Here is a 52,881-nt window from a genome sequence, read left to right as displayed (position 1 = left end):
TTCCGAGCTCTCCGGCAAGCTCCCCCAGCTGGTCGACGGCGCAGCCCAGGTCGCCGCCGGAAACGCCAAGGCCGCGGACGGCGCGAACGCTCTCGCAGGCGGGTCGGAACTGATCGCCGCGGGAAGCACGAGGCTTGCCACCGGCTCGAGCGCCCTCGCCTCGGGCGCCTCCAACCTCTCGTCCGGTGTCGGCCAGCTGTCCGCGGGAATCGACAAGCTCGTGACGTCGGGCGGCGAGCTCGGCACGGGAGCCAAGAGCGTGGCGAGCGGCGCCTCCCAGGTTTTCGAGGGCACGACCGCCCTCGTCGGGCCCACGGAGACACTGAAGGACGGGGCTCGGCAGGCCGCAGACGGCGCCTCATCACTCGCCGGAGGGTCCGAGGCCCTGGCCCAGGGAGTCGCCAAGGCCGCCGACGCGAGTCGTTCGCTCGCCACGGGGCTCAAGTCCGTTGACGCGGGTGCCGGACAGGTCGCTGGTGGCAGCTCGGACCTGGCGAGCGCGCTCGCCGACCTCGCCGCCTCGACCGAGGACCCCGAGCTCACCGCGAAGTTGACGGCCCTGACGGAGAAAGCCAAGGGCCTGTCGGCCGGCGCCGCCCAGGTCGCAGGTGGTGTCCGCGGCGCGCGCGACGGTGCGGCACAGCTCGCCGGTGGGTTCGACGGAGAAAAGGGCCTCGTCGCGGGGTCGACGGCCGTGCAGACCGGCGCGGCCTCCGTGGCGAACGGCACGGAGTCGATCGCGTCCGCCGCTGGACAGCTCGCCGACGCCGCCGTCCGTCTCAACGCCGGCGCGAAGCAGGTGGACGCAGGGGCTGCGCGGGTCCGGGACGGGATCGGCGCTCTCCTTGCAGGCGGTTCGGAGCTCCAGGCAGGCGCCGCCTCGGCTCGTGAGGGCGCGACGGCGCTCGCCCAGGGATCGTCGGATCTCGACTCAGGCGTGACGACGTTGGCGGGCAAGACCGCCGAGCTGAGCGACGGTGCAGCTGAGCTCGCCGGCAAGCTCCCCACGCTCGCCGACGGAGCCGCCGAGGTCGCCGCCGGCACCGTCCGCGCCGACAACGGCGCAGCCGCGCTCGCCAGCGGGCTCCCCGCGCTCGCCGACGGAGCCGCCGAGGTCGCCGCCGGCACCGTCCGCGCCGACAACGGCGCAGCCGCGCTCGCCAGCGGGCTCCCCACGCTCGCCGACGGAGCCGCCGAGGTCGCCGCCGGCACCGTCCGCGCGAATGACGGTGCGGCTGAGCTGGCAGGCAAGCTGCCGGATCTGGTGGACGGCTCGGCACGGGTCTCGTCGGGAGCAGCTCGCCTGACGACCAAGCTCGGCGAGGCGCAGAGCGGGGCGGGTGAGCTCGAGACGGGTCTCGGCAAGCTGGCGGACGGCGCGGACGACGCGGCGGTCGGCATCCGCAAGATCGACACCGGCGCGCAGGACCTCGACAAGGGTGCGGGGACGCTGGCGGACGGCTCGGTCGACCTCGCGGCCGGGGCGGGGCGCCTCGCCACAGGCGCCACCCAGCTCTCGGAGGGCAGCACGGACCTCGCGGACGGCGCGGCCACGCTTGCGGCCGGGACGACCGAGCTCGCGGACGGCACCGGCACGATGCGGTCCGAGATGGAGTCCAGCCCCGCCGGGGACGCCGCGCTCGGCGGCGGGATCCTGCTCGCCCTCGGCCTGCTGGCGGCCGTGGCCGGCGCCGCGCTGCACGTCCGACGTCGCGCCTGACGGCGCACCGACAAGCCGAACGGCCCGGCCCGATGCTCAGGGGAGCATCGGGCCGGGCCGTTCATGCGCGAGGTGTCGGGGCACCCCGTCACAGACTGCCGAAGATGACCTCCCACAGGCTCTTCACCCGGATGGTGGTGGTCGTCGTGGCGGCCTCGGTGGCGTCGTCGCCGGAGTAGCGCAGCTCCACCTCGACGGTGCCGGGCTTGAACGGCCCCGCCCACAGGCGCGCGTCGCCCTTCTTGTTCAGCGTGGCGGCGTCGACCTTCTTGCCGTCAACCGTCGCGGTGACCTTGCCCGTGGGCGTGCCGTCCGGCGTCTCGACCGACACCGCGAGGCGCACCGGCTGGAACCAGGCGACGGCGGTCTTCGGCGCGTCGACCGTGAGGGTCGGCGTGGCCTTGGCCGGCTCGGCCACCTCGATCGGCACGGTGACCTCGGTGCCGGTCGCCGCGCCGGACAGGGTGAGCGTCGCGGCGCCGGACGGGGCGTCCGCGGGGAGCTCGACGGCGACCGACGCGGTGCCGATCGTGTCGTACGGCTCGGTGCCCGCGGTGCTGTCCACGGCGGCGGTGCCGAGCACCCGGTCGCCGAGCGACACGGTGAGCTCCGGGTCGGTGACGTCCCCGGGGGCGGACATCGACCAGGAGGAGACGTCGAACGCGACGGTCGCACCGGGCTCGTACGCCTCGGGGGCGTCGGCCGGGAACGAGACGCCGACGGCGCGCTGGCCCGGGTCGACGGCGAGCGGCTCGCCGGCGGCGTGCGTCGCCATGTAGTCGACGAACGCCGCGAGGTCGGCCTTGCCCGTGTCACGGGCGTTCGCGCCGTCCGCGAAGGCGCGGAAGTTGTCGCCGCCCGACGCGAGGAACGAGTTCACCGTGACGGAGTACGACGTCGCCGGGTCGATCGGCTCGCCGTCCAGCCACATGCCGGTGATGCGGTCGCCCTCGGGCCGGTTCGCGTCGAAGGTAGAGGTGAAGCCCTCGGAGACGCCGAGCCGCAGGAACGGCCGCGACGGCACGTTGCCGTCCTTGTCGCGCTGCCACTGCTGCTCGAGGACCGTCTTGATCTGCTCGCCCGTGAGGTCCATGTTGACGAGCGTGTTGGCGAACGGCTGCACGGCGGCGGCCTGCTTGTAGGTGAGCGTGCGCGGGAAGGCGTCCGTGCCGGAGCCCACCATGTCGGCGCGCAGGCCGCCCGGGTTCATGAACGCGATCTGCGCCTCGCCGGACTCGGGGGCCTCGGTGGCCCACCGCTGCACCTCGGCGACGAGGTTGCCGAGCGTGGACTCGCCGCCGCGGTTCTCCGCGCCGGAGGACAGCTTGGCGCGGTTGAACGCACCGGCGATCTCGCCCAGCGGCTCCGCGCCGAGCACGTCGGCCTGCTTGACCGCGTCGGACACGATCGTCCCGACCGCCGGGTCGGCCGGGTACTGGCCCGCCAACGGCAGGATCCCCGTCTCGACGCCGACCGGCTCGCCCGTCGCGGCGTCCACCGAGTAGGTGAGCTGGTTGAGGTTGTAGCCGTACTGGCCCGCGGAGACCACCGGGCGCTCCGTCACGGCCTCGCCGGACCACGCATCCACCGGGAACCTGCAGTCGTAGGCAAGGTGCGTGTGCCCGGAGACGATGGCGTCCACGTCGGGGCTGACGTCGTTCACGATCTCGGCGAACGCGTTGTCCGCCGTCGGCATCGCCGCGCAGTCCGTGGACTCCGCACCCTCGTGCACGAGCATGACGACGAGGTCGGCGCCCTCGGCCTTGAGCGCGTCGGTCTCCTCGTTCACCGAGTCGACGATGCCGCGCACCTCGAGGTCCGCGATGCCCGCGGGGCTGACGAGGGCGGGCAGCTCCTCGGTGACGGCACCGACGAAGCCCACCTGCACGTCGCCGAAGTCCTTGATCCACGTGGCGGGGACGGCGTCGTCGCCGGTCGCCTTCATCTTGAGGTTCGCGGCCACGTACTGCCACTGCGCGCCGCCGTACGGGTTCGTCTCGGCGTCGAAGGGCGCCATGACGCGGTTCACCAGGTCGTCGTAGCCCTGGTCGAGCTCGTGGTTGCCGACCGCCGACACGTCGAGGCCCGCGGCGTTGAGGGCGTCGATCGTGGGCTTGTCGTGCTGGATGAACGACTCGAACGTGGACGCGCCGATGAGGTCGCCCGCGGCCGCGAACACGGTGTTCGGGTTCTCGGCGCGCAGCTGCTGCACGGCCCCGGCCAGCACCGCGGCGCCGGCCTCGGTGCCGTTCGCCTGGATGCGGCCGTGGAAGTCGTTGGTGGCGAGGATCTGGACGTCGACGATCGGGTCGGCGCTGGCGGACACGGCGCCGGCGGTGGCGATCCCCGCGAAGGCGAGGGTCACGCACGCGACGCCGGCGGTCCGCCGGCGTGCGAGGGGACGGACGAAGGACATGAGTGCTCCCTGAGGTGAGGAGATATCAGGGGCACCGTAGCGGCGCCGGGCGACGCCGGCGTGGCGGGCGGGGTAACGATCAGGAAACCGTCGCCTCGTCGCCGAGCCGGGTCTCGGCGGACTTCTCTGACGACACCGCCGACGGCACGCTCAGGTGGCCCGTGCGGCGCAGCCACCACTCGGCGAGCAGCGTCGTCAGGGGCGGGACGGCGGCCGCGAGCGCCACCAGCGCGCGGAACCAGCCCCAGCGGAGCTTCACCGCGGCGACCAGCGCCACCACCACGTACGCCACGAACGCCGCGCCGTGCAGGCGGCCGAACAGCCAGACGCCCGCCTCCGTCGTCTCCGTGACGTACTTGAGGAACATCCCGACCAGCAGGCCCGCCCAGGTGAACGCCTCGATCACGGCGACGACGGCGAAGACGCGGCCGACGACGGACAGCGGCGGGCGGGGGGACACGGGCGTGGCGGGCATGGGGGACCTCTCGGGCGGTGCGGGACGGCGGTGCGCCCAGTCTGCCCGACGTGCGCCGTCGTCCCACCCGACGAGGTGACAGCCCGTCGGCACCGTTCGGCGCGGCACTTCCTGGGCCGGTCGCGGACGGCTCAGGCGAGCGGCCCGAGGGCGGCGCGCCGGCCGGTCCCGGACAGAGCGGCGGCGAGGGCCGGCTCGTCGAGCGCGGCGACCAGCCGCTTCTCCTCGTACCGGAAGTGCGTCTCCATGACGGCGTCGATGCCGTCCAGGTGGCGGTCGAGAGCGGCGGCGTCCGCACCGGCGTCGACCGCGCGGGACAGCTCGCCGAGCAGGTGGTCGAGCAGCCGGTGGTCGCGCTGCAGCTCGGCGACGACGTCCGCGAGGTCGGGGCGCAGGTCGAGCAGGGCGGTGAAGACGTTGGCGTCCTCGCCGCGGTGGTGGCCCTCGAGCGCCTGGCAGAAGCCGTGGCAGTAGAGGCCGAGCAGGCGGCGCGGGTCGGCGCCGTCGGTCGGGGCGGGCGCGGCGTCGCCGGCGGAGTCGACGGCCTCGCGCGCGACCTCGAGGGCGTCGCGGAGGCGGGCGTGGACGGAGCGCAGCTCCTGGCCCCAGGCGACGAGTCGAGCGGTGTCGGTGTCGGCGTCGGTGTCGGTGTCGGCGTCGGGGCGGGCGGCGGTCGGGGCGGTGTCTCGGGAGGGGTCGGTCACGATGCGCCCGAACCTAGCAGCGGGCGGGTGCCCGGGTACGGTGGCGGCCGTGCCCGACACCCTCCCCGTCGCGCCCGACGACGCCCCGCTGGTCGGTGCGCCCGACGCCGACCTGCTGCACGTGATGAGCCTCAACGTCCGCTGCGCCATCGACGACACGCTCCCCGGCAGCCCGGACCACTGGCCGGACCGCGCGCCTCTCGTCGGCCGGCTGCTGGCGCGGGAACGGCCGACGCTGCTCGGCGTCCAGGAGGCGCACTTCGCGCAGCTCACGACCGTCACCGACGCACTGGGCGACGACTACCGGTCGGTGGGGCACGGCCGCGAGGGCGGCGCCGCCGGGGAGCACTCCGCGATCCTCTACGACGCCCGGCGGCTGTCGCTGCTGTGGTGGGACCAGTTCTGGCTGTCCGACACGCCCCGGCTGGCGGGCTCGACGTGGGACCACGTCTACCCGCGCGTCGTCACGTGGGCCCGGTTCCGCGACGAGCGCACGGGCACCGAGCTCGTGCACGTGAACTCGCACTTCGACCACGAGTCGGAGCCCGCCCGCGTGCGCAGCGCCGAGGTGGTGCGCGACCTCGTCTCAGGGTCCGGGCTCCCCGCCGTCTTCACCGCCGACTGCAACGCGCCCGCCGAGCGGTCCGCGCCCTACGACGTGCTCGTCACCGACGGCGGCCTGCGCGACACGTGGGTGGTCGCCGACCGACGGCTCACCCCCGACGTCGGCACGTTCCCCGACTACGGCGCCCCCGTGCCCGGCGGCGAACGCATCGACTGGATCCTGGCGTCGGGCGGCACCGAGGTGCTCGCGGCAGGTATCAACACCTGGCGCGGCGACGGTCGCTGGCCCAGCGACCACACCCCGGTCCAGGCGCTGCTGCGCCTGCCGTGACGTCGTCGGGCGATGAGTCCGGCCCGCCCGCGGCGTCCACCCCGCATGACGCGACCTCCTGACCCCTCGTCCGTCGGGCCCGCGGACGGGGACGCCCTCGGGCCGGAGCTCTTCACCGACGGCGCGGCCCCGCTGTGCTACCAGGCCGTCGGGGACCCCGCCGACCCGACGATCCTGCTGCTCGGGGGCGTGGCCTCGTCCATGGACTGGTGGCCGGCGGACCTCTGCGCCGCGCTGGCCGCGGGCGGGCGCCGCGTCGTCCGGTACGACCACCGCGACACGGGCCGCTCCGCCACCTGCCCGCCCGGCGCCCCCGACTACACGAGCCGCGACCTCACCGAGGACGCGCTGCGGGTGCTCGACGACCTGGGCGTCGTGCGGGCGCACCTCGTGGGCCTCTCGGCGGGCGCCGCGATGGTGCAGGAGCTCGCGCTGGAGCACCCCGACCGGGTCGCCTCGGCCACGCTGATGTCCACGACGCGCGCGTTCGCCGGGCCGGACGACGCCGCGCTCGCCCCGTCCGCCCCCGAGCTCGCTGGCCTGTGGGACGGCCCCTCCCCCGACCCCGGCGACACGGACGCGCTGATCGATGCGGTCGTCGCCGACGACCGCGCGCTCACCGGCCGGGGCGACTTCGACGAGTCGCGCACCCGCGCCGTCGCGACCCGCGCCATCGCGCGCTCGATCGACGCCACCGCCGGGACGAACCATTTCGCCGCGGAACCCGGGGCCCCGTTCGAGGGCACCCTGGCGGACCTCACCGTGCCGACGCTCGTCGTGCACGGCAGCGAGGACCCGCTGTTCCCCGGTCACGGCGCCGCACTGGCCGCGGGGATCCCCGGGGCGCGGCTGCTGGTGCTCGACGGCGTCGGCCACCAGGTCGCACCGCCGTCGTCGTGGGACGTGCTCCTCCCGGCCCTGCTCGAGCACACCGCTGAGGACACTTCCAGGTGACAGGGCCAGGATGGGCAGCATGTCCTCCCTCACCCTCACCACCTGGGGCCACGCCGGCGTCCGCCTGGAGCGCGACGACCGTGTCCTCGCCATCGACCCCGGCACGTTCACCGACCCGCGCATCCTCGACGGCGCCGACGCCGTCCTCGTCACCCACGAGCACGTCGACCACGTGGACGTCCCCCGCACGGCCGCCGCGCTCGCGGCCGACGGCGGGCCCGACCTGTGGGCCCCGGCCGCCGTCGTCGAGCAGCTCACCGACGCAGGCGCCCCCGCCGACCGGCTGCACGCGGTGGACGGCGGCGCGTCGTTCGACGCGGCCGGGTTCGCCGTGCAGGCGCTGGGGCACGTGCACGCGACCATCCACCCGGACATGACCCCGCCGGCCAACGTCGCGTTCCTCGTCGACGGCGCGGTGCTGCACCCGGGCGACTCGTTCACCCCCGCCCCCGAGGACGTCCGGGTCGACGTGCTGGCCCTGCCGGTCGCGGCGCCGTGGCTCAAGCTCGCGGAGGCGGTCGACTACGTGCGCCGGGTGGCGCCGCGCGTCGCCGTCCCGATCCACGACGCGATCCTCAACGACGCCGGCCTGGCCCTGGTCGACCGCGTCGCGGGCGGGCTCGGCGGGGCCGAGTACCGGCGGCTCGCGCCGGGCGAGGCGCTGGAGGTCCGCACGGCCTGACCGCCCGGCGTCGTCAGCCGCGGCTCAGCGGGACGACGTCGGCGAGCGGCGCCTGCAGCTCCGCCGAGCCGCCCGCGGGCCGGAACCCCAGGGCCACGTTGATCGCCAGCATCGGGGCGTTCGTCTCGTTGTTCCACGTGGAGATGCGGCGCGCGGCGGGGCGCAGGCGGGTGTGCTCGCGCAGGTTCACCGCCTTGAGGAGCATGCCGAGCCGGTGACCGCGGTGCCCGGCCAGCACCACCGTGCTGTCCTGCTCGGTGAGCTCGGGGCGGTCGTCGTCCCACGCGAGCAGCGTCATCCCCGCCAGGGTGCCGGTGGCGACGTGCTCGGCGACGGTGACGAGCCCGGTCCGGCCGCTCTCGGCCCGCTTCGCCTCCTCCAGGCGGATGCGCGCGCCGTCCCACCGCTCGGCCTCGAGCGCGAGGCCGCCGTTCGGCTCGTCCTCCGACAGGCTGTGCTCCAGCGCGGCGAGCTGGTCGACCCACCGCTCGGGCGCCGGGTCCTGCCAGGTGTGCAGGCGGTAGCCGTCCCCGGCCCGGGCCGCGGCGTCCGCCACGAACCGGTCCACGACGTCGTCGGGCAGCGGGACGTCGAGGACGGAGCGCCGCGCCACGATCTCCAGCCCCAGCCCGGCCCGGCGGGCGAACCGCATGCCGGGCAGATCGGCGGAGACGTGCCCCGGACCCTCCCGGGGCGGGACCGCGTCCGGGGCGTCGGCGGGAGGCTCGGCGGCGAGCTCGACCTCCGCGAACACGGTGGCGCGGCACTCGGTGAGCGCGACCCGGCGCAGCCGGTCCGCGATCGCCGACCCGATCCCCTGCCCGCGGTGGGAGGGCAGCACCGCGATGCGCACGACGGCGAGGTGGCGGTTGTCGGAGACGGGCAGGACGAGCTCGCCGTGGCCGACGACGCGCGGCACGCCACGTGTCACCTCTCCGTCCACCGCCACGAGCCGGTGGTGGCGCGCGTGCTCCTGGTGACGGTCGCCGACCAGCAGGTCGACGGCCCTGGGCGCGAGGTCGTCGTGCCCCAGGTCGGCCAGCCCCACCGCCCGCTCCAGCGCCGCGACGCCGCGGTACGCCCAGGCCTCGGCGGCATCGAGCAGGTCGGCGCGGGGCGGTTCGACCAGGCGCCACGTCGGTGTGGCCGCGGGGGTGCTCATGCCTCCACCGTGCGCCGCAACCGGGGTCCGCGTCACGCACATTTCGGGGGCCGACGTCGCGGTTCGCCCGCCCCGGCGCGTAGGGTGCCTGACCGTGACGACCGAGACCCCGCTGCCGGTGACCACGGGCCGACTGGTCCTGCGCGCGCACCGCGCGGAGGACCTCGAGCCCCTGCTCGCCTACTACGCCGACCCGGAGGTGGCGCGCTACCTGCTCGAGGAGCCGTGGACGCCGGACGTCGCCGAGGCGCAGCTCGCGAAGCGGCTCGCACGCACCCGCATCGACGAGCCCGGCTCCGCCCTCGCGCTGATCGTGGAGCACGACGGCCAGGTCGTCGGCGACGTCGCCCTGTGGACGACGGGCGACACCGTCTCCCGCGGGGAGATCGGCTGGGTCTTCCACCCCGACTTCACGGGCCAGGGCTTCGCGACCGAGGCGGTGCGCGCCGTCCTCGACCTGGCGTTCGGCTTCTACCGCATGCACCGCGTGGTCGCGCAGCTCGACGCCCGCAACGAGCCGTCCGCCCGCCTGTGCGAGCGCGTCGGCATGCGGCGCGAGGGCCACCTGCGGCAGGACTGGTGGTCCAAGGGCGAGTGGACGGACACCCTCGTCTACGGCGTGCTCAAGGGTGACCGCGCGACCTGACCCCGGTTGACCGCGACGGTCGACGTAGCGGTCGGTCCTCGTCCCCGCACAGCACGGGTACCGACCGCTAGGTCGACCGTCGCCACCTGTGGAGGGCAGCCGGGCGGCCGGGCACGATGGGTCGATGACGTCCGACATCGTGGTCCGGCCGGCGAACGAGGCGACGTGGGACGACCTGCAGACCGTGCTCGGCCCGCGCGGCGAGGGGGCGCGCTGCCAGTGCCGGTGGTTCCAGACGCCGTCCTCCGACTGGCGGGAGACCGCCCGCGAGGAGCGGGCGGCCGCGCTGCGCCGCGACACGCACTGCGGCGAGCCGGACGCTCCGACCACCAGCGGGCTGGTCGCCTGGCTCGACGGCGAGCCCGCCGGCTGGTGCGCCGTCGAGCCCCGCACCGCGTACCCCCGGCTGCGCACGGCGCGGGTGCCCTGGTCGGGCCGCGACGAGGACAAGGACGACGACGGCGTGTGGGCCGTGGTCTGCTTCGTCACCCGCGCCGGGTACCGCCGCCGCGGGGTCAGCGCGGCCCTCACCGCCGCCGCCGTCGAGCACGCCCGCTCCCGCGGGGCGCGCGCCGTCGAGGGCTACCCGATGGTCGTCGAGCCCGGGTACAGCGACTCGTGGGGCGAGCTCTACGTCGGGGTGGCGGCGGTGTTCGAGGCCGCCGGGTTCCGCGAGGTGAGCCGCCCGACGTCGCGGCGCGCGGTGATGCGCGTCGACCTCTGACCTCCTCGTGGCTCAGCGCCGCGCGACGTGCTCCGCGAGGAACTCGGCCCACGTCTGCTTGCCGACGGCGCGGTCGGGCGCGAGGTTGCCGCCCGCCGCATAGGCCCGAGACGCCGCGCCGGGCACGCGCACCGGCATCGTCGGGCGGTGCGACCCCACCGCGTCGAGGTAGTCGCGGACCATCCCGCGGAACGTGTGGATCTCGGGCCCGGCGACGTCGGGCACCCACCCCTGCGGGTCGCCGAGCGCGAGCTCGACCAGACGTGCCGCGACCTCGTCCCCCGCGATCGGCTGCGCCCGCCAGCCGGACGGCGTGGGCACGACCGGCAGCTTCGCGAGGGCCCGGGCGGCGATGAGCACCAGCTCGTGGAACTGCGTGGCCCGCAGGTTGGTCCACGGGATCCCGGACTCCTCCAGCACGCGCTCCTGGGCGAGCTTGCTCTCCATGTACCCGAGGGCACGGCGGTCGAACCCCGACTTCACCGGCACCTTCTCCGCGCCCACCACGGAGATGTTCACCAGGTGCGGCTCGCTGCCCGCGTCGCGGATCGCCCGGACCAGCGCCCGAGCCGTCTCCTCGTTGTGCAGCTGGTCGCCGGCGAGGTGGACGACGACGTCCGCGTCGCCCACGGCCTGCGCCAGGCCCTCGCCCGTCGCCCAGTCCCCGACGACGTACCGCACGCCGTCCCCGTCCGCGTGCGGGCTGCGGCTGAGCACCCGCACCTGTGCGCCGGTGCGTACCAGGCGCGGCACCACCAGCCTGCCGAGGTGTCCCGTGCCGCCCGTGACCAGGATGCGTGCCATGCCGTCCTCCTCCGTCCTCGCGCGACCACCGCGCGTCCTGCCACTCCGACGACGCGGGCGGCCCGGACGTGACCCGACGGCGCTGCTATGTTCCGCGGGTGATCGTCGATCTCACCGCCGACCGCCTCGAGGACTGTGCGCGACTCTTCGTGCGCACGTTCTCCGCGCCGCCGTGGAACGAGGAGTGGACGCGTGGGGACGCCGCGCAACGTCTGGGCGACATGCTGGCCACGCCACGATCCGTCGGCTCGGTCGCGGTCGCCGACGGCGGCGACGTCATCGGTTTCGTCCTCGGGCACCGTGAACGCGCCGGTACCGAGGACCACCTGCTCGTCCAGGAGATGTGCGTCGCCGCCGCCCACCAGCGCGAGGGCTGGGGGTCCCGCCTGCTGGCCGCCCTGGAGCACCGCCTGCCGGACGTCCAGCACTGGTACCTCCTGACCTTGCGGGACGGCGCCGCGGCCGCGTTCTACGAGGCGCACGAGTTCCGGCCCGCGTCGCGGGTCGGCGTCTACGTCCGGCCCTGAGGCGGCGGGCGGCGACGTGACCGCGGCTCAGGCGACCGGGTCCCGCAGGCGCGGCAGGGTGGCGACGAGCGTGTCGCGGATGTAGGTCAGCTCCGGCGTCGGCTCCCACTCGGCGTCGCTCTCGGCGTCGCTCTCGGCGTCGCTCTCGGCACCGTCGCCGGCCTCCTCCCACTCGCCCGCGGCGTCGTCCTGCGGGGTGCTGTAGACCCACCACAGGTTGTTCCAGGGGTCGACGAAGCGGGAGAAGACCTCGCCGAAGAACGCGGTGGGCTCCGTCACGACGTCCGCGCCACCGGCCCGCGCCCGCCCGAGCACCGCGTCCACGTCGTCCACGTAGACCTGCAGCAGGGACGGGGTGAACGGCCAGCCGGGCTTGCGCTCGCCGAACATGACGGTGGTGCCGCCGATCTGGAGCTCGGCGTGCAGCAGCAGCCCGTCGTGGTCGACGGTCCGCGCGTCGGGGTGCTCGACGCCGTCGAACACGTCGACCAGGAAGAGGATGAGGTTCTCGACGTCGCTGCTGATGATGAACGGGTTGATCGTCGAGAATCCTGGGGGGACGGCCATGGTGGCTCCTTTCGTCCCCGCCATCACACCGCGCCGGCCGGGGCCCGGTCTTGAACGAGAACGTCACCGGGCGGGCCGTCGGCGGGCGGCGGCCGCGAGCACCGCCGCCGGGGTCCGCCCACGGATGAGGCGCAGGCTGCGGGTCAGGTGCGCCTGGTCGGCGAACCCGGCCCGCGCCGCCGCCTCGGCCGGCGCGACGCCGCCCTGCAGGAGGGCGTAGGCCCGCTCGGCCCGCCGGACCTGCTCCACCTGCCCCGCCGTCAGCCCGACGGTGCGCCGGTAGCGGCGCTGCCAGGTGCGCGGCGACGCGCCGTCCCGCTGACCGTCGAGCGCCGCGCGCACGCCGTCGTCCACGCCCAGCGGGCCGAGGCGCACCATCTCGTCCACCCAGTCCTCGAGCTCGTCGAAGGCCGGCAGCGTCGTCCACCGCTCCCCGAGCCGGACGCGCCCGGAGCGCACCGGCAGGTCGACGGCGGCCCCGAGCACCGGCTGCTTGTCGAGGCCCGCGACCACCACGAACGGCGCCAGCTCCACGCCCCAGTAGCACTCCCCCACGACGCTCGTCGTGCGGCGGGCGCTCAGGCTCGGCCCGTCGAGCTCGCCGCCGAGGCTCCCGTCGGCGCGGCGGATGAAGGAGATGCCCCAGTACTCCGAGCCCGCCACGAGGTACTCCCCCGGCTCCTCCACGGTCGCGGACCACACCGTGCGCACCGCGGGGGTCGAACCGGGCCGTTCGAACCACATGGCGTCACGGTAGCGCCGGTCGGGCGCCGCCCTCGGGCCGGAGCGGGAAGCGGCGCCGCAGCAGGATCCGCTGGACCAGGGTCCACGCCACCGTCACCAGGAGGTACAGCCCCGCGGCGAGCGGGACGAAGCAGGCGACGACGGCCGTGACGAACTGGTTCGTCAGGTCCCGTCGGCGAGTCGGGCGAACGCGGCGAGCGGCCCGGCGAGCACGCCGCCGTCCACGGGCAGGGTGGCGCCCGTGATCCACGCGGCGTCGTCGGACGCCAGGAAGGCGACGGCGGCGGCGACGTCCTCCGGCTCGCCGACGCGGCCCAGCGGGTACAGCGGCGCGAGCCGGTCGGGGCCGCCCTGGTCGTCCCAGACGCGGGTGCGGACGGTGCCCGGCGCGACCACGTTGACGCGCACGCCGTCCGGCCCGAGCCGCACGGCGAGGTTCTTCGCCAGCACCCCCAGGCCCGCCTTCGCGGCCGAGTAGGCGTCGCCGCCGAACGCCGCGAGCCCGTTGACCGACCCGACCAGCACGACGGCGCCGCCCGGCCGGGCCAGGTGCGGCGCGGCGGCGCGCACCACGCGCGCCGGCCCCGCGAGGTTGAGGTCCACCGTGGCCGCCCAGTCCGCGTCGGTGCCGCCGTCGAGCTGGTCCGGGTGCGGCAGCGCGCCGCCCGCGACGTTGACGACCGCGTCCAGGCGGCCGTGCCGGGCGACGGCGGTCTCCGTCGCCGCCTCGACCGACGCCCGGTCGGTGAGGTCGCAGGCCACGACGAGCGCGCGCTCACGCGCGACCCCCTCCAGGGCGGCCGCCGTTTTTTCGGCCGCGGCCGTGTCGACGTCGGCCAGCACGACGGCCGCGCCCTCGGCGGAGAGCCGCCGGACGACGGCCGCACCGATGCCGTGGGCGGCCCCCGTCACGAGCGCGACGCGCCCCGCGAAGCGGTCCATCGCTCTCCCCCGCCCGCCGTCCCGCATCAGGCGCCGACGTAGTCCGCGAGGTGCTCGCCGGTCACGGTGGAGCGGGCGGCCACGAGGTCGGCGGGCGTGCCCTCGAAGACGACCGCGCCGCCGTCGTGCCCGGCGCCCGGCCCGAGGTCGATGATCCAGTCGGCGTGCGCCATGACGGCCTGGTGGTGCTCGATGACGATCACCGTCCTGCCGGCGTCCACGAGCCGGTCCAGCAGGCCCAGCAGGTTCGCCACGTCGGCCAGGTGCAGGCCGGTGGTGGGCTCGTCGAGGATGTACGTGCCGCCCTTCTCGCCCATGTGCATGGCGAGCTTGAGCCGCTGCCGCTCGCCGCCGGACAGGGTGTTGAGGGGCTGGCCGAGCTTCACGTAGCCGAGCCCGACGTCCTCCAGGTGGGCGAGGATCTTGTGCGCCGCGGGGATCTTCGCCTCACCCTCGCGGAAGAAGGCGTGCGCCTGCGCGACCGACAGGTCGAAGACCTCGGCGATGTTCTTGCCGCCGAGCGTGTACTCCAGCACCGACGCCATGAACCGCCTGCCGCCGCAGTCCTCGCACGGCGTCTCGACCGTCTCCATGAAGCCGAGCTCCGTGTAGATGCGGCCGTTGCCCTTGCAGGTGGGGCACGCACCCTCGGAGTTCGCGCTGAACAGGGCCGGCTTCACGCCGTTCGCCTTCGCGAACGCCTTGCGGATCGGCTCCAGCAGCCCGGTGTACGTGGCCGGGTTGGAGCGGCGCGAGCCCTTGATCGCGCCCTGGTCGACGACGACGACGCCCTCGCGCCCGGCGAGGTTGCCGTGGATCAGCGAGCTCTTGCCGGAGCCCGCGACGCCCGTGACGACGGTGAGGACGCCGGTCGGGACGTCGACGTCGACGTCGCGCAGGTTGTTCTGGGAGGCGCCGCGGATCTCGAGCGCGCCGGACGGCTCCCGGACGGACTCCTTGACGGTGACGCGGTCGTCCAGGTGGCGGCCGGTGAGGGTGCCGCTCGCGCGCAGCCCCTCCAGCGTGCCCTCGAAGCAGATCGTGCCGCCGTCGGTCCCGGCGCCGGGGCCGAGGTCGATCACGTGGTCGGCGATCGCGATCGCCTCCGGCTTGTGCTCGACGACGAGCACGGTGTTGCCCTTGTCGCGCAGCTCCAGGAGCAGGCCGTTCATCCGCTCGATGTCGTGCGGGTGCAGACCGACGGTCGGCTCGTCGAAGACGTACGTGACGTCGGTGAGCGCGGACCCGAGGTGCCGGATCATCTTGGTGCGCTGCGCCTCGCCGCCCGACAGGGTGCCCGCCGGCCGCTCCAGCGACAGATAGCCCAGCCCGATCTCGACGAACTTGTCGAACAGGTGCAGCAGGGCCCCGACCAGCGGCGCGACGCCCGGGTCGTCGATCCCCCGCGCCCACTCGGCGGCGTCGGTGATCTGCATCCGGCACACGTCCGCGATGCCCGCGCCGTTGACCTTCGCCGACCGGGCGGACTCGTTGAGCCGGGTGCCGTCGCACTCCGGGCAGGGCACGAACACCGCGGCCCGCTCGACGAACGCGCGGAGGTGCGGCTGCAGCGACTCGGGCGCCTTGCTGAACATCGACTCGCGCAGCTTGGGGATGAGGCCCTGGTACGTCATGTTCATCCCGAGGGCCTTGACCTTGCCCTTCTCCCGGTAGAGGAAGTCGTGCCGCTCGGCCTCCGTGTAGTCGCGCACCGGCTTGTCGCCGTCGACGAACCCCGACTCCGAGAAACCCTTCACCATCCAGCCGTCGGCCTTGTAGCCGGGCACGAGGATCGCGCCGTCGCGCAGGGACAGCGACTCGTCGACGATGACGGACAGGTCGAGGTCGGAGACGGTGCCGCGGCCCTCGCACTCGGGGCACATGCCGCCCAGGTACACCTGGTTGCGCACGACCTTCTTCTCGACCTCGCCCCCGGCCTTGCCGGTGCTGAACACCCCGCTCGCCGTCGACGTCGGGATGTTGAACGAGAACGCCGTGGGCGGGCCGACGTACGGCTCGCCCACGCGGCTGAACAGGTTGCGCAGCATGGCGTTCGCGTCGGTGACGGTGCCGACCGTGGACCGCACGTTGGCGCCCATGCGCTCCTGGTCCACGAGGATCGCGGTGGTGATGCCCTCAAGGACGTCCACGTCAGGGCGCGGCAGCGACGGCATGAACCCCTGCACGAACGTCGAGTACGTCTCGTCGATGAGGCGCCGCGACTCGGCAGCGATGGTCGCGAACACCAGCGAGCTCTTGCCCGAGCCCGACACCCCCGTGAACACGGAGAGGCGGCGCTTGGGGATCTCGACGTCCACGTCGCGCAGGTTGTTCTCGCGGGCGCCCTGCACGCGGATGACGTCGTGCGCGTCGGCGGTGTGCGACGACGTCGCGGCGGGGGACCCGGCGCGGGACTCGGCGCGGGACTCGGTGGCGGTCACGGCGGTGCTCCTTCGATCGTGGTGGCGGGGACGCCGGTGGGGGGCGGGCAGGCTCACACGCGGGTGAGGGGCAGGTGGGGCGGCGCCGGCAGCTCGACGTCGACCGCGTCCCCGGGCCGGACCGTGCCGCCCCGCGAGACGACGCCCATGACCCCGGCGAGCCGCTCGACCTCGCCGTCGGCCCCGCGGTGCAGCAGCTGCTTGAGCAGTCCCGGCTGGAAGTCGTTGATCTGCTGGCAGGGGTTGCGCAGGCCGGTGACGGTCACGACGGCGTCGCCGATCGTCAGCCGGGTGCCCACGGGCAGCGCCAGCAGGTCGATCCCGCGGGTGGTGACGTTCTCCCCCAGGTCCCCCGGCGCCACGTCGTGGCCTGCGGCGGCGAGCCGGTCGAAGAGCTCGCCGTGGATGAGGTGCACCTGGCGGAGGTTCGGCTGCGACGGGTCCGCGGCGACCCTGCTGCGGTGCTGCACGGTGACCCCGGCGTGCGCGTCGCCCTCGACCCCCACCCCCTCGACGAGGACCACCTGGTCGAGGGCCGGCTTGCTGAAGCCATGGACGGCGCTCGCGTGCACCGCGACGACGCTCGCAGTCGTGCCGGACGACGGGGTGAGGGTCGAGGGGTCCGTGACGGTCACTGGGATCCTCCTGGAGGTCGGCGGTCGAGCCTGTCGAGACCTGGTTGCGGCAGGCTCAACCAGCGGGCGCGTGCAGCTCGGCAAGAGCCTTGTCGATGCGGCGGGCGCGTGTCGAGGCCTGCTTGGCCCCGTCGACGTCGAGCACGAGGCGGCGACGGCGGCCCGGCGGAAGGGAATCGTACGCCGTACGGGCGACGGGGTCGGCGTCGAGCGCCCGGGCGAGGTCGTCGGGCTCGACGACGACGCGCGGCTCGGTGTCGAGCGCCAGCTCGACCTCCACCTCGGCGCCGACCTCGAGGCCCGCGGCCTCCCGGTTCGCCCGGCTCAGCCCCAGCAGGTGCCGGCCCCGCATGATCGCGACCCGGCTGCGCCACGTGTGGCCGTTCACGGTGATCGTCACCGGCGGTCGGGCGCCGCCGCCGAGGGCCTCGACGACCTCCGGCGGCACCTCGAGGCCCTTCATCGTCTCGGCGGGCTCGACGGTCGCACGGAACCTCATGGCCACTCCTTCGCTGCCGTCCGCGCGGACGGCCGTCGTCCGGGTGAGGCGCGGGATCCCGGGGACGCACACCTCAGGCGCCGGCCGGGACGAGGCGGACGACCGGGTACTGGCGGTCGCTCTTGCTCTGGTGCTTGTCGATGGTCGGCGCGGCCGCGGCGATCGCCGGCCACACCCGGGCGCGCTCGGCGTCGTCGAGGACGTGCGCCGTCACCGGCGTGGTGCCGGTGGCGTGCAGCTCGACCGCGACCTGCTCCGGGTGCGCGACGAGGTTCGCGAACCAGCCGGGGTGGCGCGTGCCGCCCCCCGACGCGACCACGAGCCGGCCGCCCGCGCCGTCGTCGAACCAGGCCAGCGGGTTCTCCCGCGCCTCGCCCGTGCGGCGGCCGACGGTGTGCAGGACCAGCAGGTCCATGCCCATCATCTGCCCGCCCTTGCGGCGGATCTTCTTGGCGGTGCTCGCGTTGGCCTGCCGCTGGACCCACAGGGAGAACGGTCCGGGGGTGCCCTTCGGGCGCTTCGTCGTCTGCTGGGTCACGACGCTCACCCGACCTGGTCGATGCGGACCATGTTGCCCGCGGGGTCGCGGAACGCGCAGTCGCGCACGCCCCACGGCTGCTCGGTGGGCTCGGAGACCACCTCGGCGTCGGCGGCCTGGAGCTTGGCGAAGACGCCGTCGAGGTCCTTGGTGCCCAGGATGATCGACTGGTAGCTGCCCTTGGCCATGAGCTCGCGGATGGTGCGCTGCTCGTCCTCGGTGATGCCGGGGTCGGCGGCGGGCGGGTTGAGCACGAGGCGGGTCTCAGGCTGGGCCGGCGAGACGAACGTCAGCCAGCGCATCTCGCCCTGCCCGACGTCCTGGACCAGCTCGAAGCCGAGCAGGTCGCGGTAGAAGCCCAGGGAGGCCTCCGGGTCGGTGTGCGGAAGGAAGGTCGTGTGGATGGTGATGTCGATGTCGCTCATGGAATTCACGCTAGGTGGAGGTCCACGGCCGGCGCTTCTCGATTCCTGACCGGTCGGGTCGCCTGCTTCGTGACGCACGACGGCAGCTCCCCCGCCGCCGCGGACCGGGCCCGCCGCGCGTACTCGCTGGGCGCCATCCCCACCAGCTCCGTGAACCGCGTGCTGAACGTGCCGAGCGACGACGACCCCACCTCGAAGCACACCTCGGTGACGCTCAGGTCGCCCCGGCGCAGCAGCGTCATCGCCCGCTCGATGCGCCGCGTCATGAGGTAGCTGTACGGCGACTCCCCGAACGCGGCCTTGAACTGCCGGCTCAGGTGCCCCGCCGACATGTGCACGCCGCGGGCCAGGGCCTCCACGTCCAGCGGCTGCGCGAACTCCCGGTCCATCCGGTCGCGCACGCGCCGCAGCAGCGCGAGGTCACGCAGCCGGTCGGCGTCGGTGCTGGTCACGGTGCGATGCTTCCACGACCCACCCACGCCCGCCCGACGTCCGCCGCGGGCGTCAGCCCGCCACCCGGGCGTGCACGTGCATGTCGTGCCACCCGTCGAGGTGCCGCACGGACTGCCGCAGCACGCCCTCGGCCTCGAAGCCCGCCTTCTCGGCCACACGGCACGACGGCGCGTTGTCCGTGGAGTGCACCAGCTCGAGGCGGTGGAAGCCGGCGGCGAACGCCCACGCGGCGGCGACGTCGAGCGCGGCCGGCGCGACCCCCCGACCCCGCGCCGCCGGGGCCGTCCAGTACGCGACGACGCCCACGCCGTGCGGGTCGAACGTCTTGACGACCATGCGCCCGAGCACGACGACGTCGTCCGCGGCGTCCGCCACCGCCCAGCTCGACTCGCGCCCGTCCGCCCAGCCCGCGCGCCAGCCGGCGATCACCTCGCGCGCCTCGTCGTCCGACTCCAGGACGCGCACGTGCCACCGCTGGATCACCTCGTCGGCGTACACCTCGCGCACCGCCGGGGCGTCCTCCGGGCGCCAGGGGCGCAGGCGCGCGCCCGCAGCGGGCACGTCGAGCACCGGTTGCTCGGGGTCGGTGAAGGGCGCGAACGTCACGGGCAGCAGGGTGGGCACCCGGCGATCCTGGCAGCCCGCCGCCCCGCGTGCCAGCACCCTTCCCACAGCTCAGCCGTGATGCCCGGCCGTGGACCGGCGCGGGCCGTACCCGTCGCCCACCACGGGACCCGAGGCGTCGTGGCCGGCGTCGTGCCCGACGTCGCGCCGCGACAGCGCCTCCGACGGCCCCGGCCGCGCGTCGGACCCCGGCTCGACGACGAGGAGCTGGCCCATCATCCCCTCGTCCTCGTGCAGCAGCATGTGGCAGTGGTACATGTACGGCAGCACGTCGTCCGTGTAGTCCTCGAACCGCATCAGCAGCCGGTAGGTGCGGCGCGGCTCCAGGTAGACGGTGTCCTTCGGGCCGGCGAGCCCGGGCGGCGGGGCCTCCCCGTCGATCGTGAGGACCCGGAACTGCACGTCGTGCACGTGGAAGCTGTGCGGCATCGGGATGGTGTTGCGCACCTCCCACACCTCGGTGCTGCCGACGGTCGCGACCTCGTCGACGCGGCCGGCGTCCATGCGCTCGCCGTTGATCGTGCGCTCGTCGAGGTCGAACGTGCGGGTGACGGTCGCGTGCTCCTCGTGCAGCGCGTCCTCGGCCGCGTGCCGCGAGCGCCCCCACGACGGCTCCGGCGACGTCGCGAGCTCGTCCGCCGCGCGCAGCTCCAGCACGTCGAACGCGTCGTTGCCGCCCATCGCGAACGGCGCCGCGACGCCGCCCAGGTCCGCCTCGGACGAGTGCAGCCGCGTCGTCTCGCCCGGCTGCATCGCGACCACCACCTCGGCCCGCTCCCCCGGCGCGAGGCGCACGTGGTCCAGACGCACGGGCGCGTCCAGCAGCCCGCCGTCCGTGGCGACGAGGTCCATCCCCCGGTCGGCGAAGCCCAGGGCGTACGTGCGCGCCGTCGACCCGTTGAGCAGCCGCAGCCGCACCCGCTCGGTCGTGACGCGCTGGTACGCGCCGGCGACCCCGTTCGTCACGACCGTGCTGCCGAGCGTGCCCGGCTCGCCGCCGTCGTCCTTCAGGACGAGCCGTCCGTCGTCGCCGATCACCTTGTCCTGCACGACCACCGGGACGTCGTCGACGCCGTACTCCCGCGGCAGGTCGGCGGCGCGCGACGCGTCGTCGTCGAGCAGGAAGAGCCCCGCGAGGCCGCGGTAGACGTGCTTCTCGGTCTCGCCGTGCGGGTGCGGGTGGTACCAGAGCGTCGCGGCGGGCTGGTCGATCGTCCACGTCGGCCGCCACGTGGCGCCCGGCTCGACCGCCTGGTGCGGGCCGCCGTCCATCGCCGCGGGCAGGTGCATCCCGTGCCAGTGCACGCTGGTGGTCTCCGGGAGGTCGTTGGTCACCTCGACGGCGACCTGCTCGCCCCGCTCCGCCCGCAGCGTGGGTCCGAGGTACGGGCCGTCGTAGCCCCACGTCGGGGCCCGGGTGCCGGGCAGCAGCTCGGTCGTGCCCTCCTGCGCGGTGAGGCGGAAGGTGCGCACGCCGCCCACCACCTCGGACTCCGCGAGCGGCGGGATCGGCAGCGGGCGGGCGAACTCCGGCTCGTCCACCGACGTCACCGAACCGGGGATCGCGCCGCACCCGGCGGCCAGCAGGGGGACGACGGCGGCGAGCGCCGTGGCGCGCAGCACCGCGCGGCGCGTCGGTCGTCGTGCCGGTGTCGGTGTCGGTGTCGGGCGCATCGTCATCGGGCGCCGCCCCGGGCCTTCTGGACGCCGAGCGCGACGACGCCGGCGAGCGCGCCCCAGCCGGCGTCCATCGCGAGCGCCGGGACCGCCGTCCACGCGGCCGCGCCCTCGCCACCCGGGCCCACGCCGCCGATCAGCGTCGAGACGAGCAGGATGACGACGCCGGACGCGAGGCCGGTCATCGTCAGGGTGAGCACCGGCCGGGGCACGCGGCCGAACCCGACGACGCCGATCCACACGACGGCGGTGAGGGCGACGATGCCGAGCGCGCGCGGCGCGCCCGTGCCGCCGATGCCGGTGAGCCCGGTGAGCGGCCAGAGCAGCGCCATCGACGCGAGCCCGGCAACGAGCGGCCAGGAGATGCCGGCGCGCGTCGGCGTGGTCGTCGGGGACGGCGCCCACGGCTGTGGACGGGGCTGGGGAGAAGCCTGGTTCGAGGTCATGCCTCGACCCTTCCCGCCAGGGCAGGGGCGACACATCGGCCCGCGAGCGTCTCCTGTTGTCGCCCCGGAGCGACAGCGACCCTGACCGACCCGGAGCATCCCTCCGCCTGTTCGGCACCCTCCGGGGGTGGCGCCTAGCCTGGCGGGCATGACCACGTCCGCGACGACGCCGCCGAGCCCGTGGGTGGCCGACGTCGTCCTGGCGCTCGCGTCGACGCTCGTCGTCGCGGTCGTCATCGCGGCCGACCCGTCGGGCCAGGGCGACGCCGGCGCGGCGGCCTACCTGTTCGCGGCGGGGTTCGGCGCGCTGGTGCTGCTGCGCCGCGTCGCCCCGCGCACGATGCTCGTGCTCACGTTCCTCGGCGTCTGCGCCTACTACGCCCTCGGCTTCGCGCCCATCGGCATGGTGCTGCCCGCCGTCGCCGCACTGTTCGCGGCGGCGGAGCGGGGGCGCGCCGGGTGGGCGGCGGGCACCGGCGGCGTGCTCGTCGCGGTCGCCACCTGGTTCCGCGTCACCGGCGACGACGTCGACCCGAGCGCCGCGCTCACGGCCTACGACCTGGTCACCAACGTCGCGCTGACGGCGGCGGCGGTCGCGCTCGGCGTCGCCGTCCGGCTGGCGCGGGAGGCCCGCGAGCGCGCCGCCCTGGTCCGCGAGCTCACGGCCGAGCAGGCGGCGCACGCCGCGCAGGAGCGGCTGCAGGCCGAGCGGCTGCGGATCGCCCGCGACCTGCACGACACCGTCGGCCACCACCTGTCGGTCGTCGCGCTGCACGCCGGCGTCGCGGACGAGGCGGTCGGGCGGGACGACGACGCGGCGCGCGACGCGCTCGCCCGTGTCCGGGAGGCGGCGTCGGGCACCCTCGACGAGCTGCGGGCCACGGTGAAGGTGCTGCGCGAGCGCGCGCCCGACGCCGCGCCTCGCGGGGCCCTCGGCCTGGCGGGCCTCGACGGCCTCGTCGCGCCGCTGCGGGCGACCGGCGTCGACGTCGAGGTGGTCGACGCCGTCGCGCCCGGCGCGCTCAGCGACGCGATCGACGCCGCCGCCTACCGCATCGCCCAGGAGGCACTGACCAACGTGCTGCGGCACGCGGACGCCCGGCACGTGCGGGTCGAGGCGGACGTCGACGACGGGCGGCTGCGCCTCAGCGTGACCGACGACGGCCGCGGGTCGGCGGCCGGCGCCGGGCCGGGTACCGGGGTCGCGGGGATGCGCGAGCGCGCGGGCCTGCTGGGCGGCACGCTCACCGCGGGCGACGCGCCCGGCGGCGGGTTCGCCGTCGTCGCGGACCTCCCGGCGACGCTCCCCCGCTGAGGCAGGCCCGGTGGGCGCGGCAGTTCGTCCTCGGCGCGGCAGCTCGAACTGCCGCGCCCGGCGCGAACTGCCGACCTGACGGGCCGACCGGCCAGACTGGAGCCATGATCCGGATCGTGCTGGTCGACGACCAGGAGCTGGTGCGCGCGGGGCTGCGCCCGCTGGCGGAGCTCGACGGCGACATCACGGTCGTCGGCGAGGCGGCCGACGGCCGCTCCGGCCTGGCGCGGGTGCGCGAGCTGCGGCCCGACGTCGTGCTCATGGACGTGCGGATGCCCGGCATGGACGGCATCGAGGCGACGCGGGCGGTCGTCGCGGACCCGGCGCTGCGCGACGTCCGCGTCCTCGTGCTCACCACGTTCGACGAGGACGAGCACGTGGTCGAGGCCATCCGCGCGGGCGCGGCGGGCTACCTGCTCAAGGACGTCTCCCCCGGCGACCTGCGCGGCGCGATCCGCACCGTGGCCGCCGGCGACTCGCTGCTGTCCCCCGCCGTCACGGCCGCGGCGATGCGCGCCGTCGCCGACGCGCCGCGCCGGCTCGACGACGCCGCCGTCGCCGGTCTCACCGAGCGCGAGCGGGAGGTGCTCACCCTGGTGGGGCGCGGCCTCACCAACGACGAGATCGCCCGCGACCTGTACCTGAGCCCCGCCACCGCGCGCACGTACGTGAGCCGGCTGCTCACGCGGCTGGACGCGCGTGACCGCGCCGCGCTCGTCGTGCTCGCCTACGAGACGGGCCTGGTGCGCCCGGGCACGTAGATCGTCGAAGTCGTACAGTCGTGTTCAAGAACTGAGGCGGCCCGCCGACCGAGGAGCTGACCATGGCCACGACCTACACGTTCGACGTCTTCTCCAGCCTGGACGGTTTCGGTGCCGCACACGGCGACTGGACCGGCTACTGGGGCAAGCAGGGGCCCGAGCTGCTCGAGCACCGGCTCCACCTGTTCGACACCGAGCAGCGGATGGTCCTCGGGGCCACCACGTACCGGGCGTTCATGCAGATGCTCGCCGCGAGCACCGAGGACTCCGACGTGCACGACCCGTGGGTCTCCCGCATGGTCCGCACCCCCGCGACCGTCGTGTCGAGCACCCTGCGCGACCCCCTCGACTGGCCCGGCGGCGCGACCGTCGCCGCCGGCGACGCGGTCGACGTCCTCGGCCGGCTCAAGCAGGAGTCGCCCGTGCCGCTCCGGTCCCACGGCAGCCTGTCGCTGAACCGGGCGCTGATGGCCGCGGGCCTGGTCGACGAGCTGCGCGTGACGCTGTTCCCCGTGATCACCGGGCAGACCGGCGTCGACCCGCTGTTCCGCGGCGCCGCGGACTTCGACCTCGAGCTCGTGGAGACGCGCACGCTCGACGGCCGCACGCAGGAGCTCGTCTACGTGCCGACGCGGCACGGCTGACGACGGCTCAGACCAGGCCCAGCTCCCGCGCCCGCACGCCCGCCTGGAACCTCGAGGTGGCGCCGAGCGCGGCCAGCAGCTCGGCGACGCGGCGACGGTAGGTGCGCACGCCCATCCCCATGGCGCGGGCGGCGGTCTCGTCCTTGACCCCCTGCCCGAGCAGGTCGAGCACCTGGGGGGCGATCGCGCGGATCTCGGCGATCCGGGCATCGAAGACGTCGAGGTCGACGGCAGACCGCCACACGGCCTCGAACAGGGACGCGACCCCCTCCACCGCCTCGGGCTGCGTGACGATGCCGTAGCTGCGCCGCCCCGCCCGGACGTCGCCGGCGAGGATCGCGAGGCGCCGGTCGAAAAGGATGGTCTCGTTGACCTCGTCGGTCGTGATGCGGATCTGCGCACCGTGCAGCTCCCGCGCCCGCGCGAGCCCACGCGCCGCCACCGGGTCCAGGAGCACGCCCGGCCGGTACACCTTGCGGAGGCGGACGTCGTCGCGCCGGGCCGACGCCGCGTCCTCGACCGGCTGCGGCCCGTGGGTCACCACCCAGGTCCCGAGGTCGTTCGCGGCGCAGGAGATCTCCGTCGCGTGCGCGAAGAGGTGCGCGGTGCGGGCGAGCAGCTCCTCGTCCCCCTGGACGACCGTGACGGCCTCTCCGGTCTGCATGCCTCGATCCTGCACCCGGCGGCAGGCAGCTGCCAGGGTCGGCAACAACCTGCCACTCGCGTGACCCCCGCCCCGACCGCGCCGAGGCTGGACGACATGACGACCTCCCTCACCGCCCCCACCACCCCCGACGCCGCCGCTGCCGGCACCTGGCAGCTCGGCGACCGCACCGTGAACCGCCTCGGCTTCGGCGCCATGCGCCTGATCGGCACCCTCGGCTCCGCGACCGTCCGGCCGCGCGAGGACTCCGTCGCCGTGCTGCGCCGCGCCGTCGAGCTCGGGGTGAACCACATCGACACCGCCGCCTTCTACTTCTTCCCCACCCGCTCGGCGAACGAACTCATCGGGGCCGCGCTCCAGCCCTACGCCGACGACCTGGTGATCACCACGAAGATCGGCGCGTCCCAGTCCCGCGACGGCGCCTTCGAGCCCTACGCCCGGCCCGACCAGCTGCGGGGCCAGGTCGAGGAGAACATCCGCCAGCTCGGCCTCGACCAGCTCGACGTCGTGAACCTGCGCTGGGGCACGGGCCTCACGACCGAGCCCGGCTCGGTGGCCGAGCACGTCGGCGCGCTCGCCGAGCTCCGCGACGCCGGCCTGGTCCGGAACATCGGCGTCTCCAACGTGCTGCCCGAACAGCTGACCGAGGCGCTGGAGATCGCCCCGATCGTGTGCGTGCAGAACCGGTACGGCCTGACGTACCGCGGCGACGACGCGCTCGTGGACCTGTGCGCCGAGCGCGGCGTCGCGTTCGTGCCCTTCTTCTCCGTCGCCGCGTCCGTGGCCGGCGCCGTCCCCGGCGCCCGGGCCGCGGACGACGCCGGCGCCGCGCAAGTGGCCGACGTCGCGGCGCGGCACGGCGCGACGCCGGCCCAGGTGCGGCTGGCGTGGACGCTGCACCGCGGGCCGCACGTGCTCGCCATCCCGGGCACGGGCGACGTCGCGCACCTGGAGCAGAACGTCGCCGCCGCGGCACTCCGGCTGACCGACGACGACCTCGCCGTCCTCGACGCGATCGCCCCGGCGACCGCCTGAGCACCCCGCCCGCGCCTGCCGACAGCCTGGCGTGAGTACATGGAGGCATGTACCGTCGCGCCCATGGAGACGGTGACCCTCACGCACACGGCGGCGCTGGCGCGGCTCGGGCACGCGCTGTCGGACGGCACCCGCGCGCGCATCCTGCTCGCGCTGCGCGACGCCCCCGCCTACCCGTCCGACCTGGCCGCCACGCTCGGCGTCTCCAAGCAGGTGATGAGCAACCAGCTCGCGTGCCTGCGCGGCTGCGGCCTGGTCGTGGGCCGCCAGGACGGGCGCCGCACCGAGTACCGGCTGTCCGACCCGCACCTCGCGCACGCGCTCGGCGACATGCTGCGGCTGGCGCTCGTCGTCGACCCGGACTGCTGCGGGCCGGACTGCACGTGCGCGACGCCGGGCACGCCCCACGGACGCGCCGGCTCCGAGGACGCCGCGTGAGCCACGACCACGACCACGCGCACGGCGCCGCCGACCACCGGGGCCGGCTCGCGATCGCGTTCGGCATCACCACCACGATCCTGGTCGCCCAGGCCGTCGGGGCGCTGCTCACCGGCAGCCTCGCGCTGCTGGTCGACACGGCCCACATGCTCACCGACGCCGGGGGCCTCGCGCTGGCCCTGTTCGCCGCGCACCTGTCGCTGCGGCCGGCGTCGCCGCAGCGCACGTGGGGCTACCGGCGGGCCGAGGTGCTGGCCGCGCTGGCGCAGGCGGCCGTGCTGCTCGTGGTCGGCGTGTACGTGCTGGTGGAGGCGGTGCTGCGGCTCGCCGACCCGCCGGAGATCCCCTCCACGCAGCTCGTCGTCTTCGGCGTCATCGGGCTGGTCGGGAACCTCGCGTCGATGGCCGTCCTCGCGGGCCGCCGCGACGCGAACCTCAACCTGCGAGCCGCCTTCCTCGAGGTCGTCAACGACGCGCTGGGGTCGGTGGGCGTCATCGTCGCCGCGATCGTCATCGCCACCACCGGCTGGCAGCGGGCCGACGCCGTCGCCGCGCTCCTCATCGGGGCGCTCATCCTGCCGCGCGCCGTGAAGCTCCTGCGGGCCGCGGGGTCGGTGCTGCTGGAGTCCACCCCGCCCGGGCTGGACCTCGAGGAGGTGCGCGCGCACCTGCTGGAGGTGGACCACGTGCGCGACGTGCACGACGTGCACGCCTCCCTCATCGCCACCGGCCTGCCGATCCTGTCGGCGCACGTCGTCGTCGACTCGGGCTGCTTCACCGACGGGCACGCCGGCCGCATCCTCGACGAGCTGCAGGAGTGCGTGGCCACCCACTTCGACGTCGCGGTCGAGCACTCCACGTTCCAGGTCGAGCCGGACACCCACCCGGAGCACGAGCACCCCACGCACGCCTGAGTCCGCGGTCCGTGCCGTGCCCGGTCGGGCGTCGTGCTGGCGGCACCCACCGAGCGATGCTGTGCTGAGCACATGTCCGAGCGCACCGAGACCGACCCGACCGGCCATCCCGGCGAGCCGCACGCCGGCGGCCTCGCCCAGCGGCTGAACTGGTTGCGGGCGGGCGTGCTGGGCGCCAACGACGGCATCGTCTCCGTGGCCGCCGTCGTCGTGGGCGTCGCCGGCGCGACGCCGGAGCGAGCGCCCGTGCTCACGGCCGGGCTCGCGGCCCTCGTTGGCGGCGCGATCTCGATGGCGCTCGGCGAGTACGTGTCGGTGTCCAGCCAGTCGGACAGCGAGAAGGCGCTCATCGCCAAGGAGCAGCACGAGCTCGCGACCATGCCGGACGAGGAGTTCGACGAGCTCGTCGGCCTCTACCGTCAGCAGGGCCTCAGCGAGGGCACGGCGCGGCAGGTCGCCACCGAGCTCACGCACCACGACGCCCTCGGCGCCCACCTGTCCGCCGAGCTCAACATCGACCCCGACGACGTCGTCAGCCCGTGGCACGCCGCGTGGGCGTCGCTGCTCGCGTTCCTGTGCGGCGGCGTGCTCCCGATGCTGGCCGTGCTGCTCGTCCCCGAGCCGTGGAAGGTCGCCGGCACGTTCGTCGTCGTGCTCGCCGCCCTCGGCGCGGCCGGCTCGATCGCCGCCTGGATCGGCGGGTCGTCTCGCAACCGGTCCGTCGCGCGCGTCGTCGTCGGCGGCGCGCTGGCCCTCGGCGTCACCTTCGCCCTCGGGTCGCTGCTCGGCACGACCGGCGTCGTCTGACCCCGCCTGCTGTCCCGTCCGACCCGATCCCGATCCCGATCCCGATCCACAGGAGCCTCGGTGCCGACCCACTCCCCCACGTCCCCACACGCTGCCGTCGACCTCGCCCCGCGCCTCGGGCGTACCGTCCTGTACCAGCTGTACCCGCAGAGCTTCGCCGACGGGAACGGCGACGGGATCGGCGACCTCGCCGGCATCACGGCGCGTCTCGACTACCTGCGCTGGCTCGGCGTGGGCGCGGTGTGGCTCGACCCGTGCTTCGTGTCCCCGTTCGCCGACGCCGGGTACGACGTCGCGGACTTCATGACGATCGCGCCGCGGTACGGCACCAACGACGACCTGGCGGAGCTCACCGAGGAGGCGGGCAGGCGCGGCATCGCCGTGCTGCTCGATCTCGTGGCCGGGCACACGTCCGACCAGCACCCCTGGTTCGCCGCGTCCGCGGACGACCCCGACGACGACCGGTACGTGTGGAGCGACGTCCCCGTCGACGGATTCGAGCCCGGCCCCGGCCGGCGCGGCGGGTTCTACCTGCCGAACTTCTTCCCGGTGCAGCCGGCGCTGAACTTCGGGTTCGCGCGGCCCGACCCCGCCCAGCCCTGGCGCAGCCCGGTCGACGCCGCGGGACCGCAGGCGAACCGAGCCGCGTTGCGCGAGATCATGGCGCACTGGTTCGACCTCGGCGTCGCCGGGTTCCGCGTCGACATGGCGGCGTCGCTCGTCAAGGACGACCCCGGGCTGGTCGAGACCGGCCGCCTGTGGCGCGAGAACCGCGCCTGGCTCGACGCCACCTATCCCGGCCGCGTGCTGATCAGCGAGTGGGGCGACCCGCGCGTCTCCGTGCCGTCCGGCTTCCACGCCGACTTCTTCCTCCAGTTCGGGGGCGACGACGACGGCCTGCCGCTGCGCTCGCTGTGGAACAACGGCGCAGGGACGGTGCAGCCGTCGTGGGGCGACGTGCCCAGCTGGGCCGACGCCGAGGCACGCGGCGACGCGGGCACCTTCGTCCGCGCCTGGGAGGAGGCGACGGGCGCCATCGCGGCGGCCGGGCGCGGCGGGCTCACCGGCCTGCCGACGTCGAACCACGACTTCACGCGGCTCGTCGCGGGGGCGCGCGACGCCGAGCAGGCGCGGGCGGCCCTCGTCCTCACCCTCACCTGGCCCTCCATGCCGTCGATCTACTACGGCGACGAGATCGGCATGCGGTTCGTCCCCGAGACCCCCACTCTCGAGGGCTCCCGGCTCAACCCCACCTACGACCGTGCGGGCTCGCGCACCCCGATGCAGTGGGGCGACGTGCCGCCCGGCCGGCTCGGGCCGGACGTGGCGGAGTCGCGCTACCTCCCGCAGGACCCGGACCGTGGCCGCCCCACCGTGGCCGCCCAGCTCGACGACGAGGGCTCGCTGCTACACCTGGTACGCCGCCTGGCGCACCTGCGCACCTCGGACCCGCGGCTCGACGCCACCGCCGACGTCGACGTGCTGGCCACCGGCTACCCGTTCGCGTACCTGCGCGGCGGCACGCTCGCCGTCGTGCTCAACCCGGGCCGCGCGTCCGTGTCGATCACCGTGCCCGGGGCGGCCGGTGCCCGCGAGGTCGAGGCGCGCGGCCTGAGCAGGGACGGCGACGTCGTGCACCTCGACGGGCACGGGTTCGCCGTCCTCGACCTCGCGTGAGCACGACCGTGTCAGCGTCTCGCGGCAGCCTGGACGCATGGAGCTCGAGGTGCGCGGCGAGGTGTTCCAGTGGCGCGGTCCCGCGCCGTACTACTACGTGGCCGTCCCCGACGCCGAGGCGGAGCGGATCGCCGCGGTCGCGGCGCTGGTCACGTACGGCTGGGGCGTCATCCCCGTGACCGGCCGCCTCGGCGGCACCACGTTCACCACCTCCCTGTTCCCCAGGGACGGCGGCTATCTCGTGCCGCTCAAGGACGCCGTGCGCCGGCCCGAGGGCGTGGACGACGGCGACGAGGTGGTCGTGCACCTCACCCTGGACGGGGTGTGACCCCGGCACGAGGTAGCACCGAGCTCGCCGAGGTAGTACCGATCTCGCCGAGGTAGTACCCGTCCCGGCGAGGTAGTACCTCGCGGCTACCGCGCGAGGCCGTCGACGAACGCGACGGCGGCGCCGGAGATCTGCGCGCGGGCGTCGTCGTGGGAGATCGTCGGGGTGCCGTCGCCGGGCTGCGGGCCGTAGTCGCCGAAGTACGCGTGCCCGGCGCCCTCGACGACGGTGAACGCGGCGTCGGCGGGCAGGTCGGCGCGCGACGCGTCGATCTTCGCCGGGGTGGCGAGACCGTCCTCGCTGCCGGAGACGGACGCGACGGCGGCGGTCAGCGTGCCGCTCATGTCGCCCGCCGGGTAGGAGGCGAACAGCAGCAGCCCGGCCGCGGGTGCCTCGGCGTCGTCGTCCGCGGTTTCCGCCGCCATGGCCGCGACGGTGCCGCCGAGCGAGTGGCCGCCCACCACCCATCGGTCCGCGTCCACCGCCGCGCGGGCGTCGTCGAACGCACCGGTGGCGAGGAACGCGATACCGAGCGGCTGCTTCGCGACGAAGACGGTGTGCCCCGCCTCGGCGAGCGGACGCAGCACCGCCGCGTACGCGCGGGCGTCGACCCTCGCCCCGGGCTGGAAGAACACGGCCGTCCCGTCGCCCCCGCCGGCCGGGGTCAGCACGTACCGGGTGGCGCCCTCGGTCACCGTCACCGCGTCGTCCGAGCGCATGTCCTCGAGCGCCGGCTCGACCGCGACGAACGGCCGCAGCCACGCGACCAGCACGATCCAGGCCGCACCGACCACGAGCAGCGCCACCCGTCCCGCGCGCCGCCACCCCGGGCGCGCGGGACGACGGCGCAGCGCCCGCACCCCGGCGACGACCGCCCCCACCAGCGTCAGCGCCAGCAGCACCGCGTACGCCGGGTGTCCGTGCACCACCGCACCCCACGCCGTCGCGCACGCCCACGCGACGACGAGGACGGCGGCGGCCGCGACGACGAGCGTGGCGACACGCAGCCAGGTGGGGGCGAGGGCCGGTACGGGGGCGGGATCCGGGGTGTTCGGCACATGAGGAGTCTGGCATCCGCGCGGGGCTCCGCGGGTATCGTCTGACCGCCACCTGCAACGTTGGAGGATTCCCCCGTGACCGACCTGTCCACGAGCACGCCCGACCTCGCCCTCGACGCCGTCGTCGACCTCGACGTCCCCGGCCCCACGATCAGCCGCCACCTGTACGGGCACTTCGCCGAGCACCTCGGCCGGTGCATCTACGAGGGCTTCTGGGTGGGCGAGGACTCCGACATCCCGAACGTCGGCGGCATCCGCACCGACGTCGTCGAGGCGCTGCGGGAGCTGGCGATCCCCAACCTGCGCTGGCCGGGCGGCTGCTTCGCCGACACGTACCACTGGCGTGACGGCGTGGGCCCGGCGGCCGACCGTCCCCGGATCGTCAACACGCACTGGGGCGACGTCGTGGAGGACAACTCCTTCGGCACGCACGAGTTCATGGCGCTGTGCGACCTGCTCGGCACCGCCCCGTACATCTCGGGGAACGTCGGCTCGGGCACGGTCCAGGAGACGGCGGACTGGGTCGAGTACCTGACCCGCGGCGACGACTCGCCCATGGCCCGTCTGCGCCGCGAGCACGGCCGCGACGAGCCGTGGGGCGTGTCGTTCTTCGGCATCGGCAACGAGCCGTGGGGCTGCGGCGGCAACCTGCGCGCGGACCAGTTCGCCTCGCTGGCGCGGCAGCACGCGACGTACGCGCGCGACCACGGCGGCAACCGCCTGGTGCGGGTCGCGGCGGGCGCGTCGGACGACGACTACGCGTGGACCGAGACGCTCATGCAGCAGGTCGCGAAGCTCGGCGACGCGGAGCCGCGCGACCTGTGGCAGATGGTGTCGTTCCACTTCTACACGTTCGCCGGGACGTGGGGGGACAAGGGCGCCGCCACCGAGTTCACGCGCGACGAGTACTGGGCCACGATGCGCAAGGCGCTCGACGTGCGCCGCATCATCGCCGGGCACTCCGCCGTGATGGACGCGTACGACCCCGAGGCCAGGCTCGGTCTGGCGCTCGACGAGTGGGGCACGTGGTGGAACGTCGAGAAGGACACCAACCCCGGCTTCCTGTACCAGCAGAACGCGATGCGCGACGCCCTCGTCGCGTCGGTGCACTTCGACGTCTTCCACGACCACGCCCGCCGGCTGCGCCTCGCGAACATCGCGCAGACGGTGAACGTGCTGCAGTCGATGCTGCTCACCGACGGCGCGAAGATGATCAAGACGCCGACGTTCCACGCCTTCGCAATGAGCGCGGGCCACCACGACGCCGCGAGCCTGCCGGTGCGCGAGCGGTCGCCGCGGGCCACGCACGACGTCGACGGCACGGCCGTGGGGACGGTCTCGGCGTCGGCGTCGACGAAGGACGGTGCGGTGCTGGTGTCGCTGACCAACCTCGACCCCGACGCCGGCGCCACGGTGCGGATCGACCTGCGCGGTCACGCGGTGAGCGACCCCGTCGCCACGGTGCTGGCGGCGGACGACCCCGCCGCGCACAACACCTTCGACGCGCCCGACGCCGTCGCGCCGCGCCCGCTCGACGGCGTGCGTCTCGAGGGCGGTGTCCTCACCGCGGAGCTGCCGCCCGCGGCGTTCGCGACGGTGCGTCTCACCGTGAACGCGTAGCCACCATACGAGACAGATAGTCCCGCTGAACGGACATCGGGTGTAGACCTGGGGCATGACCAGCCCTGACGTCGAGGACCCCGCCGTCGCCGACCCCGAGCAGCGGTACTGGCGGCGGAACCTCGCCGTCGGCACGGTCGGGTCGTTCACCACGCTCGTCGCGATGACGCTGCTGGTGCCGTTCCTGCCGGAGTACGTGCGGCAGCTCGGCGTGGACGACCCGGCCGCGGTCGTGCGCTGGTCGGGCGTCGCGTACGGGGCCACGTTCCTCACGGCGGCGCTCACCGCGCCGCTGTGGGGAGCGCTCGGCGACCGGTTCGGCCGCAAGTCCATGCTGGTGCGCGCCAGCCTGGGCATGGCGGTCGCGATGACGCTGCTCGGGTTCGTGCAGAGCGTCGAGCAGCTCGTCGCGATGCGGCTGCTGGTGGGCCTGCTCGGCGGCTATTCCTCCGGGGCCACCATCCTCGTGGCAGCGCAGACGCCGAAGGACCGCAGCGCGTGGGCCCTCGGGGTGCTGTCGTCGGGCATCCTGGCGGGCAACGTCGTCGGGCCGCTGGTCGGCGGCTTCGTGCCCGCCTGGGTGGGCATCCGGACGACGTTCGTCGTGTGCGGGGCCGTGATCTTCGTGGCGTTCCTCGCCACGACGTTCCTGCTCCGCGAGCCGCCGGCCGGGCCGCGTCCGCCCCGGGCCGCCACCCGCCGTCACGGCGTGTGGTCGCAGGTGCAGCGCCCGGGCGCCGTCGTCGCGCTGCTGGCGACGTCGAGCCTGCTGCTGTTCTCGACGATGTCGATCGAGCCGATCGTCACCGTCTACGTCGAGGACCTGGGCCAGCTCTCGCACGCCGCCGGCGTCGCGGGGATCCTCGTCGCGCTGACCGCCGTGGGCAGCGTCGTCGCGGCGCCGCGGGTGGGCCGGCTCGCGGACCGGGTCGGGCACACGCGCGTGGTCGTCGCCTGCCTCGCGGCGGCGGGCGTGCTCGCCCTGGCGCAGGCGCTCGTGACGAACGTCTGGCAGCTCGGCGTGCTGCGCGTGCTGCTGGGCCTGAGCCTCGGCGGCCTGCTGCCGTCGATCACCGCGGCCGTGCGCCACCTCGCCCCGCCGGACGCCGTCGGCCGGGTGCTGGGGCTCGGCGTCTCCGCGCAGCACGTGGGGCAGGTCGCCGGCCCCGTGCTCGGCGGCCTGGTCGCCGCGCAGGCCGGCCTGCGCGCCGTCTTCGTCGCCACGGCCGTCGTGCTGCTCGCCGCGGCCGCGCTCAACCTCGTGATCCTCCGTCGCGGCGGAGCGCGAAACCCGTCGACCGCGACGCCGGAGGCCGTGACACTCGGGTCATGACGATCACGCGCCTCGACCCCGCGGGCCTGCACGTGACTCCGGGCTACCACCACGTCACGATCGTGGAGGCAGGGAATCACGCCTCGCCCCCGCGTTCACCAGCGCCAGCACGCTGCTCGGGGTGGCCCAGCTGGGATTCCCCGGGCAGCTCGTCGAGGTGGACCTGACCGCCGCCCTCCCGCCCGCGACCTGAGCTCGACACTCCAGTCGTCTAATGAATCCTTCCAATCGACGATTGAATCGTGCTAATTTCCCGTGGCATGACCACATCGGCCGCAATGACGCGGCGCACGTTCGGGAAGCTGGCCGGGATCACCGCAACAGCGCTGCTGCCGTGGGCGCAAGCCCCACGCGCCGCCGCCTCGGGACCGCCTGAGGTCGTCGAGACGGACACGCACGTCGTCGTGGACAACGGCCTCGTCCGCCTCACCGTCGACAAGTCGAATGGTCGGACCACCTCGCTCGTCTACGACGGCGTGAACCTGGTCGGCCGCGGGAACTACGACATGAACACCGTCCGCGAGGGCGGGGGGCTTCCGCTCCCGCCGGCGGACAACCACCTCACCGTCCGGGTCGAGCAGGACTTCGTCGACGTCGCGTACCACCACAGCCCGTCCGGCGACATGCCGTGCTGGCTGGTGCGGCACCACGTCGTGCGCTCCGACGAGGCCGGCATCCACCTCGCGTACAGCTACGACCACCCCGCGGAGCTGCACGGCTTCCGCACCGACCAGCACCGGTACGTCTTCTACACGGCGGGCGGCGTCTTCACGCACGCCTCGGTGGAGGACGACGCCGACGCCGTCCGGTGGCGCGAGGCCGCGGCACGCATGCCCACAGGCGGCGAGATCTCGCGCGCCGAGATGGTGATGGACGCGACCTACGACCTCGAGGGCACCGGCTCCGCCTACCCCCGCCGCTACTACACGAAGTACGACTGGGCCGTGTCCATGAAGGACCACAGCCTGCACGGGCTGTACGGCAGCGGCTACGGCATGTGGGCCGCCCTGCCGAACCTCGAGGGGTTCAGCGGCGGCCCGGTGCGCCAGGACCTGATCCTGCACCAGACCGGCGACACCCCCGTGCTGCTCGTGGAGCCGCAGGCCACCCACTACGGCGCGCCGCCGGTGCGCGTCGCGGCCGGGCAGGCGTGGCAGAAGACGTACGGGCCGTACTTCGTCTACCTCAACAAGGGCGGCGACCCGCGCGCCCTGCGCCGCGACGCCGCCCGCCAGGCGCGCTTCGAGGCGCACGCCGAGTTCTACGACCGGCTCGCGATCGAGGGCTGGACGCCCACCGCGAAGCGCTCCCGCGTGCGCGGCACGGTGCGGGTCCCCGGCACGCCGAACCTCGAGGGCGCCGTCGTCGTGCTGTCGGACAACGGGACGCCCATGCAGGACTCCGTGCTCGGCCACAACTACTGGGCCGACCTCGGTCGGGGAGGGCAGTTCACGCTCGACCACGTGCGCCCCGGCACCTACCGCCTCACCGTCTACGGCGGCGGCCTCTGGGGCGAGTACGTGATCGACGACGTCGAGGTGGGCGCCGGCCAGGAGGTCACGCTGGGCCGCATGCTGTGGGAGCCCACGAGCCACGGGCGCACGGTGTTCCAGCTCGGCACCCCCACCCGCGACTCCCGGGAGTTCCGGCACGGCCGGGAGTTCCGGCGCTACGGCCTGTTCGAGTCGTTCCACGACGACTTCCCCGACGGCGTCACGTACACGGTCGGCACGAGCACGGCGAAGGACTGGAACTACATCCAGTACCAGCGGTCGTACCCGGTGCAGGCGCCGGAGGGCACGGTGCTCCCCGAGGATGCCGACGGCGTCCGGCTGTTCGACTTCGGCACCGCGTCCAGCCCCGTCGCCGCCGGGTACCAGCGGGTCGCGCAGAACACGCTGTACTCCGCCGGGGCGGGCTTCGGCCTCGACCGGGCGGTCGACTCCCGCGACCGCGGGTCGGACGGGGACCTGCAGCGCGACTTCGTCGTCGGGTCCGGCTACACCTTCGCGGTGGACCTGCCCGACGGCGAGTACGAGGTCACCGTGCTCTCCGGCGACGACATCGCGGCCAACAAGACCCAGGTCTCGTTCGGCGGCGGCGAGCCGGTGGCCCTCGACTCCGGCCGGGGCGAGTACGCCGTGCACACCGCGACGGTGACCGTCACCGGGGGCCGGCTCGACCTCCTCGCCGGCGGCGACGGCCGCCTCAACGCCGTCGAGATCCTCGCGGCGGACGCCGCCCTCCCCGTGCTCGGGGGCCTCGAGGTCGACGGCGCGGACCTGGTGCCCGGCTTCAGCACGTTCCGCTCCGACTTCGCCGTCGACCTGCCCTGGGACCAGGAGTCCGTCGTCGTCCGGGCCGCGGGCCGGGGCGGCGCGCAGGTCACGATCGGGGGCGACGTCGTGCCGGAGGAGGGGCTCGCCGTGGCCCTGCACGCGCAGCGCACCGTCCTCGAGCTCGTGGTGAGCGACGGCGACGGCGGGGCGACGACGTACCGGCTGCACGTCACCCGGCAGGAGAGCCCGTGGCGCATCCTGTTCGACCTCGACCGCGCGCCGGCGGCGGGCGCGCAGGCCACCCTGACGATCGCGCTGGCGGCGTGGGCCATGGGCTCCGCGCTGCCGGTGCCGCCGGAGAACAGCAACCTCACGATCACGGTCAACGGGGAGCCGTTCGTCTGGACCTTCGGGCCCGAGGACGCGAAGGGGGCCACCTACCGCAGCGCGCGCGGCGGGCGGAACTACACCCGCGAGATCGCCTTCGACGCGGGCCTGCTGAAGCCGGCCGGCAACGAGATCACGCTGCAGATCAACGCCGGCGCCGAGCACCTGTGGAACGAGGCGGCCTACGACGCCGTCCGGCTCGAGATCGGCTGAGCCGACATCGGTCCTCCGGTGCGAGATCGGTCGGGATGTCGACCGATCTCGCACCGGAGGACCGGTGTCAGGGCCCCGCCGTCAGCGTCCGAGGACGTCGCGGGACACGACGTCGGGCCGCAGGTCCAGCCGCCGCAGCAGCTGGGCGTTGAGCGCCACCACCACGGTGGACAGCGACATCAGCAGTGCGCCGACGGACATCGGGAGCACGAACCCGACCGGGGCGAGCACGCCCGCCGCCAGCGGCACGGACAGCAGGTTGTAGCCCGCCGCCCACCAGAGGTTCTGCGTCATCTTGCGGTAGCCGGCCCGCGAGAGCTCGATCACGGACAGCACCGACCGGGGGTCGTCGCTGGCGAGGATCACGCCCGCCGACGCGATCGCGACGTCCGTGCCGGCGCCGATCGCGATGCCGACGTCCGCCTGCGCGAGCGCCGGGGCGTCGTTGACGCCGTCGCCGACCATCGCGACCCTGTGGCCCTCGGCCTGCAACCCCGCCACGCGCGCCGACTTGTCCTCCGGGCGCACGCCCGCGAAGAACCGGTCGACGCCGAGCTCGTCGGCCACGGACCGCGCCACCGCCTCGGCGTCGCCCGTGATCATCACGACCTGCACGCCCCGCCGGTGCAGCGCCTCGACCGCCTCGGCGGACTCCGGCCGCACCTCGTCCGCGAGCTTCAGCCCGCCGACGACGGCGCCGTCGCGCAGCACGTGCAGGATGATCGCGCCGTCGCCCCGCCATGCCTCGGCCTCTGCCACCTCGTCGACCCGCTGCTCCTCGAGCAGGCGGGGGCCGCCCACGCGCACCTCGTGCCCGTCGACCGTCGCGACGACGCCGACGGCGGGCGACGACGAGAAGTCCGTCGCGCGCGGGACGTCGAGGCCACGGGCCTCCGCCGCCCGGACGATCGCCCGGGCCAACGGGTGCTCGCTGTCCGCCTCGGCGGCGGCCGCCAGCGCCAGCACCGCGTCGTCCTCGTCCGGGCCCGAGCTCGTCCCCGCCACCGTCGCGACCTCCGCGACCGTCGGCTCGCCCTTGGTGAGGGTGCCGGTCTTGTCGAAGAGGACGGCGTCCACGGTGCGCATGCTCTCGAGCGCCAGGCGGTCCTTGATGAGGACGCCGCCGCGGGCGGCTCGCTCGGTGGCGATGGAGACGACCAGCGGGATGGCCAGGCCCAGCGCGTGGGGGCAGGCGATGACCAGCACCGTGATGGTGCGGATCACGGCGTCGTCCGGCAGCCCGGACGCCGTCCAGGCGATCGCGGTGACGACGGCGGCGCCGAGCGCGAACCAGAAGAGCCACCCCGCCGCGCGGTCGGCGAGCCGCTGGGCCCGCGACGACGAGGCCTGCGCCTCGGCGACCAGGCGCTGGATGCCGGCGAGCGCGGTGTCGTCGCCGGTCGCGGTGACCTCGACGCGCAGGCCGGAGTCGGTCGCGACCGTGCCGGCGGTGACGGCGTCGCCCACCGTGCGGCCCACCGTGCGCGACTCGCCGGTGACCATCGACTCGTCCATCTCCGCGCGGCCGTCGACCACACGGCCGTCGGCGGGGACGCTGGCGCCGGGCCGGACGAGGACGACGTCGCCCACGCGCAGGGACGCCGGCGGGACCGTGACGACCTGCTCGCCCTCCACGCGCTCCGCCTCGTCCGGCAGCAGCGCCGCCAGCGAGTCGAGCGCGGAGGTGGTCTGCGCCAGGGACCGCATCTCGATCCAGTGGCCCAGCAGCATGATGACGACCAGCAGCGCGAGCTCCCACCAGAAGTCGAGCTGGTGGTCGAGCACGCCGAGGCTGGCGCCCAGCGACGCGACGAACGCGACCGTGATCGCCAGGCCGATGAGCAGCATCATCCCGGGCTTGCGGGCCTTGAGCTCCGACACCGCCCCCGTGAGGAACGGCCGGCCGCCCCACACGTAGATCACCGTGCCGAGGACCGGCGAGACCCAGTCGACCCACGCTGCGTCGAGGAGCTCGTAACCGAGCACCATCGCGAACATCGGCGACAGCGCGACGGTCGGCACCGCCAGCGCCAGCATGATCCAGAACAGGCGGCGGAACTGACCGACGTGGTCGCCGTGACCGCTGTGGCCGCCGTGACCCGGCATGTCATGGCCCGACATGTCATGGCCCGCGTGCATGTCGTGACCGGCGTGCGCGTCATGACCGGCGTGCGCGTCGTGACCGGTGTGCGCGTCGTGACCCTCGCGCGCGTGGTGGTCGTTCTCCAGGACGCGCGCGGCGTCGGGGCGCCGGTGCCCCGTGTGCTGGTCGTGAGAGGAGTGGTCCACAGCTCGATCCTTACCTCGGACGGACGGGTTCGCGATCTCGGTTTATACCCCCCTGGGGTATCCCCGCTGCCGGCAACCATATACCCCACGCCGGTATTCCGCGACCCTGGTCCACCGACCGCACGCGCTGGACCGAGGTCGGCGCCGCGTTCCCGGACGGCGCGCCCTGGGCCGACACGTACACCGGCGGCAGCACCCACCTGTGGGCGCCGGAGATCGCGTACACGAACGGCCGGTACTACCTCTGGTACTCGGCGTCGTCGTTCGGCGTGAACCGGTCCGCGATCTTCCTGGCCACCAGCCCGACCGGCGACCCGGGCACCTGGACGCACCGCGGCACGGTCGTGGAGTCGAGCACCTCCGACGACTTCAACGCCATCGACCCCGCACTCGTCGTCGACGCCGACGGCCGGTGGTGGCTGAGCTTCGGCTCGTTCTGGTCGGGCATCAAGATGATCCGCCTCGACCCGCAGTCGGGCCTGCGCTCGGGCACCGCGTTCCACTCGGTCGCCGGTCGTGGGGGCGGCGCGATCGAGGCACCCACGATCCACCGCCGCGGGGACTACTACTACCTCTACGTGTCGTTCGACGCGTGCTGCCAGGGCGCCGACTCCACCTACCGCGTCATGGTCGGGCGCTCGACGTCGGTCACCGGCCTGTACGTCGACCGCGCCGGCGTCCCCCTGACCCAGGGCGGCGGCACGCAGGTGCTCGCCGGGCACGGGTCGATCCACGGCCCGGGGCATCAGACCGTGTTCTCCGACGTCGACGCCGACGTGCTGATGTACCACTACTACGCCGGCTCGGGCGCGTCGTTCCTCGGCATCAACCTGCTCGGCTACGACGACGCCGGCTGGCCGTACGTCTACTGACGCCGCCACCCCGCGGCGTCGCCGAACCGGCATGAGTGGGCGGGCGGGCCGGGAACAATCGCGACGGGCGGCGCGTTGGGGCAGGGCCCCGTACGCCGTACGAAAGAGGTCTCGTGCCCCAGCCCGCCACCCCGCACACCGCCGCCACCTCCTCCGACACGACCTCCGGCACCGCCGACGACGTCGTCACCAGCGCGGTCGTCGCCGGCGCGATCGACGAGGAGCAGGCCGCCCTCGACGCCGCGTGGTCACGACGCGCCGCGGTGCTCGACGACCTGGAGCGCACCCTCGCCACAGCGCGCCCCGAGGACGCCGCGGCCCGCGCGCGGATCGCGCGGCTGCGGAGCCGGCGCGCGGAGCTGCGGGCGGCGGACCACGGCCTGGTCTTCGGCCGGCTCGACGGCGACGACGGTTCGGTGCGCCGGCTCGGCCGCGTCGGGCTGCCCGGCGCCACCGAGGACGACGAGCCGTTGGTCGTGGACTGGCGCGCCGCCGTCGCCCGCCCGTTCTACACGGCGACACCGGTCGACGCGCAGGGCGTGCGCCGCCGGCGGCACGTGCGCACCCGCGGGCCGGAGGTCGTCGGCGTCGACGACGAGCCGCTCGACGGCGGGCTCGACGACTCGGGCCTCGTCGGCGAGGGGGCGCTGCTCGCCGCGCTGGACGAGCGGCGCACCGGCCGGATGGGCACCGCCGTCGCCACCCTGCAGCGGGAGCAGGACGACGTCGTGCGTGCGGACGCCCGCACCCCGCTGGTGGTGCAGGGCGGCCCGGGGACCGGCAAGACGGTCGTCGCGCTGCACCGCGTCGCCTACCTCCTCTTCGCGCAGCCGCACCTGGCGGAGCGCGGCGTGCTCGTGCTGGGCCCGTCGACACGCTTCCTCGACTACATCGCCCAGGTGCTGCCGGCGCTCGGGGAGACGGCGGTCGTCTCCGCCACCTGCGACACGCTCGTGCCGGGCGTGCGGCCCGCGCGCACCGAGGGGCGCGACGTCGCGGAGCTCAAGGGCCGGTCGTCGTGGCTGCCGACCCTGCGCCGGTTCGTCGCGTCGCTCGAGCCGGACGACGGCCCGCTCGCCCTCGCGCTCGACGGCGAGGAGTACGTGCTGCCCGCGGCCCAGGTGGCCGCCGCGCGCCGCGGCGCGGTGGGCGCCGGCTCCTACCACCGGGCCCGCGACCGGGTGACCGAGCGCGTGCACGACCTCCTGGTCGACGCCGTCGCGGACCGCCAGGCCGAGCTGCTCGCCCGCGCCGAGGAGGGCTTCGAGGACGTGCTGGGCCAGCTCGACGCCCGGCTGGCCGCCGCCGACGACCGGGCCGTGCACACCGGCGCGACGGGCTCCGACGTCGACGGCGTGCTGTCCGAGTCCGACCTCGAGGCGCTGCACGCGCGGGTCGCCGCCGACCGCGGCGTCGCCGCGACGCTCGAGGCGTGGTGGCCGCGGCGCGACCCGGCCGCCGAGCTCGCCCGCCTGCTGCACGACCGGGAGCTCCTGGCCGTGCACGCCCCCGACCTCACGGCCGCGGAGGTCGCGCGCGTCGTCGCCGAACCTGCGGGTGGCGCGGACGGCTGGGCGAGCAGCGACGTCCCGCTCCTCGACGCCCTCGCCGACCTGCTCGGCGACCCTCGCGAGGCTGCCGGCGCCGCGCTCGACGACGGGTCCGACGGCGACGACCACGACGTCTTCGTCGCCGCGCGGGCCGCCGCCCGCCGGGACTGGACGTACGGGCACGTGGTGGTGGACGAGGCGCAGGAGCTGTCCGGCATGCAGTGGCACATGGTGGTGCGCCGCTGCCCCACCCGGTCCGTCACCGCCGTCGGCGACATCGACCAGGCGTCGTCCGCGCACCGCCAGACCGACTGGGGCGAGGCCGTGGGCGACGCCCTCGGCGACCGGTGGCGGCGGGCCGACCTCACCATCTGCTACCGCACGCCGCGCGAGGTCATGGAGCTCACCGTCCCCGTGCTGCGGCGGGCCGGCAGCCGCAACGCCCCGCCCCGCGCCGTCCGGTCCGCGCCGGTCGCGCCCTGGTGGGCCGACGCCGACGAGCGCACGTGGCCGGGCGTCGTCGTCGACGCCGTCGCCGGGATGACCGGCCGCTACGAGGGCGGCACGGTCGGCGTCGTCGCCCCCGCCTCCCGGCTGGCCGCGCTCCGCGAGGTGCTGCCGGACGGCGTGCCCGCACTCTCCGCGACGGGCGCCAAGGGCCTCGAGTGGGACGCCGCCGTCGTGGTCGACCCGGACGGCATCGCGGCCGAGCCGCGGGGCTGGAACGGGCTCTACGTGGCGCTCACCCGGTGCACGCAGGAGCTCGCGCAGGTGCCGGTCCTCTGACGGTCGAGCGACGGTTCGCACCCTCTGACCTTCCTCAAATCGCCTGCGGGCGCCCGGTCCCGGCCACCAAGATGACGACGCGACATCAACCGCCGCGAGCTGTGAAGCGAGGAACCCCCATGCGCGTCCTGGTCACCGGAGGCGCCGGGTACGTCGGGTCGCACACGGTGCTCCGGCTGCTCGAGGCCGGGCACGACGTCGTCGTGGTGGACGACTTCTCCCGTGGCGCCCCGGCGGCGCTGGAGCGGGTGGAGGTCCTGGCGGGCCGGCCCGTGCCGGTGCACGTCTTCGACGGGGCGGACATCGACGCCCTCGAGCGGCTCTTCGACACCGAGGGCTTCGACGCCGTGCTGCACCTCGCGGGCATCAAGAGCCCCAGCGCCCGCGGCGTCCGCCCGCTGGACAGCTACGAAACCAACCTCGGCACCACCTTCACGCTGCTGCGCTGCATGGCCTGGTACGGCGTCGACCGCCTCGTCGTGTCGTCGTCGGCGGCCGTGTACGGCGAGGGTCGCGACCTGCCGCACGCCGAGGACGCGCCGCTCGCCCCCACCGGCCCGGTGGGCCGCAGCCACGCGATGAACGAGCAGATCCTGCGCGACGTCGCCGCCGACGCCGGCCCCGCCCTGCGGGTGGGCGTCGTGCGGCACTTCTCGGCGGCGGGCGCGCACCCCTCGGGATCCCTCGGGCCCGACCGGACGGGGGCGTCCGCGGGCCTGCTCACCGCCGTCGCGGAGGCCGCCGCCGGGCTGCGCGACGGCCTCGAGGTGCACGGGGTCGACCACCCGACCCCCGACGGCACGGCCATGCGCGACTACGTGCACGTGGACGACCTGGCGGCCGGGCACGTCGCGGCCCTGGCGGCCCTCGGCGACGCCGAGGAGCAGCTGTCCACCTGGAACCTCGGCAGCGGCCGCCCCACCAGCGTCCTCCAGCTGGTCCGCGCGTTCGAGACCGCGACCGGCCGCACCGTGCCGTACCGCGTCGCCGCCCGCCGGGAGGGCGACGTCGCCGTGTCGTACGCCGACCCCGCCCGCGCCGAGGCCGAGCTCGGCTGGAGCGCCACCCGCGGCATCGAGGACATCTGCCTCGACCTGTGGCGCTGGCACCAGCGCAACCCCACCGGGTACCCGACGACCCTGGCGCCGTCCGCACCGTGGCGCGGCGGCGTGGGACACCGCCTGCGGCTCGTCTCCGCCGTGCCGGCCGCCGCGGCCTGGTAGCGCCGCCGCGGGACCGTCAGTCCTTCGTGACGCGGTAGTACCGCAGCGCGCCGGGGTGCAGCTCGACCGGGTCGGTGAAGATCGCCCGCACCCGGTCGAGGTTCGCCGCCGACGGCACCTGCTCCGCGATCTGACCCCTCGCGTCGAACAGGGTGGACACCAGGGTGCGAGCCTCGGCGTCCGGCATGTCGGCGCGCACCATGAGGAAGTTCGGCACCGCGAGCGTCTCGACCGCCCGCGACGACCCGTACATGCCCTCGGGCACGATGCCGTGCCGGTAGCCGCTGCCGTACCGGGACCGCACGTCCTCGACCAGGTCGCCCAGGGGCACGAGGCGCACCGGGACGTCGTCGGCGAGCGCCGTCAGGCCCGGGGTGCGCAGCCCGCCGGACCAGAAGAACGCGTCGATCTCGCCCGCGCGCAGCGCCTCGATCGAGCCGTCGAGGCCGAGGCTCACGTCGGTGAGGTCCTCGGCGGGCACGTCGGCCGCCATGAGCAGCCGGTGGGCGATGAGGGCCGTGCCGGACTGCGGCGCGCCGAGCGAGACGCGCCTGCCCCGAAGGTCGTCGATGGTGCGGACCCGGGAGCCCGCCGGCACGACGAGGTGGAGGAAGTCGTCGTACACGCGGGCCAGGGCGCGCACCTCGAGCGGCTCGTCGAACTCGCCCTCGCCCGCGACGGCGTCCCGCGCGGCGTCGGCGGCGCTGAACGCCACCTGCGCCGTGCCGGCGTCGAGGCTGTCGAGGTTCTCCACCGACCCCCCGGACTCGTCGACCACGACCGGCACGTCGTAGCGGTCCTCGAGCACCTGCGCCAGCGCCGTCCCGTACGCGTGGTAGATGCCGGTGGAGCCGCCGGTCGCCACGGTGAGCGCGTCGGGGCGCTGCCCGTCCCACGGGTCGCCGGCGCCGTCGTCGCCCACGCACGCGGTGAGCAACGGCAGCGCCACCAGCGCCGTGACCAGCAGCGTCGCGAGGCGAGCCGCCCGCGACCGGCCCGCGGTCGACCCGGCCCTCACGGCGTCACCTCCGCCGCGGGGTCGAGGGGCGCGCCGTCGACCGTCGCCAGCGCGGGCACGCGCAGCCGCACCTCGAGGCCGCCGCCGTCCGGCAGGCCCAGGCGCAGCCCGCCGCCGCCCGTGGCGAGCAGCTCCGACGCGATGGCGAGGCCCAGCCCGGAGCCGCGCACGGTGCTGTGGCCCGGCGAGCGCCAGAACCGCTCCGCGAGGCGGTCCAGCTCCTCGGGCGGGACGCCCGCGCCGTGGTCGCGCACCACCACCTCGACGGCGCCGCCCGGGACGGCGGGGGCCGTCACCGAGACGTCGACGCGGCCGCCGTCGGGCGAGAACTTCACCGCGTTGTCCAGGACGGCGTCGAACGCGCACTCGAGCACGATCGGGTTCAGCTCGGCCCACGCGCCGTCGCCCGGGTCGGCGAACGTCAGCTCGCGCCCGACCGCGACCAGCCGCCAGCTCTCCACGCGCCGCGCGACGAGCCCGGCGACGTCCAGCGGGTGCGCGCCCGCGGCCAGGTTCGCGTCGTCGGCCAGGAGCAGCAGGGCGTCGAGGATGTGCGCCATGCGGACCGCCTCCGCGCGCACGTGCGCCACCTCCGTGGCGTGCTCGGGCGGCGTCGACAGGGCGAGGTCCTCGACGCGGAGCATGAGCGCGTTGAGCGGGTTGCGCAGCTCGTGCGACGCGTTCGAGACGAACTCCTGCTGCCGGTGCATGGAGTGCTCCACCTGGCCGGCCATCGCGTTGAACCGGGTGATGACCTCGCGCAGCTCGGGCGGGCCCGTGGACGGCGGGATGCGGGCGTCGAGCCGCCCGCGGCCGATCTCGCCCATCGCGGTGTCGACGGCGCGCACCGGCCGCAGCACCCAGCCCGCGGTGCGGTGCGCGATGACGACGGCCAGCACGCACATGGCCAGCCCCGCGGCGACGAGGATGCCCCAGCTCGACCAGATGCTGCGGGAGACCTCGTCCGCGTCGGACACGGTGACGACGGCGCCCACCAGGTCGCCGCCGTCGTACACGGGCTCGGCCACCACCACCCGGTCGGCCTTCCACGGCAGCGAGCTGAGGTCCGCCTCCCCGCGGCGGCCCGCGAGCGCCGCCTGCCGCTCGTCCACCTCCTGCGGGTCGAGCCCGTTCGTGGCCCACGTGACGCCCGACTGGTCGACGACGGCGGCAGCGACCCCGTACGCCTCGCGGTAGCGGTCGAGGTCGCCCTCGACGATCGCCGGGTCGTCCGCGGCCAGCGACTGCCGGGCGGTGATGACCAGGTAGCCCGCGTCCGCGAGCCGGTCCAGGTAGACCCCCTGCTGGTTCGCCCGCGCGACGTTGCCCGCGTACGCGGTGCCGAGCAGCGCCAGCACCAGCACGCAGGGCACGAACAGGATGATCGCCAGGCGGGTCCGCATCGACGTCTACGCCCCCGCGACCGTGGGCCCGCCGCCGTCGGGCGCCGCCACCCGGTAGCCCACGCCGCGCACCGTCTCCACGACGTCGGGCACGCCGAGCTTGCGGCGCAGCGACGCGACGTGCACCTCGAGCGTGCGGCCCAGGCCCTTCCAGCTGGAGCCCCACACGTCGCGCAGGATCCGCTCACGCGTGAGCACCGAGCCCTGCTGGCGCACCAGCAGCGCGAGCAGGTCGTACTCCTTGCGGGTCAGCTCGACGACGGTGCCCACCGTGCTGCCCACCAGGTCGCCGGTGCGACGCACCTCGCGCCGCGCGAGGTCCACCACCAGCCCGCGGACGCGGACGCGCGCGTCGGATGCCTCCGCGCGGGCACCGTCCCACTCGCGGCCGCGGCCGCGCCGCATGACGGCGTCGATGCGCGCGAGCACCTCGCGGACGTCGTACGGCTTGGTCACGTAGTCGTCGGCGCCGAGCTCGAGGCCGCGGATGCGCGCGTCGAGGCGGGTGCGCGCGGTGACCATGATGATCGGGGTGTCCGAGACGCGGCGGATGCGGCGGCAGACCTCGAACCCGTCGATGTCGGGCAGGGACAGGTCGAGCAGCACCATGTCGGTGCGGGGGCTCAGCTCCCGCAGCGCGGACGCGCCGTCGCGCGCGCGGACCACCTCGTGGCCGTGCCGTCCGAGCACGGACACGAGCGCGCCGGCGACATGGTCGTCGTCCTCGACCACGAGCAGCTGCACGGGACCGTCCCTCCGTCGGGCGCTTCGAGGGCGCCAGGGTAGCGGAGCGTCGCTCCGGGGTCAGAGCCAGCCCACCCGGCGGAAGACGCGGTAGAGCACCACGCAGCCGACCGCCATGAGGAGCAGCGCGAACGGGTAGCCGAGCAGCCAGTGCAGCTCGGGCATGTGGCTGAAGTTCATGCCGTAGATCCCCGCGATCACCGTGGGGTACACGAGGATCGCCGCCCACGCCGAGATCTTGCGCATGTCCTCGTTCTGCCGCACCGACACCTGCGACAGGTGCACCTGGAGCATGTCGGAGAGCAGGTCGTCGTGGGCGTCGAGGTGCCGGTCGATGCGCTCGACCGTCGACGCCACCCGCTCCAGCGTGCGCCGGTCGGCGACGACGCGGCGCTCGTCGGAGGTGAGCTCGGGCAGCTCCGCGGACACCGGCAGCAGCGCGCGCCGCGCCTCCGTGATCTCCCGCTTGAGGTCGTAGAGGCGCTGCACCGGGTCCGCCATGGTGCGGTCGAAGACGACGCGCTCGGTGTCCGCGACGGCGTCCCCGAGCGCCACCTCCACCTCCGACGCCACGCCCACCAGGCCCAGCACGACGGCGAGCGTCACCCGCTGCGCCCCCGACCCGTGCGCCGGGCCCGGGCCGCGCAAGCGGTCCAGCGCGTGGTCGTGCACCCCGGCCTCGCCCGCCTCGAACGTGAGCACCGCGTCCGGGCCGGCGAGCACTCCCAGCTCACCGGTGTGCACCTGCCGGTCGTCCTCCGTGAACCAGACCGTCGGGGTCAGCACCGCCACCCAGTCGTCGTCGAGCCAGCGCACGGCGGCCGCCGGCCGCTTCGGCACGTCCCGCGCGACGACGTGCACCTGCGCCAGCCGCTCCCGCAGCGCGGGATCGATCTCCTCCGCCGCGGCAAGGAACGACGCCTTGTCCGTGACGTGCAGCCAGCGCGCCGGGTGGTCGTCGTCCGCCGTCTCCGACGGCGCGCCGTGCGTCCCGACGAACCACTCGCGCGTCGTCGTGCCCTCGTCCGTCACACCCGCATTCTCGGACGAACCGGGCCGAAGGGCGCGCCGGGTGCCGTCCGAGGAGGCGTCACGGCGGCAGTTCGGGCCCGCCGCGGCAGTTCGAACTGCCGCCGTGAGCGCAAGCTGCCGCCCCGAGCGTCAGACGGCGGCGGAGACGACGTCGTCCACCGGCCGGACGTCCGCCGCCCGCCGCGCCACCGACGCCGCGCCGACGCCGGCGGCGACGAAGATCGCGCCCAGCGCGAGCCAGCCGGGCGTGCCGGACCGGATGGGCAGCGCGGTGACGACGACCGGCGCGACCATCCCGGCGAGCGCGTAGCCGGTCTGCGACAGGCCCTGGTAGGCGCCGGCGCGGCGCGGGTCGGCGAGCTCGAACGCCATGCCCCACCCACCGGCCTCGGACAGCACCTCGCCGAGCGAGTGCGCGACGGCGGCGAGCAGCAGCAGCGCGGTCGCGGCGACGAGGCTGCCGTGCCCGGCCGCGGCGTACAGCACGCAGGCGCCGGCCAGCAGGAGCGTGCCGCGGCGCACGGCCCGGCCGGCCGCCCGCACCTCGTGCGTGCCGCGGGACGCGCGCACCTGGAGCAGGGCCACCAGCGCCGTGTTGACTACCAGCAGCGCGGACACGACGGCGGTCGGCGCGTCGGTGGTCGCGACCCACAGCGGCACGCCCACGGTCATGACGCCGAACTGCATGGCCACGACGGCGTTGAGCACGACGCTGGCGACGTACGTGCGGTCGCGCAGCGGGTGCACCCCGGGCGCGGCCCGGTGCGCGGCGTCGTCGGCCGCGGCGGCGGCCGGGGTGTCGGCGACGGGCGCGTCGGCGAGCATCCGCGCGGCCAGCTCGGGCACCCGGCGCGGCAGGCGGACCAGCGGCACGACGGCGCCGAGCAGCAGCACCGCCGTCGCGACCATCGCGGTGCGGTACGCGGCCGCGGTGTCCACCAGCAGGGCGACGGCGGCGGCCAGCGTGCCGAGCCCGATGAGGACGTTGGTCACGACGCGCAGCCGGGCGCGGACGTCGACGCGCTCGGGACCGGTGAACCACCGGGCCAGCAGAGCCTGCCGGGCGGTGGACTGCACGCCGCGTCCCGCGCTGACGACGACGGCGACGGCGGTGAAGCTCACCGCGTCGGAGGTGAACGAGTACGCCGCCAGCGCCACCGCCTGCGCGAGCAGGCCCCACACCTGCACGCGGTGCGCGCCGCGCCGGTCCGACCAGCGCCCGGCGAGGTAGGACCCGAGCACGCCCGCGCCGCCGGCGATGCCGAGGCCGAGCCCGACGGTGGTCGCGGGCAGCCCGACCACGCGCGTGAAGTACAGGACGGAGACGGTGTAGAAGATCCCCGTCGACGCGGCGAAGGCCATGGTCGAGACGGTGAGTGCGCGCGCCACGGGGTCCCGCGGCAGGAGGGTCTGGATCACGGCACCAGTAGGGACCCGTGGGTCCGCACCCGGAACGGATGTAGCGCTGCACTACATCTATGCTCACACGATGGGACGGAGCCGCTGATGGGGTGGATGCACTACGAGCTGGCCGGCATGGACCTCGCCGACGTCCGCTTCGCTGTCTCCCCGCTGAACGAGCTGGTGCTGTCGCTGCGCGCGTGGCGCGACCCCGGCCGCTTCCCCGTGCACCTGCCGTGGCTGCGTCGCGTGCAGGAGGCCCGGCCGACCCTCGACGGGGAGATGCTGCTCGCGCTGACCAACGAGGTGATGTGGACGCCGGACTTCCTCACGCCGCGCCCGGGCAGCCCGCTCACCCGGCTCGACGACGAGCTCGCCGGCGTGGCCGCCGTCGACGACACGGTGGTGGTGCACGACCTCGCCGCGGTGCACCCGGGCGGCCTGCCCGCCCCGCTGCGCGGCCCGCTCCCCCGCGTACGACGCCGGATGCTCGACGCGCTCACCGGCTACTGGGACGCCTGCTTCGCGCCCGTCTGGCCGCGGATGCGCGCCGTGCTGCAGGCCGACGTCGTGCACCGCGGCACCGTGATCTCGGCGCGGGGCGCGGGCGCGATGTTCGCCGACCTCTCCCCGCGGGTCTCGTTCGCCGACGGCGTGGTGAGCGTCCGCCTCGGGACGCTCAGCGGGGAGTTCCGCCGCTCCACCACCGGCGCGGGGCTCACGCTCGTGCCCACCCTGTTCACCCGCGCGGCGTCGGCCCCGATCTCGCCGGAGGAGCCGCCCATGATCATGTACGGCGCGCGCGGTACGGGCACGCTGTGGCAGGCCGAGCGACATGTGGCGGGCGACGCCCTCGTCGCGGTCCTGGGCCGCGCGCGGGCCGGGCTCCTCACGGCCCTGGAGCAGCCGGCGTCGTCCACCGAGCTCGCCCGCCGCCTCGACGTCACGACCAGCGCCGTCAACCAGCACCTGCGCGTGCTGCGCGACGCCGGCCTGCTGACCTCCGCCCGCTCCGGCCGGTCCGTGCTGTACCTGCGCTCGGAGGTGGGCGACGCGCTGGTGGGCCCGGTCCGCTGAGCCCGTCAGCCCGCGACGCGCTCCAGGTGCGTGTCGAGCACGTCCAGCGCCCATCCGGCGTCGGCGTCGGGGTCCTGCCGCACGACGTGCAGCGCGAGGCCGTCGACGAGCGCGTGCAGCTCGCGCACCTCGACGCCGGACGGCGCGCGCCCAATCAGGGCGGCCAGCGCGCGGGCGCACACGTCGCGGATGGCGTCCTGCGACGCGCGGTGGCCGTCGCGCAGGGCGGGGTCGGTCATGGCCGCGGTGCCGAGCGCGAGGTACACCTCCATCTCGGTGCGCCGCTCGGCGTCCAGCGGCAGGAGCTGGGCGAGCACCTCCCGCGACCAGCTCGCGCCGTCGACGTCGACGGCGGCGACGCGCTCCTGCAGCCGTTCCAGGACGAGCGCCACGGCGCGCTCGCGCACGCTGGCCACGGTGGGGAACGTGTAGCGCAGCGAGCTCTGCGGCAGGCCGGCCTCCGCGGCCACGTTGCGCACGGACAGGGCCTCGAGGCCGTCGCGCACGAGGACGCGCCACGCGGCCTCGGACACCTGGCGGCGGCGTTCGTCACGGTCGAGCTTCTGGGGCACGCGCCCATGTTCGCACAGTCGTGCGAAGTGTGCTAGAACTGTCTTCGCACGATCGTGCGACAAACTCCCAGCAGATCCCGAACGAGGGGAAGTGAGAGCCGTGGACTGGCTGATCCTCATCGCCGCCGGCGTGATGGAGGCCGTGTGGGCGACCGCGCTGGCCGCGTCGCGCGGCTTCAAGCGACCGGTGCCGACCGTGCTGTTCGTCGTCGGCCTGGCCCTGAGCATGTGGGGCCTCGCGCACGCGATGCTCACCATCGAGGTGGGCACGGCCTACGCGGTGTGGGTGGGCATCGGCGCGGTCCTCACCGTGCTGGTCGCCATCGTCCGCGGCGACGAGCGGCTGACCGTCGCGCGGGCGCTGCTGCTGGTCGGCCTGGTCGGGTCGGTCGTGGGACTCAAGGTGGTGAGCTGACATGAGCGCCGAGAACGTGGACGCGAGGAAGAACGTGACGACCGTGGCCTGGGTGGTGCTGCTGGCCAGCGCCGTCCTCGAGGCGGTCTGGGCCACAGCCCTGCACGCCAGCCGCGGCTTCACGGTGCCGGCCGACACGATCGTCTTCGTCGTCGCACTGTCGCTGAGCATGCTCGGCCTGGGCTACGCCGCGAAGCACATCCCCATCGGCACGGCCTACGCCATCTGGACCGGCGTCGGCGCCGCGCTCACCGTCGCCTGGGCGATGGTGACGGGCGCCGAGACGGCGTCGCTCCTCAAGGCCCTGTTCCTCGTCGGCATCATCGGCTGCGCCATCGGCCTCAAGGTGGTCGGCGACGGCGGGCACGCCCGCGGCGGATCGGACGAGTGAGGAGCTGCGGCCGAGGCGTCAGACCTCTCGGCGGTGGACCACCTGCGCCGCCGCCTGGTCGCGCGGCATGAGCAGCACCTGGTCGACGTTGACGTGGGCCGGGCGGGTGGCGATCCACGCCACCGTCTCGGCGACGTCCTCGGCCGTGAGCGGCTCGACGCCGGCGTAGACGGCGTCGGCCTTCTCCTGGTCGCCCTTGAACCGGACCAGCGAGAAGTCGGTGTGCACCATGCCCGGGTCGATCTCGCTGACCCGCACCGGCTGGCCGAGCAGCTCGAGGCGCAGCACCCGGGTGAGCGCGGCCTCGGCGTGCTTCGCGGCGTTGTAGCCGGCGCCGCCCTTGTAGGGCTCGCGGCCCGCGATGGAGCCGATGGTGATGACCTGGCCGTCGCCGCTGGCGATCAGGCTCGGCAGCAGCGCCTTGGTGACGCGGACGGTGCCGAGCACGTTGATGTCGTACATGCGCTGCCAGTCGGCGAGGTCGGCGTCCGCCACGGACTCCGTCCCGAGCGCGCCGCCGGCGTTGTTGACGAGCAGGTCGCAGCGCCCGAGCTTCTCCTCGACGGCCGTGGCGAACGCTGCGACGGACGCGTCGTCCGTGACGTCGAGGGGCAGCGCGGTGCCGCCGGTCTCGGCGGCCACCTGCTCGAGGCGGTCCATGCGGCGGGCGCCGAGGACCACGTGGAAGCCCGCCGCCGCGAGGGCGCGCGCGCTGGCGGCGCCGATCCCGCTGCTGGCTCCGGTGACGACGGCGACGCGGGCGCTGCTCGGCATGGGTCCTCCTCGGGACGGTCAGGGATGCCGTCTCAGCCTAGACGCGTTGTGAGCGGGGGGGGGGGGGCGGGGGGGCCCGGGGCCCGCGGGGCCCACCCCCCCCCCCCCCCGCGGCCCCCCGGGCGGGGGCGGGCGGCGGCGCCGGCGCCGCGCGCGGGGCC

Annotated in this window: 51 protein-coding genes and 1 pseudogene; 25 read left to right on the top strand and 27 right to left on the bottom strand. The window is 74.9% G+C overall.

The genetic code is table 11. From position 1 onward, the window contains the following. Positions 1 to 1,720: pseudogene (locus ACH443_RS15865) on the top strand (hypothetical protein); the annotation flags it as partial. Positions 1,721 to 1,808: 88 nt separating this feature from the next. Here ACH443_RS15865 and ACH443_RS15860 read toward each other — a convergent pair. The 3 genes from ACH443_RS15860 to ACH443_RS15850 form a co-directional block, all read right to left on the bottom strand. Then, the gene (locus ACH443_RS15860; protein ID WP_430590840.1) at positions 1,809 to 4,136 is read right to left on the bottom strand and encodes a 5'-nucleotidase C-terminal domain-containing protein; all 2,328 of its coding nucleotides are present in this window, start codon (positions 4,134 to 4,136) and stop codon (positions 1,809 to 1,811) included. 79 nt (positions 4,137 to 4,215) lie between these two features. Beyond that, a complete protein-coding gene (locus ACH443_RS15855) occupies positions 4,216 to 4,611 on the bottom strand; it encodes a DUF3817 domain-containing protein (RefSeq protein ID WP_430590839.1) in 396 nt (131 codons plus the stop codon). A gap of 131 nt (positions 4,612 to 4,742) precedes the next feature. Then, complete coding sequence (locus ACH443_RS15850; RefSeq protein ID WP_430590838.1) at positions 4,743 to 5,315, bottom strand: hemerythrin domain-containing protein; 573 nt, start codon at positions 5,313 to 5,315, stop codon at positions 4,743 to 4,745. Positions 5,316 to 5,364: 49 nt separating this feature from the next. Here ACH443_RS15850 and ACH443_RS15845 point away from each other — a divergent pair, with 49 nt between their 5' ends. Genes ACH443_RS15845 through ACH443_RS15835 form a run of 3 tightly spaced genes read left to right on the top strand, consistent with a single transcriptional unit; the run spans position 5,365 to position 7,846 of the window. Next, positions 5,365 to 6,210, top strand: a complete 846-nt coding sequence (locus ACH443_RS15845; RefSeq protein WP_430590837.1) for an endonuclease/exonuclease/phosphatase family protein — start codon at positions 5,365 to 5,367, stop codon at positions 6,208 to 6,210. 45 nt (positions 6,211 to 6,255) lie between these two features. After that, entirely contained in the window at positions 6,256 to 7,164 is a 909-nt protein-coding gene (locus ACH443_RS15840) for an alpha/beta fold hydrolase (protein ID WP_430590836.1), read from the top strand. Positions 7,165 to 7,183: 19 nt separating this feature from the next. Then, a complete protein-coding gene (locus tag ACH443_RS15835; protein ID WP_429763061.1) occupies positions 7,184 to 7,846 on the top strand; it encodes an MBL fold metallo-hydrolase in 663 nt (220 codons plus the stop codon). 13 nt (positions 7,847 to 7,859) lie between these two features. Here the strand turns inward: ACH443_RS15835 and ACH443_RS15830 are convergent, their stop codons facing one another. After that, on the bottom strand, positions 7,860 to 9,008 hold the full coding sequence (locus ACH443_RS15830; RefSeq protein ID WP_430590835.1) for a GNAT family N-acetyltransferase: 1,149 nt from the start codon (positions 9,006 to 9,008) through the stop codon (positions 7,860 to 7,862). A 94-nt stretch (positions 9,009 to 9,102) separates the two neighbouring features. Here ACH443_RS15830 and ACH443_RS15825 point away from each other — a divergent pair, with 94 nt between their 5' ends. Further along, a complete protein-coding gene (locus ACH443_RS15825; RefSeq protein WP_430590834.1) occupies positions 9,103 to 9,654 on the top strand; it encodes a GNAT family N-acetyltransferase in 552 nt (183 codons plus the stop codon). 124 nt (positions 9,655 to 9,778) lie between these two features. Then, a complete protein-coding gene (locus tag ACH443_RS15820) occupies positions 9,779 to 10,378 on the top strand; it encodes a GNAT family N-acetyltransferase (protein WP_430590833.1) in 600 nt (199 codons plus the stop codon). Positions 10,379 to 10,390: 12 nt separating this feature from the next. Here ACH443_RS15820 and ACH443_RS15815 read toward each other — a convergent pair whose 3' ends face one another. Beyond that, positions 10,391 to 11,182 carry an SDR family oxidoreductase gene (locus ACH443_RS15815; protein ID WP_430590832.1) on the bottom strand — a complete coding sequence of 264 codons (792 nt, stop codon included), beginning with the start codon at positions 11,180 to 11,182 and terminating at the stop codon, positions 10,391 to 10,393. A 98-nt stretch (positions 11,183 to 11,280) separates the two neighbouring features. Here ACH443_RS15815 and ACH443_RS15810 point away from each other — a divergent pair, with 98 nt between their 5' ends. Then, positions 11,281 to 11,709, top strand: coding sequence for a GNAT family N-acetyltransferase (locus ACH443_RS15810; RefSeq protein ID WP_430590831.1), 429 nt, complete (start codon positions 11,281 to 11,283; stop codon positions 11,707 to 11,709). Between the two features lie 27 nt (positions 11,710 to 11,736). On the opposite strand, the gene ACH443_RS15805 is transcribed toward ACH443_RS15810, so the two are convergent. From ACH443_RS15805 to ACH443_RS15750, 12 genes are all read right to left on the bottom strand, one after another. Further along, positions 11,737 to 12,276, bottom strand: coding sequence for a VOC family protein (locus ACH443_RS15805; RefSeq protein WP_430590830.1), 540 nt, complete (start codon positions 12,274 to 12,276; stop codon positions 11,737 to 11,739). Between the two features lie 63 nt (positions 12,277 to 12,339). Next, complete coding sequence (locus ACH443_RS15800) at positions 12,340 to 13,020, bottom strand: helix-turn-helix domain-containing protein (RefSeq protein ID WP_430590829.1); 681 nt, start codon at positions 13,018 to 13,020, stop codon at positions 12,340 to 12,342. A gap of 162 nt (positions 13,021 to 13,182) precedes the next feature. Then, a complete protein-coding gene (locus ACH443_RS15795; RefSeq protein WP_430590828.1) occupies positions 13,183 to 13,962 on the bottom strand; it encodes an SDR family NAD(P)-dependent oxidoreductase in 780 nt (259 codons plus the stop codon). A 26-nt stretch (positions 13,963 to 13,988) separates the two neighbouring features. Beyond that, positions 13,989 to 16,403, bottom strand: coding sequence for an ATP-binding cassette domain-containing protein (locus ACH443_RS15790; RefSeq protein WP_430590827.1), 2,415 nt, complete (start codon positions 16,401 to 16,403; stop codon positions 13,989 to 13,991). Between the two features lie 53 nt (positions 16,404 to 16,456). After that, positions 16,457 to 17,038 (bottom strand): MOSC domain-containing protein, encoded by a 582-nt coding sequence (locus ACH443_RS15785; RefSeq protein ID WP_430590826.1) that lies wholly within the window; start codon positions 17,036 to 17,038, stop codon positions 16,457 to 16,459. Positions 17,039 to 17,093: 55 nt separating this feature from the next. Then, positions 17,094 to 17,537 carry a YdeI/OmpD-associated family protein gene (locus ACH443_RS15780; RefSeq protein ID WP_430590825.1) on the bottom strand — a complete coding sequence of 148 codons (444 nt, stop codon included), beginning with the start codon at positions 17,535 to 17,537 and terminating at the stop codon, positions 17,094 to 17,096. Positions 17,538 to 17,610: 73 nt separating this feature from the next. Further along, the gene (locus ACH443_RS15775) at positions 17,611 to 18,075 is read right to left on the bottom strand and encodes a nitroreductase/quinone reductase family protein (protein ID WP_430590824.1); all 465 of its coding nucleotides are present in this window, start codon (positions 18,073 to 18,075) and stop codon (positions 17,611 to 17,613) included. Between the two features lie 5 nt (positions 18,076 to 18,080). Next, positions 18,081 to 18,491: a VOC family protein gene (locus ACH443_RS15770; RefSeq protein WP_429763216.1), complete on the bottom strand. Its 411-nt coding sequence runs from the start codon at positions 18,489 to 18,491 to the stop codon at positions 18,081 to 18,083. 14 nt (positions 18,492 to 18,505) lie between these two features. After that, positions 18,506 to 18,952, bottom strand: coding sequence for a helix-turn-helix transcriptional regulator (locus tag ACH443_RS15765; RefSeq protein WP_430555424.1), 447 nt, complete (start codon positions 18,950 to 18,952; stop codon positions 18,506 to 18,508). 52 nt (positions 18,953 to 19,004) lie between these two features. After that, positions 19,005 to 19,577, bottom strand: a complete 573-nt coding sequence (locus ACH443_RS15760; RefSeq protein ID WP_429763043.1) for a GNAT family N-acetyltransferase — start codon at positions 19,575 to 19,577, stop codon at positions 19,005 to 19,007. Positions 19,578 to 19,628: 51 nt separating this feature from the next. After that, positions 19,629 to 21,200 carry a multicopper oxidase family protein gene (locus ACH443_RS15755; protein WP_430590823.1) on the bottom strand — a complete coding sequence of 524 codons (1,572 nt, stop codon included), beginning with the start codon at positions 21,198 to 21,200 and terminating at the stop codon, positions 19,629 to 19,631. Between the two features lie 53 nt (positions 21,201 to 21,253). Beyond that, a complete protein-coding gene (locus tag ACH443_RS15750) occupies positions 21,254 to 21,700 on the bottom strand; it encodes a hypothetical protein (protein ID WP_430590822.1) in 447 nt (148 codons plus the stop codon). A gap of 148 nt (positions 21,701 to 21,848) precedes the next feature. Here ACH443_RS15750 and ACH443_RS15745 point away from each other — a divergent pair, with 148 nt between their 5' ends. From ACH443_RS15745 to ACH443_RS15735, 3 genes are all read left to right on the top strand, one after another. Further along, positions 21,849 to 23,015 (top strand): sensor histidine kinase, encoded by a 1,167-nt coding sequence (locus ACH443_RS15745; RefSeq protein WP_430590821.1) that lies wholly within the window; start codon positions 21,849 to 21,851, stop codon positions 23,013 to 23,015. A gap of 104 nt (positions 23,016 to 23,119) precedes the next feature. Beyond that, on the top strand, positions 23,120 to 23,776 hold the full coding sequence (locus tag ACH443_RS15740) for a response regulator (protein ID WP_430590820.1): 657 nt from the start codon (positions 23,120 to 23,122) through the stop codon (positions 23,774 to 23,776). A 62-nt stretch (positions 23,777 to 23,838) separates the two neighbouring features. Beyond that, positions 23,839 to 24,420 carry a dihydrofolate reductase family protein gene (locus ACH443_RS15735; RefSeq protein WP_430590819.1) on the top strand — a complete coding sequence of 194 codons (582 nt, stop codon included), beginning with the start codon at positions 23,839 to 23,841 and terminating at the stop codon, positions 24,418 to 24,420. A gap of 7 nt (positions 24,421 to 24,427) precedes the next feature. Here the strand turns inward: ACH443_RS15735 and ACH443_RS15730 are convergent, their stop codons facing one another. After that, complete coding sequence (locus ACH443_RS15730; RefSeq protein ID WP_429763037.1) at positions 24,428 to 25,084, bottom strand: DNA-binding response regulator; 657 nt, start codon at positions 25,082 to 25,084, stop codon at positions 24,428 to 24,430. A gap of 96 nt (positions 25,085 to 25,180) precedes the next feature. Between ACH443_RS15730 and ACH443_RS15725 the strand changes: the two genes are divergently transcribed. The 6 genes from ACH443_RS15725 to ACH443_RS15700 all read left to right on the top strand — a co-directional run bounded on the left by ACH443_RS15725 (position 25,181) and on the right by ACH443_RS15700 (position 30,283). Next, positions 25,181 to 26,119, top strand: a complete 939-nt coding sequence (locus tag ACH443_RS15725; RefSeq protein ID WP_430555418.1) for an oxidoreductase — start codon at positions 25,181 to 25,183, stop codon at positions 26,117 to 26,119. A 63-nt stretch (positions 26,120 to 26,182) separates the two neighbouring features. Continuing rightward, positions 26,183 to 26,557, top strand: a complete 375-nt coding sequence (locus tag ACH443_RS15720) for an ArsR/SmtB family transcription factor (RefSeq protein ID WP_429763029.1) — start codon at positions 26,183 to 26,185, stop codon at positions 26,555 to 26,557. Further along, on the top strand, positions 26,554 to 27,471 hold the full coding sequence (locus tag ACH443_RS15715; RefSeq protein WP_430590818.1) for a cation diffusion facilitator family transporter: 918 nt from the start codon (positions 26,554 to 26,556) through the stop codon (positions 27,469 to 27,471). Before ACH443_RS15720 ends, ACH443_RS15715 begins: the two co-directional genes overlap by 4 nt. Before the next feature lie 72 nt (positions 27,472 to 27,543). Continuing rightward, entirely contained in the window at positions 27,544 to 28,278 is a 735-nt protein-coding gene (locus ACH443_RS15710; protein ID WP_430590817.1) for a VIT family protein, read from the top strand. Between the two features lie 60 nt (positions 28,279 to 28,338). Next, entirely contained in the window at positions 28,339 to 29,955 is a 1,617-nt protein-coding gene (locus ACH443_RS15705) for an alpha-amylase family glycosyl hydrolase (RefSeq protein ID WP_430590816.1), read from the top strand. Positions 29,956 to 29,992: 37 nt separating this feature from the next. Beyond that, complete coding sequence (locus ACH443_RS15700; protein ID WP_430555415.1) at positions 29,993 to 30,283, top strand: DUF1905 domain-containing protein; 291 nt, start codon at positions 29,993 to 29,995, stop codon at positions 30,281 to 30,283. 86 nt (positions 30,284 to 30,369) lie between these two features. On the opposite strand, the gene ACH443_RS15695 is transcribed toward ACH443_RS15700, so the two are convergent. Beyond that, positions 30,370 to 31,341: an alpha/beta hydrolase gene (locus ACH443_RS15695; protein ID WP_430590815.1), complete on the bottom strand. Its 972-nt coding sequence runs from the start codon at positions 31,339 to 31,341 to the stop codon at positions 30,370 to 30,372. Positions 31,342 to 31,416: 75 nt separating this feature from the next. Between ACH443_RS15695 and ACH443_RS15690 the strand changes: the two genes are divergently transcribed. From ACH443_RS15690 to ACH443_RS15680, 3 genes are all read left to right on the top strand, one after another. Further along, complete coding sequence (locus tag ACH443_RS15690; protein WP_430590814.1) at positions 31,417 to 32,961, top strand: alpha-N-arabinofuranosidase; 1,545 nt, start codon at positions 31,417 to 31,419, stop codon at positions 32,959 to 32,961. A 55-nt stretch (positions 32,962 to 33,016) separates the two neighbouring features. After that, positions 33,017 to 34,294, top strand: coding sequence for an MFS transporter (locus ACH443_RS15685; protein WP_430590813.1), 1,278 nt, complete (start codon positions 33,017 to 33,019; stop codon positions 34,292 to 34,294). A gap of 260 nt (positions 34,295 to 34,554) precedes the next feature. Continuing rightward, complete coding sequence (locus tag ACH443_RS15680) at positions 34,555 to 37,173, top strand: polysaccharide lyase family protein (RefSeq protein ID WP_430590812.1); 2,619 nt, start codon at positions 34,555 to 34,557, stop codon at positions 37,171 to 37,173. Between the two features lie 81 nt (positions 37,174 to 37,254). On the opposite strand, the gene ACH443_RS15675 is transcribed toward ACH443_RS15680, so the two are convergent. Next, a complete protein-coding gene (locus ACH443_RS15675; RefSeq protein ID WP_430590924.1) occupies positions 37,255 to 39,312 on the bottom strand; it encodes a heavy metal translocating P-type ATPase in 2,058 nt (685 codons plus the stop codon). Between the two features lie 194 nt (positions 39,313 to 39,506). Between ACH443_RS15675 and ACH443_RS15670 the strand changes: the two genes are divergently transcribed. The 3 genes from ACH443_RS15670 to galE all read left to right on the top strand — a co-directional run bounded on the left by ACH443_RS15670 (position 39,507) and on the right by galE (position 43,893). Beyond that, a complete protein-coding gene (locus ACH443_RS15670) occupies positions 39,507 to 40,334 on the top strand; it encodes an arabinan endo-1,5-alpha-L-arabinosidase (protein WP_430590923.1) in 828 nt (275 codons plus the stop codon). 113 nt (positions 40,335 to 40,447) lie between these two features. Next, on the top strand, positions 40,448 to 42,670 hold the full coding sequence (locus tag ACH443_RS15665) for a HelD family protein (RefSeq protein ID WP_429763020.1): 2,223 nt from the start codon (positions 40,448 to 40,450) through the stop codon (positions 42,668 to 42,670). Between the two features lie 119 nt (positions 42,671 to 42,789). Continuing rightward, the gene (gene galE / locus ACH443_RS15660) at positions 42,790 to 43,893 is read left to right on the top strand and encodes a UDP-glucose 4-epimerase GalE (protein ID WP_430590811.1); all 1,104 of its coding nucleotides are present in this window, start codon (positions 42,790 to 42,792) and stop codon (positions 43,891 to 43,893) included. A 16-nt stretch (positions 43,894 to 43,909) separates the two neighbouring features. Here the strand turns inward: galE and ACH443_RS15655 are convergent, their stop codons facing one another. The 5 genes from ACH443_RS15655 to ACH443_RS15635 all read right to left on the bottom strand — a co-directional run bounded on the left by ACH443_RS15655 (position 43,910) and on the right by ACH443_RS15635 (position 49,509). After that, entirely contained in the window at positions 43,910 to 44,911 is a 1,002-nt protein-coding gene (locus tag ACH443_RS15655) for a TAXI family TRAP transporter solute-binding subunit (RefSeq protein WP_429763018.1), read from the bottom strand. Further along, positions 44,908 to 46,314, bottom strand: a complete 1,407-nt coding sequence (locus ACH443_RS15650) for an ATP-binding protein (protein WP_430590810.1) — start codon at positions 46,312 to 46,314, stop codon at positions 44,908 to 44,910. Before ACH443_RS15650 ends, ACH443_RS15655 begins: the two co-directional genes overlap by 4 nt. A gap of 6 nt (positions 46,315 to 46,320) precedes the next feature. Next, a complete protein-coding gene (locus tag ACH443_RS15645) occupies positions 46,321 to 47,058 on the bottom strand; it encodes a response regulator transcription factor (protein ID WP_429763016.1) in 738 nt (245 codons plus the stop codon). Between the two features lie 60 nt (positions 47,059 to 47,118). Further along, the gene (locus ACH443_RS15640) at positions 47,119 to 48,090 is read right to left on the bottom strand and encodes a CorA family divalent cation transporter (protein ID WP_430590809.1); all 972 of its coding nucleotides are present in this window, start codon (positions 48,088 to 48,090) and stop codon (positions 47,119 to 47,121) included. 129 nt (positions 48,091 to 48,219) lie between these two features. Then, the gene (locus ACH443_RS15635; RefSeq protein WP_430590808.1) at positions 48,220 to 49,509 is read right to left on the bottom strand and encodes an MFS transporter; all 1,290 of its coding nucleotides are present in this window, start codon (positions 49,507 to 49,509) and stop codon (positions 48,220 to 48,222) included. 87 nt (positions 49,510 to 49,596) lie between these two features. Between ACH443_RS15635 and ACH443_RS15630 the strand changes: the two genes are divergently transcribed. Further along, a complete protein-coding gene (locus ACH443_RS15630) occupies positions 49,597 to 50,568 on the top strand; it encodes a DUF5937 family protein (protein WP_430590807.1) in 972 nt (323 codons plus the stop codon). A gap of 5 nt (positions 50,569 to 50,573) precedes the next feature. On the opposite strand, the gene ACH443_RS15625 is transcribed toward ACH443_RS15630, so the two are convergent. Beyond that, positions 50,574 to 51,140: a TetR/AcrR family transcriptional regulator gene (locus tag ACH443_RS15625; protein WP_430590806.1), complete on the bottom strand. Its 567-nt coding sequence runs from the start codon at positions 51,138 to 51,140 to the stop codon at positions 50,574 to 50,576. 100 nt (positions 51,141 to 51,240) lie between these two features. On the opposite strand from ACH443_RS15625, the gene ACH443_RS15620 reads away from it, so the two are divergent. Continuing rightward, the gene (locus tag ACH443_RS15620; RefSeq protein WP_429763214.1) at positions 51,241 to 51,555 is read left to right on the top strand and encodes a DMT family transporter; all 315 of its coding nucleotides are present in this window, start codon (positions 51,241 to 51,243) and stop codon (positions 51,553 to 51,555) included. Position 51,556: 1 nt separating this feature from the next. Continuing rightward, positions 51,557 to 51,946, top strand: coding sequence for a DMT family transporter (locus ACH443_RS15615; protein ID WP_429763007.1), 390 nt, complete (start codon positions 51,557 to 51,559; stop codon positions 51,944 to 51,946). An 18-nt stretch (positions 51,947 to 51,964) separates the two neighbouring features. Here ACH443_RS15615 and ACH443_RS15610 read toward each other — a convergent pair whose 3' ends face one another. Next, on the bottom strand, positions 51,965 to 52,720 hold the full coding sequence (locus ACH443_RS15610; protein WP_429763006.1) for an SDR family NAD(P)-dependent oxidoreductase: 756 nt from the start codon (positions 52,718 to 52,720) through the stop codon (positions 51,965 to 51,967). Between the last annotated feature and the right edge of the window lie 161 nt (positions 52,721 to 52,881).

The sequence above is a fragment of the Isoptericola sp. NPDC019571 genome, assembly GCF_044389385.1.
In the GTDB taxonomy this organism is placed as follows: Bacteria; Actinomycetota; Actinomycetes; order Actinomycetales; family Cellulomonadaceae; genus Isoptericola; species Isoptericola nanjingensis.
This window is presented reverse-complemented; position numbering and strand designations above follow the sequence as displayed.

Coding starts and splice junctions, on each gene's coding strand:
- ACH443_RS15815 (WP_430590832.1), bottom strand. CDS start 11,182: ATGGCACGCATCCTGGTCACGGGCGGCACGGGACACCTCGGCAGGCTG.
- ACH443_RS15800 (WP_430590829.1), bottom strand. CDS start 13,020: ATGTGGTTCGAACGGCCCGGTTCGACCCCCGCGGTGCGCACGGTGTGG.
- ACH443_RS15780 (WP_430590825.1), bottom strand. CDS start 17,537: ATGAGGTTCCGTGCGACCGTCGAGCCCGCCGAGACGATGAAGGGCCTC.
- ACH443_RS15795 (WP_430590828.1), bottom strand. CDS start 13,962: ATGGACCGCTTCGCGGGGCGCGTCGCGCTCGTGACGGGGGCCGCCCAC.
- ACH443_RS15830 (WP_430590835.1), bottom strand. CDS start 9,008: ATGAGCACCCCCGCGGCCACACCGACGTGGCGCCTGGTCGAACCGCCC.
- ACH443_RS15700 (WP_430555415.1), top strand. CDS start 29,993: ATGGAGCTCGAGGTGCGCGGCGAGGTGTTCCAGTGGCGCGGTCCCGCG.
- ACH443_RS15855 (WP_430590839.1), bottom strand. CDS start 4,611: ATGCCCGCCACGCCCGTGTCCCCCCGCCCGCCGCTGTCCGTCGTCGGC.
- ACH443_RS15675 (WP_430590924.1), bottom strand. CDS start 39,312: ATGCACGCGGGCCATGACATGTCGGGCCATGACATGCCGGGTCACGGC.
- ACH443_RS15805 (WP_430590830.1), bottom strand. CDS start 12,276: ATGGCCGTCCCCCCAGGATTCTCGACGATCAACCCGTTCATCATCAGC.
- ACH443_RS15610 (WP_429763006.1), bottom strand. CDS start 52,720: ATGCCGAGCAGCGCCCGCGTCGCCGTCGTCACCGGAGCCAGCAGCGGG.
- ACH443_RS15630 (WP_430590807.1), top strand. CDS start 49,597: ATGGGGTGGATGCACTACGAGCTGGCCGGCATGGACCTCGCCGACGTC.
- ACH443_RS15710 (WP_430590817.1), top strand. CDS start 27,544: ATGTCCGAGCGCACCGAGACCGACCCGACCGGCCATCCCGGCGAGCCG.
- ACH443_RS15745 (WP_430590821.1), top strand. CDS start 21,849: ATGACCACGTCCGCGACGACGCCGCCGAGCCCGTGGGTGGCCGACGTC.
- ACH443_RS15615 (WP_429763007.1), top strand. CDS start 51,557: ATGAGCGCCGAGAACGTGGACGCGAGGAAGAACGTGACGACCGTGGCC.
- ACH443_RS15820 (WP_430590833.1), top strand. CDS start 9,779: ATGACGTCCGACATCGTGGTCCGGCCGGCGAACGAGGCGACGTGGGAC.
- ACH443_RS15740 (WP_430590820.1), top strand. CDS start 23,120: ATGATCCGGATCGTGCTGGTCGACGACCAGGAGCTGGTGCGCGCGGGG.
- ACH443_RS15840 (WP_430590836.1), top strand. CDS start 6,256: ATGACGCGACCTCCTGACCCCTCGTCCGTCGGGCCCGCGGACGGGGAC.
- ACH443_RS15730 (WP_429763037.1), bottom strand. CDS start 25,084: ATGCAGACCGGAGAGGCCGTCACGGTCGTCCAGGGGGACGAGGAGCTG.
- ACH443_RS15725 (WP_430555418.1), top strand. CDS start 25,181: ATGACGACCTCCCTCACCGCCCCCACCACCCCCGACGCCGCCGCTGCC.
- ACH443_RS15685 (WP_430590813.1), top strand. CDS start 33,017: ATGACCAGCCCTGACGTCGAGGACCCCGCCGTCGCCGACCCCGAGCAG.
- ACH443_RS15835 (WP_429763061.1), top strand. CDS start 7,184: ATGTCCTCCCTCACCCTCACCACCTGGGGCCACGCCGGCGTCCGCCTG.
- ACH443_RS15860 (WP_430590840.1), bottom strand. CDS start 4,136: ATGTCCTTCGTCCGTCCCCTCGCACGCCGGCGGACCGCCGGCGTCGCG.
- ACH443_RS15680 (WP_430590812.1), top strand. CDS start 34,555: ATGACCACATCGGCCGCAATGACGCGGCGCACGTTCGGGAAGCTGGCC.
- ACH443_RS15720 (WP_429763029.1), top strand. CDS start 26,183: ATGGAGACGGTGACCCTCACGCACACGGCGGCGCTGGCGCGGCTCGGG.
- galE (WP_430590811.1), top strand. CDS start 42,790: ATGCGCGTCCTGGTCACCGGAGGCGCCGGGTACGTCGGGTCGCACACG.
- ACH443_RS15750 (WP_430590822.1), bottom strand. CDS start 21,700: ATGACCTCGAACCAGGCTTCTCCCCAGCCCCGTCCACAGCCGTGGGCG.
- ACH443_RS15650 (WP_430590810.1), bottom strand. CDS start 46,314: ATGCGGACCCGCCTGGCGATCATCCTGTTCGTGCCCTGCGTGCTGGTG.
- ACH443_RS15735 (WP_430590819.1), top strand. CDS start 23,839: ATGGCCACGACCTACACGTTCGACGTCTTCTCCAGCCTGGACGGTTTC.